The sequence below is a fragment of the Chondromyces crocatus genome, from assembly GCF_001189295.1.
Lineage (GTDB): Bacteria > Myxococcota_A > Polyangia > Polyangiales > Polyangiaceae > Chondromyces > Chondromyces crocatus.
Map to the genome: position 1 here is coordinate 7,725,685 of NZ_CP012159.1, position 55,264 is coordinate 7,780,948.

53 protein-coding genes and 10 tRNA genes (2 of these 63 running past the window's edge) are annotated in these 55,264 nt (G+C 68.3%); 26 read left to right on the forward strand and 37 right to left on the reverse strand.

What is annotated here, in order from left to right:
• Positions 1-2,004, reverse strand: the 5' portion of a protein-coding gene (locus CMC5_RS27665; RefSeq protein WP_050433220.1) for a GspE/PulE/PilB domain-containing protein. The gene continues 750 nt to the left of window position 1, outside the view; the window shows 2,004 of its 2,754 coding nt (coding positions 1-2,004); the start codon lies at positions 2,002-2,004; its stop codon lies off the left edge, out of view.
• A 148-nt stretch (positions 2,005-2,152) separates the two neighbouring features.
• Positions 2,153-2,956, reverse strand: coding sequence for a sensor histidine kinase (locus CMC5_RS27670; RefSeq protein WP_050433221.1), 804 nt, complete (start codon positions 2,954-2,956; stop codon positions 2,153-2,155).
• A gap of 297 nt (positions 2,957-3,253) precedes the next feature.
• On the opposite strand from CMC5_RS27670, the gene CMC5_RS27675 reads away from it, so the two are divergent.
• From CMC5_RS27675 to CMC5_RS27685, 3 genes are all read left to right on the forward strand, one after another.
• The gene (locus CMC5_RS27675) at positions 3,254-3,718 is read left to right on the forward strand and encodes a response regulator (protein ID WP_082362853.1); all 465 of its coding nucleotides are present in this window, start codon (positions 3,254-3,256) and stop codon (positions 3,716-3,718) included.
• 296 nt (positions 3,719-4,014) lie between these two features.
• Positions 4,015-4,461: a response regulator gene (locus tag CMC5_RS27680; protein ID WP_050433222.1), complete on the forward strand. Its 447-nt coding sequence runs from the start codon at positions 4,015-4,017 to the stop codon at positions 4,459-4,461.
• Positions 4,462-4,604: 143 nt separating this feature from the next.
• On the forward strand, positions 4,605-5,456 hold the full coding sequence (locus CMC5_RS27685; protein WP_050433223.1) for a sensor histidine kinase: 852 nt from the start codon (positions 4,605-4,607) through the stop codon (positions 5,454-5,456).
• Here CMC5_RS27685 and dapE read toward each other — a convergent pair.
• The 4 genes from dapE to ndk form a co-directional block, all read right to left on the reverse strand.
• Positions 5,453-6,550, reverse strand: coding sequence for a succinyl-diaminopimelate desuccinylase (gene dapE / locus CMC5_RS27690; protein WP_245677779.1), 1,098 nt, complete (start codon positions 6,548-6,550; stop codon positions 5,453-5,455). The genes CMC5_RS27685 and dapE overlap by 4 nt on opposite strands.
• Positions 6,551-6,573: 23 nt before the next feature.
• Positions 6,574-7,401: a 2,3,4,5-tetrahydropyridine-2,6-dicarboxylate N-succinyltransferase gene (locus CMC5_RS27695; RefSeq protein WP_050433225.1), complete on the reverse strand. Its 828-nt coding sequence runs from the start codon at positions 7,399-7,401 to the stop codon at positions 6,574-6,576.
• 133 nt (positions 7,402-7,534) lie between these two features.
• Positions 7,535-8,437, reverse strand: a complete 903-nt coding sequence (locus tag CMC5_RS27700; RefSeq protein ID WP_050433226.1) for a hypothetical protein — start codon at positions 8,435-8,437, stop codon at positions 7,535-7,537.
• Positions 8,437-8,877 carry a nucleoside-diphosphate kinase gene (ndk, locus tag CMC5_RS27705; protein WP_050433227.1) on the reverse strand — a complete coding sequence of 147 codons (441 nt, stop codon included), beginning with the start codon at positions 8,875-8,877 and terminating at the stop codon, positions 8,437-8,439. Before ndk ends, CMC5_RS27700 begins: the two co-directional genes overlap by 1 nt.
• Positions 8,878-9,031: 154 nt before the next feature.
• On the opposite strand from ndk, the gene CMC5_RS27710 reads away from it, so the two are divergent.
• From CMC5_RS27710 to CMC5_RS27745, 8 genes are all read left to right on the forward strand, one after another.
• The gene (locus CMC5_RS27710) at positions 9,032-9,739 is read left to right on the forward strand and encodes a response regulator (RefSeq protein WP_050433228.1); all 708 of its coding nucleotides are present in this window, start codon (positions 9,032-9,034) and stop codon (positions 9,737-9,739) included.
• Positions 9,736-11,202, forward strand: coding sequence for a HAMP domain-containing sensor histidine kinase (locus CMC5_RS27715; RefSeq protein ID WP_050433229.1), 1,467 nt, complete (start codon positions 9,736-9,738; stop codon positions 11,200-11,202). The genes CMC5_RS27710 and CMC5_RS27715 overlap by 4 nt, the downstream gene beginning before the upstream one ends.
• A gap of 151 nt (positions 11,203-11,353) precedes the next feature.
• Positions 11,354-12,148: a phosphate ABC transporter ATP-binding protein PstB gene (gene pstB, locus CMC5_RS27720; RefSeq protein ID WP_050433230.1), complete on the forward strand. Its 795-nt coding sequence runs from the start codon at positions 11,354-11,356 to the stop codon at positions 12,146-12,148.
• 11 nt (positions 12,149-12,159) lie between these two features.
• The gene (gene phoU, locus CMC5_RS27725; protein ID WP_050433231.1) at positions 12,160-12,885 is read left to right on the forward strand and encodes a phosphate signaling complex protein PhoU; all 726 of its coding nucleotides are present in this window, start codon (positions 12,160-12,162) and stop codon (positions 12,883-12,885) included.
• A gap of 5 nt (positions 12,886-12,890) precedes the next feature.
• Positions 12,891-13,928, forward strand: a complete 1,038-nt coding sequence (locus tag CMC5_RS27730) for a PstS family phosphate ABC transporter substrate-binding protein (RefSeq protein WP_050433232.1) — start codon at positions 12,891-12,893, stop codon at positions 13,926-13,928.
• Entirely contained in the window at positions 13,925-14,839 is a 915-nt protein-coding gene (gene pstC / locus CMC5_RS27735) for a phosphate ABC transporter permease subunit PstC (protein ID WP_050433233.1), read from the forward strand. Before CMC5_RS27730 ends, pstC begins: the two co-directional genes overlap by 4 nt.
• Complete coding sequence (gene pstA, locus CMC5_RS27740; protein WP_050433234.1) at positions 14,836-15,705, forward strand: phosphate ABC transporter permease PstA; 870 nt, start codon at positions 14,836-14,838, stop codon at positions 15,703-15,705. The genes pstC and pstA overlap by 4 nt, the downstream gene beginning before the upstream one ends.
• Positions 15,706-15,755: 50 nt before the next feature.
• Positions 15,756-16,304: a gamma-glutamylcyclotransferase gene (locus CMC5_RS27745; protein ID WP_050433235.1), complete on the forward strand. Its 549-nt coding sequence runs from the start codon at positions 15,756-15,758 to the stop codon at positions 16,302-16,304.
• A 78-nt stretch (positions 16,305-16,382) separates the two neighbouring features.
• Here CMC5_RS27745 and CMC5_RS45040 read toward each other — a convergent pair.
• The 7 genes from CMC5_RS45040 to CMC5_RS27770 form a co-directional block, all read right to left on the reverse strand.
• A tRNA-Ser gene (locus tag CMC5_RS45040) sits at positions 16,383-16,473 on the reverse strand.
• Between the two features lie 653 nt (positions 16,474-17,126).
• Positions 17,127-17,197: transfer RNA gene (locus CMC5_RS45045), tRNA-OTHER, on the reverse strand.
• A gap of 206 nt (positions 17,198-17,403) precedes the next feature.
• Positions 17,404-17,535 (reverse strand) — tRNA-OTHER (locus CMC5_RS45050).
• 249 nt (positions 17,536-17,784) lie between these two features.
• Positions 17,785-17,855, reverse strand: a tRNA-Thr gene (locus CMC5_RS27755).
• A gap of 10 nt (positions 17,856-17,865) precedes the next feature.
• A tRNA-Val gene (locus tag CMC5_RS27760) sits at positions 17,866-17,936 on the reverse strand.
• 106 nt (positions 17,937-18,042) lie between these two features.
• Complete coding sequence (locus CMC5_RS27765) at positions 18,043-18,516, reverse strand: hypothetical protein (RefSeq protein ID WP_050433237.1); 474 nt, start codon at positions 18,514-18,516, stop codon at positions 18,043-18,045.
• Positions 18,517-18,646: 130 nt separating this feature from the next.
• Entirely contained in the window at positions 18,647-19,618 is a 972-nt protein-coding gene (locus CMC5_RS27770) for a GlxA family transcriptional regulator (protein WP_050433238.1), read from the reverse strand.
• Positions 19,619-19,691: 73 nt separating this feature from the next.
• Here CMC5_RS27770 and CMC5_RS27775 point away from each other — a divergent pair, with 73 nt between their 5' ends.
• Positions 19,692-20,201, forward strand: coding sequence for a cysteine hydrolase family protein (locus CMC5_RS27775; protein ID WP_050433239.1), 510 nt, complete (start codon positions 19,692-19,694; stop codon positions 20,199-20,201).
• A gap of 70 nt (positions 20,202-20,271) precedes the next feature.
• Here CMC5_RS27775 and CMC5_RS27780 read toward each other — a convergent pair whose 3' ends face one another.
• Positions 20,272-21,045 carry an SDR family oxidoreductase gene (locus CMC5_RS27780; RefSeq protein ID WP_050433240.1) on the reverse strand — a complete coding sequence of 258 codons (774 nt, stop codon included), beginning with the start codon at positions 21,043-21,045 and terminating at the stop codon, positions 20,272-20,274.
• A gap of 171 nt (positions 21,046-21,216) precedes the next feature.
• Here CMC5_RS27780 and CMC5_RS27785 point away from each other — a divergent pair, with 171 nt between their 5' ends.
• From CMC5_RS27785 to CMC5_RS27795, 3 genes are all read left to right on the forward strand, one after another.
• Entirely contained in the window at positions 21,217-22,107 is an 891-nt protein-coding gene (locus CMC5_RS27785) for an AraC family transcriptional regulator (protein ID WP_050433241.1), read from the forward strand.
• Positions 22,108-22,280: 173 nt separating this feature from the next.
• A complete protein-coding gene (locus tag CMC5_RS27790) occupies positions 22,281-23,063 on the forward strand; it encodes an SMI1/KNR4 family protein (protein WP_050433242.1) in 783 nt (260 codons plus the stop codon).
• An 87-nt stretch (positions 23,064-23,150) separates the two neighbouring features.
• On the forward strand, positions 23,151-24,080 hold the full coding sequence (locus CMC5_RS27795) for an alpha/beta hydrolase (RefSeq protein ID WP_050433243.1): 930 nt from the start codon (positions 23,151-23,153) through the stop codon (positions 24,078-24,080).
• A 90-nt stretch (positions 24,081-24,170) separates the two neighbouring features.
• Here CMC5_RS27795 and CMC5_RS27800 read toward each other — a convergent pair whose 3' ends face one another.
• From CMC5_RS27800 to CMC5_RS27835, 8 genes are all read right to left on the reverse strand, one after another.
• Positions 24,171-24,842, reverse strand: a complete 672-nt coding sequence (locus CMC5_RS27800; protein ID WP_082362854.1) for a YdeI/OmpD-associated family protein — start codon at positions 24,840-24,842, stop codon at positions 24,171-24,173.
• Positions 24,814-25,239 carry a VOC family protein gene (locus CMC5_RS27805; RefSeq protein WP_050433244.1) on the reverse strand — a complete coding sequence of 142 codons (426 nt, stop codon included), beginning with the start codon at positions 25,237-25,239 and terminating at the stop codon, positions 24,814-24,816. Before CMC5_RS27805 ends, CMC5_RS27800 begins: the two co-directional genes overlap by 29 nt.
• Before the next feature lie 19 nt (positions 25,240-25,258).
• On the reverse strand, positions 25,259-25,990 hold the full coding sequence (locus CMC5_RS27810; protein WP_050433245.1) for a TetR/AcrR family transcriptional regulator: 732 nt from the start codon (positions 25,988-25,990) through the stop codon (positions 25,259-25,261).
• Between the two features lie 196 nt (positions 25,991-26,186).
• On the reverse strand, positions 26,187-28,583 hold the full coding sequence (locus tag CMC5_RS27815; RefSeq protein ID WP_050433246.1) for an ATP-binding cassette domain-containing protein: 2,397 nt from the start codon (positions 28,581-28,583) through the stop codon (positions 26,187-26,189).
• Positions 28,584-28,632: 49 nt separating this feature from the next.
• Positions 28,633-28,860, reverse strand: a complete 228-nt coding sequence (locus CMC5_RS27820) for a hypothetical protein (RefSeq protein WP_050433247.1) — start codon at positions 28,858-28,860, stop codon at positions 28,633-28,635.
• A gap of 70 nt (positions 28,861-28,930) precedes the next feature.
• On the reverse strand, positions 28,931-29,368 hold the full coding sequence (locus tag CMC5_RS27825) for an SRPBCC family protein (protein WP_050433248.1): 438 nt from the start codon (positions 29,366-29,368) through the stop codon (positions 28,931-28,933).
• On the reverse strand, positions 29,368-29,697 hold the full coding sequence (locus CMC5_RS27830) for an ArsR/SmtB family transcription factor (protein WP_050433249.1): 330 nt from the start codon (positions 29,695-29,697) through the stop codon (positions 29,368-29,370). The genes CMC5_RS27825 and CMC5_RS27830 overlap by 1 nt, the downstream gene beginning before the upstream one ends.
• Before the next feature lie 520 nt (positions 29,698-30,217).
• A complete protein-coding gene (locus CMC5_RS27835; RefSeq protein WP_050433250.1) occupies positions 30,218-30,916 on the reverse strand; it encodes an O-methyltransferase in 699 nt (232 codons plus the stop codon).
• Positions 30,917-31,089: 173 nt separating this feature from the next.
• Here CMC5_RS27835 and CMC5_RS27840 point away from each other — a divergent pair, with 173 nt between their 5' ends.
• On the forward strand, positions 31,090-31,935 hold the full coding sequence (locus tag CMC5_RS27840) for an AraC family transcriptional regulator (RefSeq protein WP_050436163.1): 846 nt from the start codon (positions 31,090-31,092) through the stop codon (positions 31,933-31,935).
• A gap of 215 nt (positions 31,936-32,150) precedes the next feature.
• Complete coding sequence (locus CMC5_RS27845) at positions 32,151-32,525, forward strand: HNH endonuclease (protein WP_050433251.1); 375 nt, start codon at positions 32,151-32,153, stop codon at positions 32,523-32,525.
• A 132-nt stretch (positions 32,526-32,657) separates the two neighbouring features.
• Here CMC5_RS27845 and CMC5_RS27850 read toward each other — a convergent pair whose 3' ends face one another.
• Positions 32,658-33,638 carry an SDR family NAD(P)-dependent oxidoreductase gene (locus CMC5_RS27850; protein WP_050433252.1) on the reverse strand — a complete coding sequence of 327 codons (981 nt, stop codon included), beginning with the start codon at positions 33,636-33,638 and terminating at the stop codon, positions 32,658-32,660.
• A gap of 112 nt (positions 33,639-33,750) precedes the next feature.
• Here CMC5_RS27850 and CMC5_RS27855 point away from each other — a divergent pair, with 112 nt between their 5' ends.
• Positions 33,751-34,509 (forward strand): helix-turn-helix domain-containing protein, encoded by a 759-nt coding sequence (locus tag CMC5_RS27855; protein WP_082362856.1) that lies wholly within the window; start codon positions 33,751-33,753, stop codon positions 34,507-34,509.
• A 35-nt stretch (positions 34,510-34,544) separates the two neighbouring features.
• Here the strand turns inward: CMC5_RS27855 and CMC5_RS27860 are convergent, their stop codons facing one another.
• Entirely contained in the window at positions 34,545-35,489 is a 945-nt protein-coding gene (locus tag CMC5_RS27860; protein WP_050433253.1) for a LysR family transcriptional regulator, read from the reverse strand.
• 102 nt (positions 35,490-35,591) lie between these two features.
• Between CMC5_RS27860 and CMC5_RS27865 the strand changes: the two genes are divergently transcribed.
• Positions 35,592-36,464 (forward strand): aldo/keto reductase family oxidoreductase, encoded by an 873-nt coding sequence (locus tag CMC5_RS27865; RefSeq protein WP_050433254.1) that lies wholly within the window; start codon positions 35,592-35,594, stop codon positions 36,462-36,464.
• Positions 36,465-36,544: 80 nt separating this feature from the next.
• Here CMC5_RS27865 and CMC5_RS27870 read toward each other — a convergent pair whose 3' ends face one another.
• The gene (locus CMC5_RS27870; RefSeq protein WP_050433255.1) at positions 36,545-37,360 is read right to left on the reverse strand and encodes a helix-turn-helix domain-containing protein; all 816 of its coding nucleotides are present in this window, start codon (positions 37,358-37,360) and stop codon (positions 36,545-36,547) included.
• A 98-nt stretch (positions 37,361-37,458) separates the two neighbouring features.
• Between CMC5_RS27870 and CMC5_RS27875 the strand changes: the two genes are divergently transcribed.
• Both CMC5_RS27875 and CMC5_RS27880 read left to right on the forward strand, forming a co-directional pair.
• On the forward strand, positions 37,459-38,295 hold the full coding sequence (locus CMC5_RS27875; protein ID WP_050433256.1) for an NAD-dependent epimerase/dehydratase family protein: 837 nt from the start codon (positions 37,459-37,461) through the stop codon (positions 38,293-38,295).
• Positions 38,296-38,341: 46 nt separating this feature from the next.
• A complete protein-coding gene (locus CMC5_RS27880) occupies positions 38,342-38,959 on the forward strand; it encodes a hypothetical protein (RefSeq protein WP_050433257.1) in 618 nt (205 codons plus the stop codon).
• Between the two features lie 23 nt (positions 38,960-38,982).
• Here the strand turns inward: CMC5_RS27880 and CMC5_RS27885 are convergent, their stop codons facing one another.
• The 7 genes from CMC5_RS27885 to CMC5_RS27915 form a co-directional block, all read right to left on the reverse strand.
• A complete protein-coding gene (locus tag CMC5_RS27885; protein WP_050436165.1) occupies positions 38,983-39,750 on the reverse strand; it encodes a glucose 1-dehydrogenase in 768 nt (255 codons plus the stop codon).
• A 53-nt stretch (positions 39,751-39,803) separates the two neighbouring features.
• Positions 39,804-40,862, reverse strand: a complete 1,059-nt coding sequence (locus CMC5_RS27890) for an NAD(P)-dependent alcohol dehydrogenase (protein ID WP_050433258.1) — start codon at positions 40,860-40,862, stop codon at positions 39,804-39,806.
• A gap of 232 nt (positions 40,863-41,094) precedes the next feature.
• Positions 41,095-41,169: transfer RNA gene (locus CMC5_RS27895), tRNA-Asn, on the reverse strand.
• Between the two features lie 122 nt (positions 41,170-41,291).
• Positions 41,292-41,364, reverse strand: a tRNA-Gln gene (locus CMC5_RS27900).
• 167 nt (positions 41,365-41,531) lie between these two features.
• Positions 41,532-41,603: transfer RNA gene (locus CMC5_RS27905), tRNA-Lys, on the reverse strand.
• 532 nt (positions 41,604-42,135) lie between these two features.
• A tRNA-Gln gene (locus CMC5_RS27910) sits at positions 42,136-42,211 on the reverse strand.
• A gap of 45 nt (positions 42,212-42,256) precedes the next feature.
• Positions 42,257-42,328 (reverse strand) — tRNA-Lys (locus tag CMC5_RS27915).
• A 760-nt stretch (positions 42,329-43,088) separates the two neighbouring features.
• Here CMC5_RS27915 and CMC5_RS27920 point away from each other — a divergent pair.
• Positions 43,089-43,604, forward strand: coding sequence for a hypothetical protein (locus CMC5_RS27920; protein ID WP_050433259.1), 516 nt, complete (start codon positions 43,089-43,091; stop codon positions 43,602-43,604).
• Between the two features lie 107 nt (positions 43,605-43,711).
• Here the strand turns inward: CMC5_RS27920 and moaC are convergent, their stop codons facing one another.
• Positions 43,712-44,869 (reverse strand): cyclic pyranopterin monophosphate synthase MoaC, encoded by a 1,158-nt coding sequence (gene moaC / locus CMC5_RS48675; protein WP_281180734.1) that lies wholly within the window; start codon positions 44,867-44,869, stop codon positions 43,712-43,714.
• 638 nt (positions 44,870-45,507) lie between these two features.
• Positions 45,508-46,377, reverse strand: a complete 870-nt coding sequence (locus CMC5_RS27935) for an N-acyl homoserine lactonase family protein (protein ID WP_245677783.1) — start codon at positions 46,375-46,377, stop codon at positions 45,508-45,510.
• A gap of 437 nt (positions 46,378-46,814) precedes the next feature.
• On the opposite strand from CMC5_RS27935, the gene CMC5_RS27940 reads away from it, so the two are divergent.
• Together CMC5_RS27940 and CMC5_RS27945 are read left to right on the forward strand one after the other, a co-directional pair.
• On the forward strand, positions 46,815-47,726 hold the full coding sequence (locus CMC5_RS27940; RefSeq protein ID WP_050436168.1) for a LysR family transcriptional regulator: 912 nt from the start codon (positions 46,815-46,817) through the stop codon (positions 47,724-47,726).
• A gap of 223 nt (positions 47,727-47,949) precedes the next feature.
• Entirely contained in the window at positions 47,950-48,333 is a 384-nt protein-coding gene (locus tag CMC5_RS27945) for a hypothetical protein (RefSeq protein ID WP_156338902.1), read from the forward strand.
• Between the two features lie 25 nt (positions 48,334-48,358).
• Here CMC5_RS27945 and CMC5_RS27950 read toward each other — a convergent pair whose 3' ends face one another.
• Both CMC5_RS27950 and CMC5_RS27955 read right to left on the reverse strand, forming a co-directional pair.
• Positions 48,359-49,444 (reverse strand): GTP 3',8-cyclase MoaA, encoded by a 1,086-nt coding sequence (locus CMC5_RS27950; protein WP_050433261.1) that lies wholly within the window; start codon positions 49,442-49,444, stop codon positions 48,359-48,361.
• 16 nt (positions 49,445-49,460) lie between these two features.
• Positions 49,461-49,712 (reverse strand): MoaD/ThiS family protein, encoded by a 252-nt coding sequence (locus CMC5_RS27955; RefSeq protein ID WP_050433262.1) that lies wholly within the window; start codon positions 49,710-49,712, stop codon positions 49,461-49,463.
• Between the two features lie 56 nt (positions 49,713-49,768).
• On the opposite strand from CMC5_RS27955, the gene CMC5_RS27960 reads away from it, so the two are divergent.
• Entirely contained in the window at positions 49,769-53,341 is a 3,573-nt protein-coding gene (locus CMC5_RS27960; RefSeq protein WP_050433263.1) for a serine/threonine-protein kinase, read from the forward strand.
• 34 nt (positions 53,342-53,375) lie between these two features.
• On the opposite strand, the gene CMC5_RS27965 is transcribed toward CMC5_RS27960, so the two are convergent.
• Positions 53,376-54,809 carry an MATE family efflux transporter gene (locus tag CMC5_RS27965; RefSeq protein WP_050433264.1) on the reverse strand — a complete coding sequence of 478 codons (1,434 nt, stop codon included), beginning with the start codon at positions 54,807-54,809 and terminating at the stop codon, positions 53,376-53,378.
• Positions 54,810-55,065: 256 nt separating this feature from the next.
• On the opposite strand from CMC5_RS27965, the gene CMC5_RS27970 reads away from it, so the two are divergent.
• Positions 55,066-55,264, forward strand: the 5' end (the start) of a protein-coding gene (locus tag CMC5_RS27970; protein WP_156338903.1) for a hypothetical protein. 518 nt of this gene lie beyond the right edge of the window; only the first 199 of its 717 coding nucleotides appear in the window; the start codon lies at positions 55,066-55,068; its stop codon lies beyond the right edge, outside the window.

Genomic DNA, 55,264 nt, shown 5'->3' on the forward strand with positions numbered 1-55,264 from the left:
CCAGGACGCCGCGCCGGGTGAGGTCCCCTCGCCTCCGGCCGACAGGCGCGGCATGGGGAGCTCCAGGGTGGGGGCTGTCGCGAACTCGGCTTGCCGATGGCCTTGCCCCCCTCTTCCCGTCTCCCGCTCCATCCCACGCCGCAGCCCACCCGCCAGAGAGGCCAACGAGAGCGGTTCCTGATCCTCGACGCCAGTCCCCCTCAGACCGAAAGCCCTGGCGACATCGTCGATGGGACGGGGCACGTCGGACGACGTGCTGTAGGCGGCGGTTTCCTCGGGAGCGCGGACATCGGGCGTGACACGCTCCTCGTGTCCTGCCCCGGTCTGCACGGCACGCGCGTCGCCCAGCGGCTCACCGACGGCATCCCTCCAGCCGCGCAGCTCCTGCATCAACACGGAGCGGGTGCGCTCCGAAAGAGGACCTCGCGCGGCTTCGCTCGCGCTGTCTCCCTGGGTCTGCCCTCGCTCTCCCTCACCCGGCGCTCCGGTGTCGCCCGCGCCTCGCGGAGACACCGTGGGCGCCGCTGCCGGAGGGGGCCCCTGCCGCGTCTTTTTCTTCCGGAGGATCAGCTGCTCCAGCACCTGGCTCGTGAGCGCAGCCAGCGCGATCAGATCGCCGATGGTGGTCATCTGGACTGGCGAGGATCCCTCGTCGCCATAGACGAACGCGACCACTCTCCCACGAACCGACACGGGAACGATGGCAGCGGCCGCCATCTCCGATCGACCCAGCGCCCTCACGAAATGCGCGTCTGCGGCAGTGCGCGCCAGAGAGGCGATCTGAGGCACCCCTCTGCGCCGCAGCTCTCCCAGCTCTCCCGGGGCATCGAGGCCGATGCGCAGCGCCGCGACGTCGTCGTTCGACGTACCGGGGCCAGCTGCGAAGCGGCCCTGCGCCACCTCACCTTGCACCGCGAAGAGCGCCGTGTAGACGAAGAACTGCTGCGCGAAGTCGAACAGCACGTCGAGCACGGCTTCCGTGGTCTCGACTTCCGCCAGCTCCTTCTCCGCCATCACGACGGTGAACGGACCACCGCGTCGCCCCTGCTGCGCGAGCGGCTGGAGCTCCGGTCCCGGGACCGGCTCGGATGCTCTCGCACCGGTCGGCGCAGGCGGAGCATCCTGCCCGGAGGGCGAAACCTCCTGCCCCGAGAGCGCTCGCTGGGCCCAGCCGCCGAGAACATGCGCGCCTGGCACCGGAGGCGTGCCGACCGGCAGATGCAGATCCCCCCCTCCCCCGAAGGCGTCGCCGTGGCCTTTCGCCTCGAGCAGCTCCGAAGCCGGATCGTACTCGGGGACGGGCGTCGGCAGCGCCGACGGGACGGGTGTGGGGAGGAGATGAGCGAGCGACGGTGACGGCGACGAGGGGACCAGGGTGGATGCGGTGTGCTGGTCCGTTTCCCAGGAGAGCGCCTCCTCTGGAAGAGGTGCCGCACCAGGAACAGGCACGCCCTCGCCCTGCTGCCAGGCGACGACGGACAGGCCTCTCAGCGTGGACCGAGGAGGGGGGATCCCCTCGTCGGGTCGCGGCTCCTGCGCAGCGGCTTGCAAGGCCTTCATCCTGGCTTCTGCGCGCTCATCCAGCCGGGCAGCCAGCTTCGCCAGGCGGTCCTCGATCAGGGTCCCGTAGTGCGTGGCCTGGGCTTGCCGGATCCGAACCAGGGGCGCAGCGACGAACTGCAATGCCGCAGCGAGGGCGAAGCCGAGATCCTCTTCGACCGCCGTGGGGAGGGGCTCGGAGGTGGCGATCACCAGCGTGTCTTGCTCACCCCGCCGGATCGCCAGCGGAAAGATCCGATGTCTCTCCGCCAGATCGGAGGGCAATGCGCGGAGCACCTCCGGCGATTCGGGGGCGAGCTTCCCGGCCGCAGGCAGCATCCCCACACTTTCGGCGAAGAGCGCCGTCAGATCCGATTCCGAGGCGGCGTCACCTTCGAGAAGCGCTGTGGCGAGATCACCACCGTGCAGCACTTGCCGTGCGATCGCAGACTCGACCGCACGCATCGATGCAACTCCGCGTTGCACCAAGAGAGAACTGAGCGTCAACATCCGCATGCGCTCACGGCAGAGAAGAGCAGAACTCGCCCTAGACGGTACCGGAGGGTGGGTGGACTCGTCGAGACTCTTCGCCGCTCCAGCAGGGCGAACACGTTCAGAGAGAGCCTCCCCGGTCCTTCACAGAAGGGTCCTGGCTCTCTTTCACACCCAGCGGCTGAGGCGCCGACCCGAGCACACACGTGAAGCGCAGCCCCATCGTGTCCCCCTCCCCGGCAGCGGCGACCGTCAGGCTCCCGCGATGGGCGCTCAGGATCCCCCGGGCGATGCCGAGTCCCAGACCGAGTCGCTCGCGACGCCGCGGAGGAAGCGCTCCCGCCCCTGTGCTCGACGTCTGCAACACCACCGCCGACCGCTCCACGAACGGCTCGAACATCCGGTGCAGTGTCTCCGGTGAGACAGCCCCGGCCTCGTCGGAGATGGTCACCGTCGGACGCCGATCATCGCCCCAGGCCAGCCGCATCCGTACGGTCCGACCACGCGATCGCACGAGCGCGAGCCCCGCGACGTACTCCAGGGCGACCTGCAGGAGATCGAGATCCGCCGCAAGGGTCACCTCGCCTTCCCGCAGCTCGTTGTCGACGATCAAGCGCGCCTCACGCGCCGCCGCCACCTCGTAGAGCTCCGCAGCCGTCTTCTGGACGAGCACGACGGGATCACAAGGCTCCACGACCATCTGCCGGTTCGGATCTTCGTAGAGCCACACCGCGTGGTTCAGCTCATCAAGAAGTCGCTTGAGACGATCGCCTGCTCCCCGGACGCGGTCCAGCATGTCACGGTGAGAAGGCTCGATGCTCTTGCCGTACCGGAGGAGGAAGTCGACCCCGGCAAGCATCGTGGCGAGTTCCCCCCGCAGGTCGTGCCCCACCCGGGCGAAGAACTCATCATCCAGGATGTTCATGAGGTTCCTCTCAATGGATAGTCTCCGTGCCTTCGTCCGGGCAGGCGCGCGTCAGCCGCAAATCGTGTCAGGGCGAGCCCCAGTCACTCCGAACTCACGACGGAAACCCGTCCCCTGCTGCCGACTGCGACGGCCGTCACCATTGCAAGGAGACGACCTGGTCGCAAACTTCCCAGGGGCTGCGCGTCGGTCACCAGGTGTCATCTCGGGGTACGTCCATCCTTCGTCGAGAATCACTGCGAGCACGGCTGGTGGTCTCGGCAGGGTCGCCACACACTGAACCATGAACAGGGAATCATGGCCACAGCGAAGCAGAACGTGATCTCTCCGGCGGCGCGCGACGGCACCTACAGTGAGGGGCCGGAGGAGAGGCCCTGGCGCGTGCTCATCGTGGATGATGATCCCGATTTTCTCGCCATCGCAGAGGCCTACCTGGCTCACTACGGCTTCGCCGTGGAGCGCGCATCAGGAGGTCTTCGGGGCGTGTTCCTGGCAACCCAGGTCGTGCCTGACGTGATCCTGTGTGACCTGCGCATGCCCGGGATCGATGGCTTCGTCGTCGCCGACGCGCTCCGCGCGGACCCTGCCACACAGAATACGGCCATCTTCGCCTGTACGGGCCGCCGCGATCTGGAAGCCCGCGCCGCGCTGCATTCCTCGTCGTTCGATGGCGTGCTCGTGAAGCCTGTGGACTGGGATGCAGCAGCCCGGCTCCTCGAAGAAGCGATCCTGCAGCGCGGAGTGCCACGCCGGCTCCCATAGAAGGGCCTTCGCCATAGAAGGGCCCGAAGGCCTTCGCCACAGGAGGACCTTCGCCATCGAAGAAGCCCCCGGGTCAGGCTCGGCCCGAAGCCCATCCGGTAAGTGGTGGACGTCTGCTCGCCCTGAATCCTGCGGCGCAGACCGGAGGACTCGGGTATACAGACGAATGATCGCCATTGCTCCCCCCAAGGCTGCAGCCAGAGCAGGTCGAGTCATTCCCAACCGACCGAGGTTCCGGAGCAGGGCGCAAGCCTGATTGCAGCCGTAAAGCATCCGATCCGGGATAGAGAGAACGCATGGACCCGACAGGCAACCACGACACCGCGCCGCTCGTGTTGGTGGTCGACGACTTCCAGGACAACCGCGAGATGTTCGCCGAGTATCTCGCCTTCTCGGGCTTCCGTGTGGCGGAGGCCGCCACCGGGCGAGAGGCGCTGGACAAGGCCTTCGAGCTCCTCCCCGACCTCATCCTGATGGACCTCTCCCTGCCCGAGATCGACGGCTGGAAGGCGACCCGCTTTCTGAAGAACGACCCTCGGACCAAGGCCATCCCCATCGTGGCGCTGACGGGCCACGCGCTGGCGGGCCATTCGCGTGAAGCCAGGGACGCGGGCTGCGACGCATTCCTCACCAAGCCGTGCCTGCCGGACACGCTGGTGGCGGAGATCCGACGTGTACTCGCAACACGCAGCTCTGGTGACAGCACCTCCAGCAAAGGCGCTCCGGATCCTTCGGAGCACTGATCGACGGCGTCGACCCGCCCGCCTTACGCCCTCAGCGCGCGTGCTGACTGGAGATGCCGGGGACGGCGGGCACGGGACTCCGGCGGCGCCTGACTTCCACGCTGGCTCTCCCTCTGGCTAACTCTTCTCCGAGGTCGAGCAAGATGGCGCGGGTCACACGCAAAAAAATCACCACCAAGCGAGACAAGCCGAGCGTCACCTCGTCGACGACGCTCGAGAACGAATGCGAACGCCTCGAGCAGCTCTGTCACGCGCTCGAACAGCGTGCCGAGACGATGGAGCAGGCGCATCGCCAGACGATATCCACCGTCTCTCACGATCTGTGCAATGCGCTGAGCGTCATCGTGATGAGCGCCAGGCTCATGCTCCGCACCGTGGGTCCCGAGGCCGCCGGTCGAAAGCAGCTCGACGCCATCCTGCGGGCGGCGGACGAGATCGAGCAGCTCGCGCGTGATCTCGTCGACGCGAACCATGTCGAGGCCGGCACGCTCCGCGTGGATCATCAGCCGCTGGAGATCGTGCCTCTCGTCAAACAGGCGCTGGACATGGCGGCCCCTTCCGCGGCTGCCAAGCCCGTCACCCTCTCCAGCGAGGTCACGCCGGAGCTCACGGCCGTTGCGGCGGACCGAGAGCGGCTGCTCCAGGTCCTCGTCACCTTGATCACCAACGCCGTACGATTCACCCCGCGCGGCGGCCACATCACACTGCGCGCGGAAGCCGCCGGGCCGGCCGGGGGAGGAGGGGTCCGGTTCTCGATCGCGGATACCGGACCAGGGATCCCCGCCGAGCAACGGGATCGCCTCTTCACGCGCTTCGCTCAGAGCCGCCGGCCACCTTGTCAGGTCGTCGGACTCGGCCCTTACGTGGTGAAGGGCATCGTCGAGGCGCACGGTGGCGCCATCTGGGTCGACAGCGAGGTCGGCGTCGGTACCACGGTACGCTTCACCATGCCCCCCGCAGGGACCCTCCGCGAAGCGGCGAGCGCCGCCCTCTAGCCGCCCAGGGAAGCCGCCGTCGCTTTCCCCATCGCTGCGATCCAGCGACGCAGGATGCCATCCCCCTCCACCAGCCGGGCGATGGACGTCCATTCGTTTCGCTGATGCGCCTGGGCATTCACGCCCGGACCGAAGTTCACGGCAGGCACGCCCAGCTCGGCGAAGCGGGCCACGTCGGTCCATGCTTGCTTGGGCTCGACGCCGTTCACCCCTGCAGCGCGAAGCTGCATCACGAGCGGGTGGGAAGCATGCGGCAACGCGGACGGGCTGAGATCCAGCCACGCGACCTCGGCGCGATCGCCCACCAGCCCTTCGATCTCGCGCTGCGCCTCCTCGATCGAGGTCCCCGGCGCGAAGCGGTGGTTCAGGTTCAGCGTGAGCTCATCCGGGATGATGTTCCGCCCTCGGCCGCCCTCGATCAGGGTGGCTGAGGTCACCGTCCGGTACAGGAGCCCATCATGGACGACATCGCGGGGCTCCAGCGCATCGAGCTCCACCAGCAGGCGCCCTGCTTTGTGGATGGCGTTCTCTCCCTGCCAGGGCCGCCCGCTGTGCGCGGTTCTCCCGCGGAACGTCACGGTCGCGTGCAGCGAGCCCACCGCCCCGAGGCTCAGTCGATTGTCGCTCGGCTCCAGGCACACCGCGAGATCGACCTGCCCGAGCCCGGGCTCACGCTCCAGCACGAGCCCGAGCTCGTTGTCGCGAAACGGTCCCTCCTCGCGCGCATAGAACACCAGCGTCAGATCCAGCCCATCGAGTCCCTCCGGCGCGTGCTCGACGAGGTCCAGCATCAGCGCCAGGCCTGACTTCATGTCACTCGCGCCCGGACCGTAGAGGCGATCCCCCTCGATGCGGGGCGGTCCATCATGCGCGGTCCTCACCACGTCGAGGTGCCCAGCCAGCGCAACCTTGGGCCCCCCCGTCCCCCGCGTCACCTGCACCACCAGCGAGTCGCCATGACGTCGAGGCGGTTCAGGAAGCCGCGCCCGACGCAGCCGCTCGACGAGCGCGTCGCAGAGCGCCTTCTCTTCCCCAGTCGGCGAAGGGATCTCGCAGAGCCAGAGGAGGGTTGCCGCGAGCCGGTCCGCTCGCACGGGGTCACCTTCGACGGGCGTCGTCATACCGCGACCCCGAAGTCACGAAGCGCCGAGTTCAAGGAGACCTTCCGGTCCGTCGCCGCCGTCCTGTGACCGATGATCAACGCACAGGGCACGCCGAACGTCCCCGCGGGGAACGTCTTCGGGCGCGTCCCCGGGATCACCACGCTGCGGGGAGGCACGCGACCGCGGTACTCGACCACCTCGGGCCCGCTCACATCGAGGATGGCCGTGGAAGACGTCAGCACCACGCCCGCCCCGAGCACGGCCTCTTCGCCCACCACGACCCCCTCCACCACGATCACCCGGGATCCGATGAAGGCCCCATCTTCGACGATCACGGGCTGCGCCGACGGCGGCTCGAGCACGCCTCCGATCCCCACGCCGCCCGACAGGTGGCAATCGCGGCCGATCTGCGCGCAGCTCCCGACGGTCGCCCAGGTATCGACCATCGTCCCGGCGCCCACCCGCGCACCGATGTTCACGTAGCCGGGCATCACGATGGCGCCCGCCTCCAGAAACGCGCCATACCGCACCGTTCCCGGGGGCACCACGCGCACCCCCGCGGCGTCCAGACCTCGCTTCAGCGGGATCTTGTCGTGGAACTCGAAGGGCCCTGCCTCCATCACCTCCATCTTGCGCAGGGCGAAATAGAGGAGAATCGCCTCTTTCAACCACGCATGGGTCACCCACGCTCCGCCTGGTTCGGCGCGCTCGGCGACCCGGAGCACCCCGCGATCGAGTGCGTCCACCGCGCTCAGGACGGCCTCTTCATGAGCCGACGAGCGCAGCAACGCGCGGTCCCTGTAAGCAGCCTCGACGAGCCCCCTCAGCGCATCCACATCCATCACCGACGGGCCTTACCACGTTCCGCCGAAGGCGCCGACTTCGTGAGACGAGCGCATGGCGAGCGTCGCGCCCTCCCGCGTCCAGGCTCCCGACGGCATCGTCCGTCGCTCCGTCGCTCCGTCGCTCCGTCGCTCAGAGGATGAGGGTGCTGGAACTCGCGCCAGCCTCCGGCAAGCGCAGCTCCATTCCCGCACGTCGCGCCGTCACCAGGGCCACTGCGCGGGCACGCTCGCTGCTCTCCCTCAGGGGCACCATCAGGGCCACCCTCGTCCCCCCTTCATCGCCTCCCCGCGCCGCTCGAAGGCGCACGACCGCTCGCCCGTCGGCCCGACGTCCAGCTTCGAGCAACAGACAGGTCACCCCCGACTCTGCCAGCGCGGCCACGACGAGTTCCAGCAGCGGCCCGATCACCCGGGGATCGGCCTCCACGCTGTCACAGTCTTCGCCGAGCGCGACCAGCAGCCGGATGGCGGGTTGCGCCTGCAAGAGACCACTGCCCCGCTCTCTCAGCAGATCGCCCAGGTTGAGCGAGGTGGGTCGAAGCTCGATGGATGCGACCAGCAGATCGAGGAAGAGAAGGGCGCTCGAGAGTTCGCGCGACGTCCGTCTCACATGGGCTTCCATGGCGAGCCGCTGCCGAGCGTCGATGGTCCGCTCGGGAGGAGTGGCCCTCCCTCGGCCGCCAGGACGGCTCTCTTCGGGAGGAGTGGCCCTCCCGCGGCTGCCAGGACGGCTCTCTTCCAGCCCACGCCCCAGCTCCGACTCCAGCCGCGCTACCTCTGCTTCTGCTGGCGTGATCACCGCCCGTGCAGCAGCCACACTCTCCGAGTCGGCAGCCATCGTCACGGCCAGCGCCTCCGCCAGCGCGTCGAGGGCGCCGCGGAGCGTGGCGCAGCCCTCCTGCACCTCGGGTAGTGCCCGCAGGATACCCCGCGGTCCTACCCGACGTGAGCCGAGCAACTGGACGAAGCTCTCGATGGCAGCAGCGCCGTCGCGAACCGCGCCGCGCGCGGCTGCGAGGCGCTCATCGAGCATCAGGAGGCCGAGGAAGCCGTCGGAGACACCTCGTAACCGGCGAAGAAGTAGGAAATCTCTCGCGCCGCGGTCGAGGTCTTGTCGGAGCCGTGCGCGGCGTTCTCGCCGACGCTCGCCCCGTAGAGCTTGCGGATCGTTCCCTCCGCCGCCTTCGCCGGATCGGTCGCGCCGATGACCTCACGGTACCGGGCCACCGCGTCTTCACGCTCCAGCGCCATCACGATGATGGGGCTGCGCGACATGAAGGCGACCAGCTCATCGAAGAACCCGCGCCCCCGGTGCTCCTCGTAGAAGCCCTCGGCCTCCTTGCGGGACAGGTGAACGCGCTTCAGCGCCTTGACGGTGAAGCCCTCGGCCTCCAGCCGGGCGATGATCGCCCCGGCGTGGTTCTTCTCGACGGCGTCGGGCTTGATGATGGAAAGGGTTCGCTCCAGGGCCATGATGGGGCGGGCTTATGCGAAAGTTCGCGTCCTTGCAAGAAGTTCCCATCCGGCCGGGCCTGCCCAGGCCCCGTGCCCGCTTCGCGCTGGGCGGTCTCCCCCTCCCTCGGGGGGCGCCATGAACCTGTAACATTCACCTGCTAGAAGGTCCGCCATGCCGAGCCACGTTCTCATCGTCGAGGATGAGCGCGATCTGCAGCGCGTCGTCGCCTACAACTTCCGTCAAGCTGGGTTCGACGTCGTCTCGGCGATGAACGGCGAGACCGCCCTCCGTGCACTCAAGGAGGAGCGTTTCGACCTGATCATCCTCGATCTCATGCTGCCCGACATCTCGGGGACCGAGCTCTGTCGCCGCATCAAGCAGAGCCCCCAGACCGCCCAGACACCCATCATCATGGTCACGGCGAAGGGCGAGGAGGTCGACCGGGTGGTGGGCTTCGAGCTCGGCGCCGACGACTACCTGGTCAAGCCGTTCAGCGTCCGGGAGCTCATCCTCCGCGCCCGGGCCGTACTGCGCCGCTCCGAGGGCCCTGGCCCTGCACCCGAGCGCTTCGACTTCGGCGCCCTCCGCATCGACCGCGCAGCGCACCGGGCGTGGGTCGAAGGGCAAGAGGTCGCCCTCACCGCGCTGGAGTTCCGCCTCCTCATGATGCTCTACGATCGCCGAGGCCGCGTGCTCTCGCGGGACACCCTCCTCGACGAGGTCTGGGGCTCCCACGTCGACGTGACCGCCCGCAACGTCGACACCCACGTGAAGCGGGTCCGCGAGAAGCTCGGCGTCGTCGGGGAGTACATCGAGACCGTGCGCGGCGTGGGCTACCGCTTCCGCGCCGACGCAGGCGAGAGCACCAGCAGCGGATGAGGCGGCGACTCGGCCTCGGCGGCAGGCTGGTCCTCGCGACGGCGGTGGTGCTCCTCGGCGCCGGCGTCGTGCTCGAGCAGCTCAGCTCGCACGAGCTGGAAGCGCTCCTCGCCCGCCACGCGGCCCCCCCGGCCGCCATCGACGCCGCCCTCGCGCGCTACCGCCAGCTCGTCCTCATCGGCGTCGCCGCTGCGATCCTGGTGGCCTCCGCCGTCGGCGCAGCGGCCGCCCTCCTGGTCACCCGCCCCGTCACCCGCCTCACCCGCGTCGCCCTCGCCATGGCCCGCGGCGATCTCACCGCCCGCGCCCCGACCCGTGGCGCTGGCGAGGTCGCTCAGCTCGGGCGCGCGCTGAACCAGCTCACCAGCGCCCTCTCCCGCTCCATCGGGGAGCTGCGCGGCGAGCGCGACGTCCTCGCCGGCATCCTCGACGGCATGCGCGAAGGCGTCCTCGTGCTCGACGGCGACGCCCTGATCGTCCTCGCCAACCGGGCCGTCCGCGGCATGCTCTCCGTCGGAGAAGACGCCGTCGGCAAGTCCGTCCTCGAGGCCATCCGCAGCGCCCGCCTCGCCGAGGCCGTCGACCGCGCGCGGGGTCAAGACGAGCCGGTCGACATCGAGGTCGAGCTCGGCCACCTCTTCGGCCTCGGCCGGGGCGCAGCCTTCACCCTCCCTGCCGCCCGCCGCATCCTCGTCCGGGTCTCTCGCTTGCAGAGCGATACCGGCCGACCGGGCGTCATCGCCGTCTTCCACGACGTCACCGATCTGCGCCGCCTGGAGACCATCCGCACGGACTTCGTGGCCAACGTGTCCCACGAGCTGCGCACCCCGGTGACGGCCATCAGCACCGCCGTCGAAACCTTGCAGATGGGCGCGCTCTCCGATCCTGGCGAGGCCCCCGAGTTCGTGGCGATGATCGACCGCAACGCCCGGCGGCTACGTCAGCTCGTCGACGATCTCCTCGACCTCGCCAAGATCGAATCGAAGACCCTCAAGCTCGATCTCCAGACGCTCGACGTCAGCGGCGTCATCGAGCACGCCACCCACCTGTGCGCCGAGCCGGCGCGACGCCGCCGCGTCGAGGTCACCGTCGAAAAGCCGTCCGATCTGCCCCTCGGCCGCTTCGACCAGCGCGCGCTCGAACAGGTGCTCACCAACCTGCTCGACAACGCCATCAAGTACGCAGGAGAGGGGGCGCACGTCACCGTCTCGTCGCGCACAGAAGGCGACCTCCTCGCCATCACCGTCGCCGACGACGGTCCCGGGATCCCGGCCCAGCACCTGGGGCGCATCTTCGAGCGCTTCTACCGCGTCGACGCAGGCCGCTCCCGCGACCTCGGCGGGACCGGCCTCGGCCTGGCGATCGTGAAACACCTCGTCGAGCTGATGAGCGGCGCCGTCGACGTCGAGAGCGCCCTCGGACGCGGCACCCGCTTCACCGTGCGCATCCCGCGCGGCGCGTGAGCCTCCGCCGCCCATCCACCCCTCTGTCACCGTCCCGTCACTCACCGCCGGTAGACACGATTGCCCTGACGCAGAGGCGCCCGGTGGAGGATACTCCCCGCGTGCGTCCCCTCCCCTCCCTCAACCCCGAGCAGCGCCCATCCACCCGTAGATGACCGCGATCGATCCCGAGATCGGCGCCGAATCGGCGCCCGCCACCAAGCTCCAGGTCACGCACCTGAACGCTTACTTCGGAGATCTCCACGTCATCCGGGACATCACCCTCGGTGTCCCCGCCGAGAAGGTGACCGCCATCATCGGCCCCTCCGGCTGCGGAAAATCCACCTTCCTGCGCTGCCTCAACCGCATGCACGAGCACGTCCCGGGGGCCCGGGCCAAGGGCGAAGTCCTCCTCGACGGCGTCGACGTCTACCACCCCTCGGTCAACCCCGTCCGGCTGCGGCGGCGGGTCGGCATGGTCTTTCAGAAGCCGAACCCGTTCCCCACGATGTCCATCCGCGACAACGTACTCGCCGGCCACCGGCTGAACGGCACCCACATCGACGCGCCAGGAGAACTCGTCGAGCACTGCTTGCGCCAGGTGGCCCTCTGGGACGAAGTGAAGGACCGGCTCGACCAGCCCGGCATCGCCCTGTCCAGCGGCCAGCAACAGCGGCTCTGCATCGCCCGGGTGCTGGCCGTCGAGCCCGACGTCGTCCTCCTCGACGAACCCTGCTCCGCCCTCGATCCCATCGCCACGGCCCACATCGAGGAGCTGATCGAGGAACTGAAGGATCGGTATACTCTCCTCCTCGTCACGCACAACCTGCAGCAGGCGGCGCGCGTCTCCGACTACATGGCCTTCTTCTACATGGGGAATCTCGTGGAGTTCGACCGGACCGACGTCATCTTCACCAACCCCAAGGAGAGCCGGACCGAAGACTACGTGACCGGCAAATTCGGCTGAGATCCCGACCGATGCCCACGCACACCAGCAAGGTCTACGAGCACGAGCTGCGGACGCTGCGCGACAAGCTCCTCCTGATGGGCAGCCTCGTCGAGGAGATGATCCACAAGGGCTCCACCGCCCTCTCCACCCGCGACTCCGGCCTCGCCAAGGCGACGATCCGGCTCGACCGGCGGTGTAACCGGCTGGAGTGCGAGGTGGACGAGCTGTGCATGCGCATCCTGGCCACACGCCAGCCGGTCGCCTCGGATCTGCGCTTCGTCACCACCGCGCTGAAGATCGTCACCGACCTCGAGCGCATCGGCGATCTCGTGGTCAACGTCTGTGAACGCGTGGAAGAACTCAACGAAGAGTCCCCGCTGGCCGTGACCGAAGAACTCACCAGCCTCTCCGAAGAGGCGGCGGCGGTCGTGCGAGAGGCCCTCGACGCCCTCGTCTCCCGCGACGTCGAGCGCGCCCAGAAGCTCCTCGAGCACGACGACCAGATCGACGACCACTACGCCCGCATCTTCCAGGACGTGCTCACGCTCATGAGCCGCGATCCTGCCACGGTGTACCGAGCCACCCGCGTGCAGTCGATCGCCAAGTACCTGGAGCGCATCGCCGACCACGCCATGAACATCGCCGAGTCGGTCGTCTTCCTGGTCAAGGGCAGAGACATCCGCCACAACAACCGCCTCAAGGAGAGCGACCCGCTCGAAGGCGAGCATGACGAGAGGCCCTCACGGGCCCGCTGAGCGCCATGGGGGGCACGACCTTCACAGCGGCGCCCTTCGCGTGGGCCGCCGCGGGCGTGCTCGCTTCGGGCCTCCTCGGCTGCGGCCGCTCGGGGCCCGACCCCGTGGTCACCGTGGATGGCTCCAGCACCGGCTACCCCCTCAGCGAGGCCGTCGCCGAGGAACTCCAGCGCAGGACCCCGCCCACCCGGGTCGTCGTCGGGATCTCGGGGACGGACGGCGGCCTCCAGAAGCTCTGCGCCGGTGAGGTCGACATCTCCGCCGCATCCCGGCCCATCCGCCCGAGCGAAGCGGAAGCCTGCCGCAGCGGGGGGATCGACTACCTCGAGATCCCCGTCGCCTTCGACGGCATCGCCATCGTCGGAAACCTCGCCAACACCTGGGCCGATCACATCACCACCGACGAGCTCCACAGGATCTGGGAGCCTTCGGCAGAGGCCAAGGTGAACCACTGGAGCGACGTGCACCCAGGCTGGCCCGCGCGTCCCCTCCGCCTCTTCGGCGCCGGCCTCGACTCCGGCACCTACGATCACTTCACCGAGGCCATCGTCGGCCGCGTACACGCCAGCCGCAGCGACTACACCTCCAGCGAAGACGACAACATGCTCGTCACCGGCGTCGCCGGCGACCCGCTCGCCCTCGGCTTCGTGGGCTACGCCTACTACGAACAGAACCGCGATCGGCTCAAGCTCTTGCCCGTCGACGACGGCAACGACGAGAACGGCCGAGGCCCCGTCGCCCCCACGCGGACCACGATCACCGAGGGGACCTACCAGCCCCTCTCTCGCTTGCTCTTCCTCTACGTCGCGCGCAGCGCCCTGAAGCGCGCCGAAGTGACCACCTTCGTCCGCTTCTACCTCCAGAACGCGGCCAAGCTCGCCGACGAAGTCGGCCTCATCCCGCTCCCCGAGAGCACGTACCACCTCGTCCAGGCGCGGATCGCGCAGCGCATCACCGGCTCCCTCTTCGACAAGGGCTACCTCCCCGCGCGCGCCATCGAGCAGCTCCTCGCTCGTGACCTGCGCCCCGCCGAGGCTCCATGAAGCCCGACCTCGCCCGCGACCTCCGCCGCCCCAGCGCCCCCTCCGAGCGGGCCGCGAAGCTCGTCTTCTCGCTCTGCGCCGCCGTCTCGCTGCTCACCACCCTGGGCATCGTCGCCGTCCTCCTCCAGCAGACCCTGGGCTTCCTCCAGGCCGTCTCCCTCCGTCAGATCTTCGCCGACGTCTGGTGGACGCCTCGCTTCGCCGAGCCCCGCTTCGGCATCTGGCCCCTCGTCTGCGGCACCCTGCTCACCACCGCGATCGCCATGATCGTGGCCATCCCGCTCGGCCTCCTCGCCGCCATCTACCTCAGCGAGCTCGCCGGCCCCCGCCAGCGACGCCTCCTCAAGCCCCTGCTGGAGCTCCTCGCCGGCGTCCCCACCCTCGTCTACGGCTACTTCGCCCTCACCCTCGTCACGCCAGCGCTCCAGCGCGTCCTCCCCGGTCTCAGCAGCTTCAACGCCCTCAGCGCCGGCGCCGTCATGGGCTTGATGATCCTGCCCCTCGTCGCCTCCCTCAGCGAAGCCGCCCTCCACGCCGTCCCCATGAGCCTCCGCGAGGCCTCCTACGCCCTCGGCGTCCGCAAGCTCCCCACCCTCTTCCACGTGGTCATCCCGTCGGCCTTCTCCGGCATCGCCGCCGCCGTCCTCCTCGGCGTCTCGCGCGCCATCGGCGAGACGATGGTCGTCACCATCGCCGCGGGCCAGCAGCCCCAGCTCACCCTCGATCCGCGCGTCTCCATCGAGACCATGACCAGCTACATCGCCCAGGTCAGCCTCGGCGACACCCCCACGGGCACCCTGGAGTACAAGACCGTCTTCGCCGTCGGCCTCTGCCTCTTCACCATGACGCTGGTCCTCAACGTCCTCTCCTACCGACTCCGGCGCCACCTCCGCCGAGGAGAGCGCGCGTGAGCGACGACCTCCACACCCCGATCCCGGGCGCCACCACCGAGCGCGTCTTCCACGCCATCGGCTTCCTCGCGCTCCTCCTGCCGCTCCTCGTCCTGTTCGTCCTGTTCGCGGGCGTGCTCACCGACGCCTGGCCCCGGCTCGGCTGGGGATTCCTCACCGGCATCCCCTCACGCCGCCCCGAACTCGCCGGCATCTTCCCGGCCCTCGTCGGCAGCGCCTACCTCATGACCCTCACCGCCGTCATCGCCGTCCCCATCGGCATCGGCGCCGCCATCTACCTCGAAGAGTACGCCCGCCCTGGCGCCCTCACCTCCCTCATCGAGGTCAACATCGCCAACCTCGCAGGCGTCCCCTCCATCCTCTACGGCCTGCTCGGCCTCGAGGTCTTCGTCCGCGTCCTCCACCTCGGCAGGAGCCTTCTCGCCGGCGCGTTGACGCTCTCCCTCCTCCTCCTCCCGATGGTCATCATGACCTCACGCGAGGCCCTCCGGACGGTCCCCCACGCGCTCCGTGAAGCCTGCTACGGCCTCGGCGCCGACCGCTTCCGCATGCTCCGCCTCGTGATCCTGCCCATGTCCCTCCCCGGCATGATCAGCGGCATCATCCTCGCCCTCGCACGCGCCATCGGAGAAACCGCGCCCCTCCTCACCCTCGGCGCGCTCACCTACGTCGCCTTCGTCCCCGACTCGGTGCGCAGCGCCTTCTCCGCTCTTCCCCTCCAGATCTTCGGCTGGATCAGCCGTCCCCAGGCGGGCTTCCACGAGAGTGCCGCCGCGGGCATCGTGGTTCTGCTCGCGCTCATGCTCTTCATGAACGGAATCGCCCTCTGGCTCCGCGCCCGTCTCCAGCGGCGTACGCACGGGTGAACCCAGCGCTTTCACGGCCTCGTACCGCGCCGTATCCTGATACGTCGCCCATGTCCCACGAGATCTGGATCTTCGGCTACGGGTCGCTGGTATGGCGCCCCGCGTTCCCCTTCCAGCGTCAGCACCCCGGCTACATCGTCGGCTGGGCGCGCCGCTTCTGGCAGGGATCCACGGACCACCGCGGCGTCCCTGGCGCACCAGGTCGCGTCGTCACCCTCGTGGAGTCGCCTGGACATCGCTGCTGGGGCATGGCCTACGAGGTCGCCCACCACCAGCTCGCCGAGGTGCTCGACATCCTCGATTTCCGCGAGCAAGGCGGCTACGTCCGCCACGATCTCCCGCTCTACCTCTCCGGGGACGAACAGCGCCCGCGCAGCGCCACGGTCTACGTCGCCGCCGCGGACAATCCCTCGTACCTCGGCCCGGCGTCGCTCCCCGACATCGCCCACCAGATCCGCGCATCCCGCGGCCCGAGCGGACCCAACATCGATTACGTCCTCCGCCTCGCCGAGGCATTGAGCGCCATGCAGGCAGAAGACGAGCACGTCCATGAGCTGGCGGGCCTGCTCCGCGAGCCCATCCTGGCGGAGACCGGCTGAGCCCGACGCCCTGTCCGGAAGCACGCACGGGGTCGCCACCAGGCTCGGCACCGCACCGATCCTGGCTTCCCTCGAGGCTGGCGGAAGTCGGAGGTCTCGATCCCCACACCTCTTCTCGAGGTGCCCACTGCTTTCCAAGCAGGTCCGGTCCCTGACCGGTTCGACTTCCAGGAACCTGATCTCATGCGAAGCGGAAAGGGGCTTCCGTTGGCATCACGCGGCCGCCCAGTCCGCTGGATGCAGCGCTTGCACGGCCCTCGTCGCATTCCGACGAGGCTCCTGCGCATCGATCGTCGCTGCCACCAGGCGGGGGTCCGAGATCTGGGCGCGTGGGCGTCGTCGTCGTCCGACTCGGCGTGGGCTGGCAAGATCGCGGATGCATGTCCGCCATGTACATCGATGTCGACGTGAATCACGGCGTCGACGCCGACCAACGCGGCGTGGGCTGGCAAGATCGCGGATGCATGTCTGCCATGTGCGGCGATGACGACGTGAATCACGGCGTCGACGCCGACCAACGCGGCGTGGGCTGGCAAGATGGCGGATGCGTGTCCGCCATGTGCATCGATGACGACGTGAATCACGGCGTTGGCGCCGACCAACGCGGCGTGGGCTGGCAAGATGGCGGATGCATGTCCGCCATGTGCATCGATGACGACGTGAATCACGGCGTCGACGCCGACCAGCGCGGCGTGGGCTGGCAAGATGGCGGATGCATGTCCGCCATGAGCATCCATGGCGACGTGAATCACGACGCCGAAGAAGTCGAACTCTCGCGGCTGGCCCGAGGAGAGCCACCGTCCGGGCGACGCGACGTCGCGGCGCCCCTGCCAGGAGTCGAACCTGGGCTACGAGCTTCGAATGCTCGCGTCTGGAGCCACCAGAACAGGGGCTGGACATCGGGCCTCCCTGCGAGGAGTCGAACCTCGGAAGCCGGGGTAGAAGCCCGGCGCCTGGAGCCGCCAGGACAGGGAGCATGGGTGGCCGATCGCGCGCCCAGACGACGGGGATCAGCCTGGTGCCGCCCACGGGTTTCGAGCCCGTTGGTGCAGACGAGGCGATGAGACGACACGAAGCGCGTGACACGACGAGAGAAGCGTGGCGCCACTGGCGGGATTCGAACCCGCGACCGCCTCATTCATGGTGATAACCGTCATTTCCACGGCCCGTAGCGGGCAAGGTAATGAATGACGGCGTGCACAGGTGCTCTACCAGGCTGAGCTACAGTGGCATGTCGGTCCGGAAACGTGAGGACATAGCGGGGTGTGAGGGTATCGACCCCTCGCGCAGGAGCGCTGGAAACGCCGCGATCACCATGACGCTACGCCCCGGAAACTGCGCCCCCGCGTCGCCCGGAAACTGTGCCCCCGCGTCGATCGAGATCGTCGAGGAGCCGTCGCGTCGAACTCTGCGGCGTCGACCCCTGCCGCGTGGGGCATGTCAGGGTCCGAAGGATCGGCGCGCGAATGCTTGAGACCAGAGCCCCCCTCCGGAATCGAACCGGAACCGACTGCTTACAAGGCAGCTGCTTTACCATTCAGCCAGGGGGGCGACGCTCGGGAGCCTTCGTCCGGAATCGAACCGGGACCGCCTGCTCGTGGGGCGGATGCTCTGCCATGGAGCGACGAAGGCGAGATCGTGCGAGAGCCATGGCTCCGCGCGAAAGGCAGAGGAAATGCGCAGACGGGGGACAGGCCGCTGGACGCGAGGCGTCTGCCAGGCGGCGGTGATGGGTCCTTCAGCCCGGCTCGAACCAGTAGACGACGCGGCTCTTGGGCGTCCCCTTCAGGGTATCCGCCCAGCGGAGCAGCTCCTTCCTGGCCTCGTCCCACAGGGCCTCGGCGAACCGTGGCTCGTAAGGGGAGTCTTCGGGAGAGGGGCCTTCAGCCAGCGTTCGCAGCTTCTTCTCGGTCAGTGCTCCCGCTCCGAAGATCTCGTCCTCGTCCAGGGGGAGGTCATTCTCGGCGGCGACCTCGCGCATCTGCGCGAAGAATCGCTGGAACTCTTTTTCGTGGGCGTCGCTGAAGGTCGCTCCCTTCGGACAGGCCTCGTTGCACGCGAGCATCAGCAGGAAGGAGGCGCGTGACTCCTCGATCTTCACATCGATGCGCGTGGAGCGCTTGGATGGCTTCATGGTCCTGGGGCTCAGGGGAACCCACCCCTCCTCGGTCTTCACTTCGAGGAACACGTGAGGCGTGATGTCGACGCTCATGTCGTGCGAGGGTAGCGCCGCCGGCTGGCTGCCAACATCCGAAACCCTCCGTCGGTGTCGCCGTCCTCTCTGGCGAAGGGCGGTGGTCTCCGTCGTCGGCCTCCAGGGCCGCAGCCCGGCCTCGAGGCGCTCAGCGGAAGGTGCCGAGGCCGAAACGGCGCCGGTACTCGCCGGGCGTCAAGCCCATGACGTTGACGAAGATGCGGCGGAAGGCGCCTGGATCGCCGTAGCCGAGACGCCAGGCGATCTCGTCGAAGCTGTGGGGCGATCGTTCGAGGAGATGGCGCGCGCTCTCGACCCGGAGCAGCTGGAGGTAGGTGCCCGGCGCGTGCCCGGTCGCGCGCTGGAAGCGACGGACGAACGTGCGCTCGGTGAGCTTGGCTTGCTGCGCCATGGCCGCCACGTCGATCTTCTCGGCACGCCTGGCGTGCAGCCAGTGCTGCACCCGGACGATGGCCTCGTCGCCGTGGGTCATGACCGGCGCGAAGGTGTCATAGAAACGTTGCTCGCGGCCTCCAGGGTCGACGACCCAGTAGCGCGCCGTCGCGAGGAGCGTGCTCGGGCCGAGATACCGACCGACGAGGTGGAGGCCGAGGTCGATCCACGCCATCACGCCGCCGGCGGTGACGATGTCGCCGTCATCGATGAGGATCTCCTGGGTGTCGACCTGGACCTCGGGAAAGCACTCGGCCAGGCGAGCGCCGAGCGCCCAGTGCGTCGTCGCGCGGCGCCCCTCCAGGCATCCGGTCGCGCCGAGGAGAAAGGCTCCAGCGCAGACCGAGCAGAGCGTCGTCCCGTCTTCGTGGCGCTCGACGAGCCAGGACGCGAGCGCCGTGAGCTTTGCGATCTCGGCGCCATCCGACCCCAGGCTGGGCGGCAGGAGGATGGCATCGAGAGGCCCCTCGGGTGGCTCGGCCACCTTGCGCCGCCCGTCGACGCGGAGCACGGACGCCACGATTCCCGGCCCCCCCTTCGTTTCGCTCATCTCGGCGCCGAGCCGGGTGGCGGTCTCGAACAGGTCGACGAGCCCGTGGACCGCCGCCTGCTGCGCGCCAGGATAGGCGAGGACTCCCACGGTGGCGCCGGTCGCTCTCTTGACCATGTGGCAGAATTAGCCTGAAGAATGGTCGGAACGCCACTGGGCTCGTCCGGTCGCGATCGGTAGGCTCTGCACCATGACGAAAGCACTCCTCGTGATCGACGTGCAGAACGACTACTTCTCCGGTGGCGCCTTCCCGCTCTGGAATCCCGAGGCGACGCTCGAGCGCGTCGAGCACGCCATCGGGCAAGCCAAGGCGAAGGACATCCCCGTCATCCTCATTCAGCACCTCGCGCCACGCGGCGCAGCGCCCTTCTTCGAGGAGGGATCCGCCGGCGCCGAGATCCACCCGCGCATCCTGAGCGCTGCCCCGGGTGCGCCCGTCGTTCAGAAGACCTATGCCGACAGCTTCGTGAAGACGACCCTGGAGGAGACGCTGGAGAAGCTCTCGGTGAAGGAGCTTCTCGTGTGCGGGATGATGACGCACAACTGCGTGACGCACACGTCCATCTCGAAGTCGGCCGAGAAGTACGGGGTGACCGTCCTCGCCGACGCCTGCACGACGGTGACCGAGCTGCTCCACCAGCTCGCGCTGCACGCGCTCTCGCCTCGGGTTCGCCTCGCGCCGACGACCGAGGTGCTCTGATTCCTGCGGCAGGGTCACGCGGCCCCGCCACGCCGCCGAGCCAGGCGCGTCGAAGGTCACCGGGCCGGGATCACGAGGCCTGAGCGGTCGGCATGATCGTGACCTGCTGGAGGTTGACGCGCTTCGGCAGGGCCACGGTGAACGCGATGGCCTCGGCCACGTCCTCGGGCGCGAGCCACTCGATCTGCGACTTCGACCCTTCGAGCCAGTCGCGCGCGCCCTGGAAGTCGACGTGGCTCTGCAGCTCCGTGCCCACGATGCCCGGCTCGATGGCGGTGACGCGAACCCCCTTGGAACCCAGCTCTGCCCGGAGGTGGACCGACAGATGGGTCACGAATGCCTTGGTGCCGCTGTACACGGCGAATGCCGGGAAGATGTTCCTGGCGGCGATGGACGAGATGTTCACGAGGTCTGCCGGTCCCCGCGCGGCGCCCGCCTGCACGAGGGAGGCAGTGAATGCGCCGATGACGTTCATCAGGCCATGGATGTTGAGATCGATCTGCTGCTCCCATTGCTCGACGCGCTTCGCTTCGATCGGGTTCGGCAGCATGATGCCGGCATTGTTGACGAGAATGTCCACGCGCCCGAATCTCTCGAAGACCTCGGCGGCGACCCGCTCGACGGCTGCTCGGTCGGTCACGTCGACATGCCACGCGGCGGCCTGGCCACCAGCCTCCTGGATGGCGTCACGGAGCGCGTCGAGCTTGTCCTTCCGGCGAGCGAGCAATGCAACACGCGCCCCGCGCGCGGCGAGCACCTTCGCGGTCGCCTCGCCGATGCCGCTCGATGCTCCCGTGATGACCGCCACCCGTCCCGCGAGCGTGCCCTGGGCTTGCTGAACCATGTGTCACTCCTCTTGCTGGGGCCCTCGCATTCCGCGCGGCCCGTCGATGAGACGAGGTTGGTTCACGGCGGCCGAAAGCGGAAGGCACGGAACTCTCGAAGGCATGCACGATCCTCTGAGCGGGGCGATGAACGCTGGCGCCGCCCCGACCCGTCGTGGAGGATGAGACCCATGTCGAGAGCACCGCGGGAGAGCAACTCGCTGGCCGCCGGGATCGCCATGCTGGCGCGTCAGGAGGGCTGTAACAGCACGCTCCATCCCGGCGTCGTGGTCTACCACCTGACCGCCGCGGAGCCGCCGACGCCCCTCCTCTACCCCTCCAGCTTGATCCTCGTCGGCTCTGGAGAGAAGCAGGCGACGCTGGGCGATCAGCTCTTCGATTACAACGCCGACCATTACCTCGTGGTGACCCCGCCCCTGCCGATGCTCTGCAAGACCATTGCGTCGGCCCGGAGGCCGGTGCTCACGGTGCAGATCGAACTCGATCTCGCCCTCCTGCGCGAGCTGCTGCTCGACGTGGATCTCCGGCCCCCGCCCCAGCCAGCGCGCGCCGCTCGCAGCGTGTTCCGGGCGCCGCTGCCGCGCGATCTCGAGGACGCCGGCGCGCGCTTGGTGGCCTGCTTGGCAGAGGAGCGGCGCACGCGGGCGCTCGCGCGGCAGACCATTCGCGAGATGCTCTTCCTGGTGCTCGAGGGTCCTTATGGGGATTCGCTTCGGGCGCTCGCAGAGGGTCCGGTGAGTCAGCTCTCCCATGTGCTCCGCCACATGACGACGCGGTTCACGGAACGCATGATGATCGGAGACCTCGCGCAGATGGCGCACATGAGCGTTCCGACCTTCCATCAACACTTCAAGACGATGACCGGGACCTCGCCCTTGCAGTACATGAAGGCGGTCCGCTTGACCCGAGCGCGCCAGCTGCTCCAGGCGGGAGGCCTGGTGAAGACGGTCGCGCACGACGTGGGCTACGAGAGCGAGTCGCAGTTCAGCCGGGAGTACCGACGGCTGTTCGGGGCCCCTCCGTCAGCGTCCACGCAGCTGACGCCGCGCGAAGAGCGCTGAGCGCCTCCCCGGCACCCGCTGCCACGAGAGGCCGAGGTCGAGCAGACGGGCGCTCGCGCCACGCAGCTCCGATCTCACCGAGGGCCCAGCACCGCGGACGGCGTGCCTCGAAGCGGGCACGGTCCGTCCGACCGCCGTGGACACGTCAGAGGACTCCGGCTTACCTTCAGCGCATGGAAGCGCTGCTGAAGAAGCTCGACGCCGAGATCAAGTCGAAGGCCCCAGCGACGCACGGCGCGTTGCGCCCGCCTGCCGACGCCGCGGCGCTCGACCGCCTCGCCGCCCGCTTCGGGGGGACGGCGCCGCCAGCGCTCGTCGCCTGGTACACGCTGCACGATGGCGTCGAGGGGGGGCATGACTTCGACCCCAACAGCACGTTCTTCTGCCTCTCCATCGACGAGGGGCTCCGTGTCGGGCGCGAGCTCCTCGGCGAGGACAAGGGCCACCCGCTCCTGTCGAATGGCGGAGGAGCCTGGGTCTGCTACGCCGCCGATGGCTCCCTCGTCGCTCACCGGCACGGCGAGACGTGGACCTTCGCGCCGAGCCTCGAAGCCTGGGTGACGTCGGTGACGGCCGCCCTCGCGCAGCAGAAGGTGACGACGATCCCCGCACCGCGAATGCCGGCGACGTGGGCCCCGGTGACGGACCTCCCCAGCAGCACGAGCGTCCTCATCGCCTTCACCCGCGCCGCCGCCGTCGGCACCGTGGTCCTGAAGGAGACGCTGCAGCCCAGCGGCGTGTACGGGGAACTCCTGGTGAAGGCGCAGCCGAGCCTCTGGCTCTGCCTCCTGCCCCGGAGCGCGGCCGATCGCGCGGCAGTGCTGGAGGGCGCGATCGCGGAGTGGAAGACGCACCACGCGGCAGCGCCGAGCTGGAGTAGTGGGTACCTGAAGACCGACGAGCAGGCCGCCATCTCTCTCTCTCCGTCGCCAGGGACGCTGGTATTCCGCGGGTGATGTTCCCTGGGCGAGCGAGCTGAGGTCGCGTTCTCTCAGCTCACCCGCGATCAGGCCGTCGAGAGGACGCGGTGCTCAGGAGTTCCCATGGCCGATAGCTCATTCCACCCTGAATTGCGCGCCTCTGCGCGGTGGCTCCCGCGCGGGGTCGTCCGAAGCTGGTCGCTGTGGCTGATGGCGCGGCTTCCGACGCCGGCGCCACGTCTGCCGGACGGCGTGACCGTGGAGGAACGGCCGCTCGGGGGTACCAGCGCGTCCGTGCGCATCCTGCGCGCATCAGGCAGCTCCCGGCGCGCGCCGGTCGTGCTGTGGATTCATGGTGGCGGCTATGTCGTCGGTCGCGCGAAGCAAGACGATCTCGTCTGCGCTCGCATGGCGCAGCGGCTGGGCGCCGTGGTGGTGTCGGTCGACTATCGGCTCGCTTCGAACCACCCGTTCCCCGCGCCGCTCGACGACTGCGTCGCTGCCTGGGACCTCCTCCAGCGCGAGGCGGCGTCGCTCGGCGTCGATGCGAAGCGCGCCATCATCGCGGGGCAGAGTGCGGGAGGAGGGCTGGCGGCGGGGCTCGTCCTCCGCCTCGCGGACAGCGGGCGTCCGATGCCGATCCTGCAGGTCCTCGTGTACCCGATGCTCGACGACCGCACGGTGCTGCGCCAGGTGGACGAGCGTCACCACCGCGTGTGGGACCAGAACAGCAACGCCATCGGCTGGTCGAAGTACCTCGGTCGCCCCCCGGGCGGCGCCGATGTCTCCGAGCACGCGGCCGCTGCGCGCAGAGCCGATCTCCGTGGGCTGCCGCCAGCCTGGATCGGCGTGGGCACGCTCGATCTCTTTCACGATGAAGATCTCGACTACGCGAGGCGCCTCGAGGCCGCGGGCGTCCCCGTGGAGGTCGAGCTCGTGCCCGGCGCGTACCACGGGTTCGACGCCGTCTTGCCTCGGGCACCCGTGAGCAAGGCGTTCGTCGAGGCCCGGGTGCGGGCGATGGAGCGAGCGTTCCATCGCAGCACACCTTGATGGCCACGACGTCCATCCAGCCACCACGACGGCAGCCGGCCCCGCTCCGCAGCGGCCCTCCGGGTGGGTCGGGCCGCGTGGCGGCACACCTCAGTGAATCGCTTTTCCGCCCGCCAGTTCGGCAATCAGGGTCGTGATTCGCTTTTGCCGGGTCTCTGGACGCTTGGCAGTCTGGAGTCGGAGATAGATCGCGAAGAGATTTCTGCGATCGAGCGTCGCAAAAAAGGCGCTGGCAGCAGGGTCCTTCTGCAGCGCTTCGAGGAAGTCGTCCGGGATGACCATCTCGGACGACCCTGCATAGGCTCGCTCCCAGCGCCCATCCTGGCGGGCTGCTTCGACATGCGCCAGGCCAGAGGGCTGCATGCGCCCTTCGGCGATCAGCCGCTCGGCGTGCTCGCAGTTCTTCTTCGACCAGTTCGATTTCGCGCGGCGAGGCGTGAGGCGCTGCAGGAACGAGACGTCGTCGAGGGACTTTCGCTGCCCGTCGATCCAGCCCCAGGCAATGGCAGCGACGACGCAGTCGCTCCACGTGACCGTCGGCATGCCCGACTCCTTCTTGAACATGCGCACCCAGAGTTCTTGCTTGGTCGCATGATGCGACGCCAGCCACGCCTCGAGCTGGAGCGGCGTCTCGAAGGAGCGCGTCTCGGATGAGAGTCGGCTCCCCTCGGCAGACGTGTCCCCCGGAGCCTCGACGAGCGCGCGCTCCCGCGGCGCTTGCGCTCTGCTCGGCTCAGGAAGCCTTGTATTCCGTTGCGACATCAATGACCCACGTGATGCCGAAGCGATCTTTGAGCATCCCGTACAGCGGCGACCATCCCGATGGCGAAAGCGGCTGCGCGATGGTCGCGCCTGCAGAAAGCTTCTCCCAGAGCGCCGTGATCTCGGCCGCCGAGTCACCGCGGACCGACACGAAGAAGGCGTTCTTGCCTTCGTCCCAGGGCATTGCGGCGGGCACGTCATACGCCATCACGCGGAAGCCATTCTTTGCGGCAACCTGGCCCCACATCACCTGCTCGGCTTCCGCGGGCACCTGGACGTTCCGTGCATCCTCGTAGGTGAGGATGGTGACGTCACCACCGAACACGGACTGATAGAACTCCAGCGCGGCGCGGGCATTGCCACGAAAATTCAAGTGATTGGTCACGCTCACAGGCATGTGTCTCTCCAGTTCGGGTTCAGCGTTTCGAGCGATTTCGCACCGCCGCTCGGCGGGGCGCTCGGGATTCGTCGGCCCGCGGAGCGGCGTGGTCCGGTCGTCGATCCGTCGCCTCCGAGGGCGAGCCAGAGGACTGGCCTCGTAGGGCCGGCAGCATGATGCCGTCGACCAAAGACAAGAGGAACTCCAGGTCGAACGGTTTGCGCTGCACCAGGGTACGGTAGGCAGCCATCGATGGCGCGACCTGAGACAGCGTCACGATGTCCGCAGACGCGGAGACCTCACCGCGTGCGACGGCACGCTGCATCAACGCCAGGCACGCTTCGGCCCATGGCTCGACGACGGCGCGGCTGGCTGCCTCGGAGAGCGCAGGGTCCTGCACGAGCAGGGAGGTGAGCCCTGACATGATCTTCATCTTGCGCTCGCCTTCTTCGAGCGACTGCGGCTTGAACAACCCCAGGAAATCGCCGCGGAGTGTGCCTGTGTCGGGCAGATGCTCGATGTCGACCTGGTTGCGCTTCATGTAGGCCACGGCCTCGATGATCATCTCGGCCTTCGAGGACCAGCGGCGGTAGATGGTCGCTTTTCCGGCTCCTGCCCGCGCGGCCACGAGATCCATGGTCAAGCTGGCAGCGCCCACCTCGGCGAGGACTTCGAGGGTGGCCTCGAGGATCTTGGCATCGCGCGACGGGTCTCGCTTGCGCCCGGGCTGCCCTGGCTCGGCCTCGATGAGGTCGTCGTCCTGGGTCATGTGTGGCCTCGCGACATCGAGACGTATCGATACTTGGCAGTTCCGGAACCGTCAAGTTCCGAAACTCGGTCGTATCGTTTCCCTCGGTCCCTCCCTGCTCCCACGCCGGGGCACGCTCGAAGCGTGGCCCGGCGCGCCGGGGATGCCGCTCGATGTCTCGTCGGAAGCCGGCGGCTTCCTGGGAACGCGGACGCGCTCAGCGGGCTCTGACGGCCTTCTGCCGGGCACCGACGAAGGCCGCCAGGTGCTCGCCAGTCAGCGTCGACTTCGCCGCCACCAGGTCGGCCGGGGTGCCTTCGAACACGACCCGCCCGCCGTCGTGGCCCGCGCCAGGTCCGAGGTCGATGATCCAGTCGGCGTGCGCCATCACCGACTGGTTGTGCTCGATCACGATGACCGACTTCCCTGCGTCGACCAGCCGATCCAGGAGGCCGAGCAGCTTCTGGAGGTCCGCCAGGTGCAAGCCGGTGGTCGGCTCGTCGAGTACGTAGATGCCGCCTTCGGCGCCCATGTGCGTCGCCAGCTTGAGCCGCTGGCGCTCGCCGCCCGAGAGCGTGGTGAGCGGTTGCCCGAGGCGCACGTAGCCGAGCCCCACGTCGGCGAGGCGCTTCAGAATCGCGTGCGCGGCTGGCGTGTTGCCCTTGCCGGCGCCGAAGAAGCCGACGGCCTCGTCGATCGGCAGGTCGAGCACCTCGGCGATGTTGAGCCCACCGAAGCGGTACTCCAGGACCGACGCCTGGAAGCGCCGGCCCTCGCAGTCCTCGCAGACCGTGGAGACGCCGGCCATCATGCCCAGGTCGGTGTAGATCACGCCGGCGCCGTTGCAGGTCGGGCAAGCGCCCTCGGAGTTGGCGCTGAAAAGGGCGGGCTTCACGCCGTTGGCCTTCGCGAACGCCTTGCGGATCGGCTCCAGCATGTCGGTGTACGTCGCCGGGTTGCTCCGCCGTGACCCGCGGATCGGGGCCTGGTCGACGGAGACCACGCCCTCTCGGCCGCTCACCGAACCGTGAATCAGCGAGCTCTTGCCCGACCCCGCCACGCCGGTCACCACCACCAGGACGCCGAGCGGGATGTCGACGTCGACCTTCTTCAGGTTGTGGGTGCTCGCGCCGCGCACCTTCATCACCCCCGAGGGCTTTCGCACCGACGGCTTCAAGGACGCCCGGTCGCTCAGGTGACGCCCGGTGAGCGTGCCGCTGGCCCGCAGCCCCTCGACGGTGCCCGCGAAGACCACCTCACCCCCCGCGGTGCCTGCGCCAGGACCGATGTCGACCACGTGATCGGCGATCGCGATCGCTTCCGGCTTGTGCTCGACCACGAGGACGGTGTTCCCCTTGTCGCGCAGCCTCTGGAGCAGGCCATTCATCCGCTGGATGTCGTGCGGGTGCAGCCCGATGGTCGGCTCGTCGAAGACGTAGGTCACGTCCGTGAGCGACGACCCCAGGTGGCGGATCATCTTGGTGCGCTGCGCTTCACCGCCCGACAGCGTGCCGGAAGGCCGATCGAGGCTCAGGTAGCCCAGCCCGATCTCCACGAATGAGTCGAGCGATTGCCCCAGCGCCGTGAGCAGCGGCGCGACCGAGGGCTCGTCCAGGCCGCGCACCCACGTGGCGAGGTCGTTGATCTGCATCGCGCAAGCGTCGGCGATGCTGATGCCCTTGATCTTGGAGGACCGAGCGGCCTCGGTGAGCCGGGTGCCCTTGCAGTCGGGACAGGTGGCGAAGGTGACCGCGCGCTCCACGAAGGCGCGGATGTGCGGCTGCATCGCATCGACGTCCTTGGAGAGGAACGACTTCTGGATCCGCGGGACGAGCCCCTCGTAGGTGAGGTTCAGGTTGTCGAGCTTCACCTTCGTCGGCTCCTTGTGGAGGAAGTCGTGAAGCTCCTTCTTGGTGTACTTGCGGATCGGCTTGTCGAGGTCGAGGACGGCCCCGAAGATGCGCACGTACCAGCCGTCGGCCGTGTAGCCGGGCACGGTGATCGCCCCCTCGTTGAGCGACTTCTTGTCGTCGTAGAGCTGGGTCAGATCGATGTCGGAGACCGAGCCCATCCCCTCGCACCGCGGACACATGCCGCCGATGATGGAGAAGGTGCGCCGCTCGGTCTTCTTGCTCGTGCCCTTGTCGACGGACAACTGCCCGACCGCGGTGACCGACGGGACGTTGAACGAGAAGGCCTTGGACGAGCCGATGTGCGGCTTGCCGAGGCGGCTGAACAGCACCCGCAGCATGGCGTTGGCGTCGGTCACCGTGCCGAGCGTCGAGCGAGAGTTCGCCCCCATGCGCTCCTGGTCGATGATGATCGCCGTCGTCAGCCCCTCCAGGACGTCGACCTCGGGCCGAGCCAGCGTCGGCATGAACCCTTGCACGAACGCGCTGTAGGTCTCGTTGATCATCCGCTGCGACTCCGCAGCGATGGTGCCGAACACGAGGGACGACTTGCCCGAGCCCGAGACGCCGGTGAACACCGTCAGCCGCCGCTTGGGGATCGCGACGCTGACGTCTTTGAGGTTGTTCTCCCTGGCGCCCTGGACGCGGATGAGGTCGTGACGGTCTGCGGGATGCTGGTTCGAGGAGGCCATGTCCGGGATCATGTGGTCGAGGTTCGACGGTTTGTGAAGCAGTCTACGCAAGCGCCCCAGGTCACCCGGGGAATCGAGCAGCGTCGGCTCTGCGCCAGCGGCTGACATAGGGCAGCACGAACAGGTACAGACCGGAGAACAGGAGCAAGGCGAGCGGAGGCAGCGGCAGGTAGCTCACCCACACCACGGGCTCCTTTTGCGCCAGGGCGACGAAGCTCGCGATGACGGCCAAGGTGAAGGCGAGGGACACCCAGCGGTGGCTCTCCCGGATCCATCTGTTCCAGTTCACGAGGACCTCCTCTGGCGACGAGACGCGACGCCGTGGATGATCACGCCGAAGGACACGGACCTCGACCCGCTCATGCCGCCCTCGCGAGGAGGTCGACGAGCTTCTGGCCCATCATCTTCCAGCCGTAGCGCGCGCCACCGAAGTTCTGCTTCTGGTCCGGCCTGAAGCCGGTGTGTACGAGCGACAGGTGCGTGCCCTTCGCCGTGGGTGTGAGCGTGAACGTCACGACGGTGTCCATGTCGCCCACGACCCACCTGTAGCTGAGCTTCCGCTGCACCTCGCTTTCGATCATCCGGCAATTCACGACGCCATCCCAGCCAGGCATCGGCTGCGTGTGAAACGAGAACGCCGTCCCTGGCGCGAGCTCGAAACCGACGACGGGCAAGAGCCACTCCGCGAGCAGCGACGGGTCGGTGAGCGCGCGCCACACCTTCTCCGGTCGGTGATTGAAATCGAATTCGAACGAGAGGGCTTCCGTCTGCGATTGCGCGGTCTTGTCAGTGAGCATCAGGGGTCCATCTTGTCGAGCAGCTGCTCGAGGCGGTCGACGTGCTCCGTCCAGAAGGCGCGGTAGTGCGCGATCCAGTCGACGAGCGGCTTCAGGCCGCGCGGCTCCACCCGGTAGTAGACACAGCGCCCCTCCCGCCGGCCGTTCACCAGGCCGGCATCCTTCAACGTGGCGAGGTGCTGCGAGATCGCCGGCTGCGAGATGTCGAAGCGCGCCGTGAGGTCCTTCACCGCCGCTTCGCCACGCGTGAGCGATTCGAAGATCGCCCGGCGGCTGGGGTCCGCCAGCGCCTGGAAGATCTTGTTCTCGGCCACGACCGCGCTCTGCATGCACAACTCATAAGTCTATACTTATTGATTGTCAAGCGCGCGGATCGGGCCACCAAGGTCGAGCAGATGGAGGGGCGAGCGCCGGTGCACGTCGCCGCGTCGTCACCGCAGGTACGCGATTCCTTGAAAGGCCGCGACCTAGCGTGAGGATGAGGGAATACGGACACGCGCCGACCCCGGACCGCTCTCCATCAGCTCGACGCCGCGCTCGCCTGCGAAGGCGTCTTTCTCGAAGTCAACCTGCCCATCGGCATTCATGGTCATGAGCGAACGATGGCTCGACCCGACCGACAGCCCCAGCGTCCCAGCGGACGAATGCCATGGCAAAATGGACGAACCGCGACCGCACCGCTCATGTCGGCATCTGCTTCTGCCCGGGTGTCTGGGGCTCGAGCGCGAGCCTGATGAGGGACATCCTGCACATCGCCTCGGTCGTCTCGCGGGCGCGGTCCGGCAGTGGCGGGATCGAGGCCAGGTTTCTCGGCGTGCAGCCCGGCGACGTGCCGACAGCGGACGCTGGTCAGCCCGGCGGCTCCGGCTGCCGGACCGAATACTCGGTGCCCGAGCGGAAGGGGATCGTCATCGACGCGAACCCGTGGCGCGGCTCGCGCACGTAGGCCACGTAGTCGCGGTAATCGGCCCTGAAGACCCCGACGTTGTCGGTCACCACCACCGCGCCTGGGCGCAGGGCCGGGGCGACGAGCTTCAGGACGTCGAGGGCCCGCAGGGGGAATCCATCGTTGAGCATGAAGTCCACCTCGCCGAGGTCCGCCTGCAGCGTCTCCATCGCGTCGCCCACGCGAATCTCCACGAAGGCTGCGAGCCCCGCCTCCTCCACGTGCGCCTGCGCGCGCTTCGCTTTCTCTGGCAACAGCTCGGTGCCGATGACGCGCCCACCGCCGTTGTCGCGCACCGCTGCCGCCAGCCACAGCGTCGAGACGCCGAAGGACGTGCCGAACTCCACGATCGTCCTGGCGCGGAGCGCACGCGCCGTCAGGTAGCAAAAAGCGCCCTGTTCGCACGCGAGCGCGAGGTACTTGTCGGCATAGTCCAGCTCCGTCCCCGGAGCGTCGATGCGGCGGCCGAGAAGCATCCGCGGTAGCTGCGGCAACAGGTGAAGCAAGACACCCGGCACCTGTCGGTCGGCCTCCCCGTGGAGGCGCCGCAGCACGGCGCGCACCCGCTCGTCGGGCAGTACGTCGAAGGGATCGGACTTCATGGTCGGCCTCCGGTCACTGGCATGCGCGAGACCATACGCAACCAGCGCCGTTGACCGCATTGCGCAATCAAGACAATTTGTTTGTCGAAACGGTCATGGCAGCGAGGCGGCGGAGCGCGAAGGCGACCCGGGTTGCCCACCCGATGGGGTGGACGATTCGCGGCGACGTCCAGGTGGCGAATGAACCCCCTGGCGCGGCAGCATCGCTCGACTCGCTCGCGACCCGCTTCGCGCTCTCGGCGCGTGGACGCTGGAAGCTCTCGACCGCGCGCCCAGCGAACGCGATCGGGCTCAGCATGGAGAGTGGCGGCCTCGAGAGCGAGTTTCACGCGCACCGCGAGTCGCAGCTCATGTACCTGGTGCGTGGAGAGCTGCTCTGCGAAGCGTCGAGCGCCCTCTGGATCGTGCCGCCCCAGTCCGCGCTGTGGATCCCCGCCGCCGTGACGCACCGGATCCGCGCACGCGCACCGCTCGAAGGCTACAGCGTCTTCGTCGATCCCGACGCGGCGCCGAACCTCCCGCCGGAATGCTGCGCGGTGTCGGTGACGCCGCTCTTCCGCGAGCTCTTGCTTCGCCTGGCGACGCGCCCCGCGCTCTACGATCTCGACGGACCGGACGCGCGCCTGGTGGGCGTCCTCCTCGATGAACTCACGACGGTCTCGATCGAGAAGCATCGCCTGCCGATGCCGACCGATCCGCGGCTCCGTCGCCTGGTGGATGCGATGATCGCCGAGCCGGCCAGTGGCGCGACGACGAAAACCTGGGCCAAGCGGATCGGCGTCGGCGAGCGTACCCTGAACCGTCTTCTGGTCGAAGAGACGGGCCTGAGCTTCGGCCGCTGGCGCCACCAGCTCCACATCATCCTCGCCATCCAGAAGCTCTCCCGCGGCGCGACCGTGCAGAGCGTGGCGCTGGACCTGGGCTACGAGAGCGCGAGCAGCTTCGTGACCATGTTCCGCAAAGCGCTCGGCGCGTCGCCCGCGCGGTACATGGCGAGCCGCCTGGCCACGCTCGCGTGATCCCAGGGACACGTCACGCGCACGCAGGTATCGTCGGGTGGATGCAGGACGCCCCGGCGACTCGGGTTTGCTACCGCTGCAACGAGGCACGGCCCTTGACGGCGTTCACGCAACGGGTCGATGAGCGTCACTACAGCATGTGCCGACCGTGCGTCTCCGAGATCCTGACGGCGGGCAGGTCAGGAGCTGGGCGTCGCCAACGTCTCCCGCACACCATGACCGAGCGCATCTGTTATCTGTGTCGCCGCAAGCTACCGAACGCTTCGTTCACCTTCAGAAGCAACGGCACCTACTTCTCGGCATGCAAGGACTGCAATCGCCATGTCTTCGCTCAACGGAGGCGCTCCCGCCTGGCTGGTGCTGGAGGCAGCTTCTCCACCGCAGAATGGCAGACGTTGATTGCCCAGTACGACCGCTGCCCGATGTGTCGTCGCGCGTGGAGCGAGATCCCGCTGCTGTCAGGAAGGTCCAGCACCATCACCGCAGACCACATCGTGCCGATCAGCAAGGGCGGCTCGAACTCGATCGAGAACATCCAGCCCCTCTGCTACTCCTGCAACTCGAAAAAAGGCGACAAGCACGCCATGTAGACGCTCTCGGCGCACGCGATCAGGCAGCTCTCGAGACGCCGAAGGCCTCCTCGCGCAGCCCGAGGCAGCCCCTTGTCGAACCCCGTCGCTGGGCGCCTGCCTCCATTCGACGGCGAGAGGCGATCGGCCAGCTCAACCGCCGAGCAGTCGCTCGCTCAGCTCCCAGAGCCGCTTCGCAGCCTCGGGATCAATCGAATGCGACGCGGCGTCCGCCGGGACGCTGTCCGCCGTCAACGGTCTCTTCTCATCGTCGAGCGGCGCGATGTCGTTGTCCCTCAGATACACGCCGCCGATCTCGGCGAGAAGCGGACTCGTCGCAGCGAACACGATCGTGCTCGCCCCCTGCGCCGCGGTCTTCTTCCCGCGCGCCGGATCGATGATCGGCTTTCCGGTATCGTCGATGAGACCCATCGCGCGGAGCGCCTCGACGCCCGCCGCGGCATTCAAGCTGGTGCCTACCACCACGCCGGGATGGACGGCATATGCCCGGATCCCCTCGGTCGCGAAGCGCCGATCCAGCTCGACGGCGAAAAGCACGTTGGCCTTCTTCGACTGCGCGTAGGCGAGGTTCGGATTGTAGCCAGTCGTGAAGTTGGGATCGTCCCAGCGAATCTCGCCGAAACGCTGCGCACCGGACGAGACATTGACGACACGCGCGCCGTGCGCCTCGCGCAAGGCAGGCAAGAGCGCCCGCGTGAGCTGGAAGTGACCGAGGTGGCTGGTCGAGAACTGCAGCTCGAAGCCGCGCGCATCACGCATGACCTCTCTGGGCGCCGGCACCGCTGCGTTGTTGATGAGAACGTGGAGCGGGCGACGTGCGTCGACCCAGCGCGTCGCGAAGGCATCGACGGACGCCGGGTCGACCAGATCGAGCTGGCTCACCTGCACGTGATCGAGCCCCGCGATCGCAGTGGCAGCGCGTTCTGGGTCCCGCGAGCCGACGGTCACCGACGCCCCCGCCTTGACCAGGGCACGCGTCGTCTCGAGCCCGAGCCCGGCGTGCCCCCCGGTGACGACGACGTTCTTGCCGCTCAGGTCGATACCTCTCAGGACGTCGTCCGCCGTCGAGGCAGCGCCGAAACCAGTTCCGATGGGATGTTGCTTGTGCGTCATGGTGAAGTCCTAGACCTCGCGAGAGAGGTGGGATTGGAAGGACCGGACATTTCCCGAACGACACGCACGAAGCTGCCTTGAACGCCCGTGTCTTGCAGGCGACACTGGGACCGTGACGACGACGACCACCGATGCGACGCCGAGTTTTTCTCGATTCATCGAGGCCGTTCGAGCACTCGGTCCCACGGACACGCAGTACGACTGGCTGCCGGACGGAAGAACGACGCTGGTGTTTCGCGTGCTCGACCGTGGCCGTCTCGGCGATGTGTGCATCGCCGGCCCGCAGACGCGCGCACACTTCAAGAATTTGAGCGGGGTCACGCGCGCAGCCGCGATCCGATTCAAGCCTGGCTGGACGGTCCCCCTCGTCGGCATCCCGGCGAGCGAGGTGACGGATCGCATCGTCCCGCTCGACGACATCTGGGGCCGGGCAGGTACCGAGCTTTACGCCGAGCTGCTCGCCACGCGTGATCTGCCACAGCTCATCCAGTGCGTATCACGCGCGTTCACGCGGCGTCTCTCGCAGACGGTCGAACCGTCGTCCGCACGCATCGCGCGGCGCGCGGCGCGCTTGATCGAGGACGGTGAGGGGCGCGTGGAGCGCGTCGCCCAGCAGCTCGGCGTCACGGCGCGCCACCTTCGCCGTGCGTTCACCGAGAACATCGGTGTGGCCCCCAAGGAGTTCGCGCGCACGGTTCGCTTGCAGCGGGCCATCCGCATGTCGGCGAACTCGAATGACTGGAGCCGCATCGCCACCGATGCGGGCTATTACGACCAGGCCCACCTCATTGGCGACTACCGGGAATTCCTCGGTGTCACGCCGACAGCGCTCTCGAAACGCGAACGCGGTGCCACGCTGGAGTTCGCCTGACTCGCTCTCGAGCACGCTCATCTCCCCCCTGATCGTCAGCGCCTTTTGCTCGCATCCCCTCGACGAGTTCGCGGCCGCGTCGAGGGTGCCGTCGTCTTGATGAAGTCGACGAAGGCGCGCAGCGGCGTCGGAAGGTACCGACGACCTGGGTAGTAGAGAAAAGGCCCGGAGAAGCTCAGCCACCACGGCTGGAGCACGGGCACCAGCTCGCCTCGGTCGATGGAAGGACGCAGCCATTCCTCGAACAGATAGATGATTCCGCAGCCAGCCACGGCCGCCTCCACGGCGAACTCCGTGGCGCCGCCGATGCTGGTGATCAGCTGGCCTCTCGGCTCGACATGAATCGTCTCTCCGTCCCGCTCCATTTCCCACGAATGCAGCGGGCCATTCGAGAGGCGCCATCCAAGGCAATCGTGTTCGAGCAGCTCGCGCGGATGCGACGGCCGCCCACGGCGAGCGAGGTAGGCGGGCGAAGCCGCGGCAGCATATCGCTGAATACGCGGGCCAATGGGGACCGCCACCATGTCCTTCTCCAGCGACTCGTCGTACCGGATCCCGGCATCGAACCCCTCTGCGACCACATCGACCCGACGCTCCTCGGCGACGATCTCGACACAGATCTCGGGGTATTTCGCGAGAAAAGGCGGCACGATGCGGGGTAGCACGAGCCTGGAGGCCACGGTCGGCACGTTGAGCTTCAGACGACCGGCAGGACGATCGCGGTAGTCGTTGACCACATCCAGCGCAGCGCGGACTTCGCCCAGCGCCGGGGAGATTCGCTCCAGCAAGCGCGCACCAGCGTCGGTGGGGGTGACGCTGCGCGTGGTGCGATGGAGCAGCCGAACGCCGAGTCGTTCTTCCAGCCGACGAACGGCATCGCCCATGCGCGACGCGCTCGTCCCTGCCGCGCGAGCGGCGCTGCGAAAGCCCCCCTCGCGGGCCACGGCCAGGAACGCGGTGAGGTCTGCGAGGTCATCCATGACTGTCCGGAATTTCGCACAGGCTGTGCAGACTGCAACGGATTGTCGTGCAGCGAATCGTTGGCAAGATCCACGGAGAACCGCGCACCCAAGGCCGACACCATGACCGACCTCTCCCACGCAGACAGCTATCCCCTCGCCTCCCACCTCGTTCGCCGTCTGGGCTACGGCGCCATGCAGCTCGCCGGCCCCGGCGTCTTCGGCCCCCCGAAGGATCGCAAGGCCGCCGTCGCCGTGCTGCGTGAGGCCGTCGCCCAGGGCGTCAACCACATCGACACCAGCGATGCCTATGGTCCGCACGTCACGAACGAGATCGTCCGCGAGGCGCTGCACCCGTACCGCGATGGCCTCCTCATCGCCACGAAGGTCGGCGCCGTGCGCGGGCCGACGGGGTCGTGGGACCCTGCGGCCTCCGCCGCCGACATCGAGCAGCAGGTGCATGACAACCTGCGCACTCTCGGCCGTGACGTCCTCGATCTCGTGAACCTTCGCTCGATGATTCGCATCGAGAGCCCAGCGGAAGGATCCATCGAGGCGCCGCTCACGGCCCTCGCAGAACTCCAGCGACGCGGATTGGTTCGTCACATCGGCCTGAGCAACGTCACGCCCACCCAGATCGCAGAGGGACGCAAGCTCACGGAGATTGCATGCGTCCAGAACCACTACAACCTGGCACATCGCCACGACGACGCGATCATCGACCAGCTCGCCGCCCACGGCATCGCCTACGTCCCCTTCTTCCCTCTCGGTGGGTTCACGCCACTGCAGTCCAGCGCGCTCGACGCCGTGGCAGCTCGCCTGGAGGCGACGCCGATGCAGGTGGCGCTCGCGTGGTTGCTCCATCGCTCGCCCAACCTGCTCCTCATTCCCGGCACGTCTTCGCTCACTCACCTCGCGGAGAACCTCGCCAGCGCGTCCGTCCGCCTCGGCGCCGAAGACCTGCAGACGCTGAATCGACTCGCGCAGCACCCCTGACGGCCCCCCGACAAGGTGGGAACTGGAACCGCCCCCACCTGCCGGGGCTCTCCCACCCGGAGCTGAACTCCAGAGTCCCCTCAGGTCTCTGAGCGCGCGCCTCGTTCACGCCCCGTCGTGCTCGACGCGGCGCCCCGGAGCTCGCCGAGGAACGCGCGAGGCGTCACGCCGACGATCTTGCGGAACTCGGCAATGAGGTGCGCCTGGTCGTAATAGCCGGTGGCGCTGGCGATACCCGCCCAGTCCACGTGGAGGCCCGCCCGAGCCTCCCGCAGGGCGCGATGGAAGCGCGTGAGCTGCGAGAACTCTTTCGGGCTCATGCCGACGGCCTCGCGAAAGACGCGCCGAAGGGTTCGCTCGCTCACGCCGAGTGCCTTGGCGACGTCGTTCACGCGGGCGGTGCCCAACCTCGCCGCCGCGTCGAGCGCGAGCTGTGTGGGGGCCTCATGCGCCTCCGAGGCAGGGAGGCGCCTGGCGATCACCTCCTCCAGGATCGCCACCACCTCGGGGACCTGGCGCGCCTCGAAAAGCCGCTCACCCAGCTCCCTGGTGGCGGCGACGCCCCACAGGTCTTCGAGCGGGACGATGCGGTCGGCGATCACCGACGAGGGCACGCCGAAGACCGCCCCGTGCGTCCCCAGATGCAGACGCACCATCACCGTCCTCTGGCCACTGCGAATGACTTTTCGATGCGCACGCTGTCGCGCCCCGATGGCGTGAAAGTCGAGGCCTCGGCGCGCCGATGGCCCGAAGCGAACGACGAGGTGAGGCTCGGCGCGTGGGATGGAGACGCCCGCCGTGTCGAAGCCGCACTCGTTCACCCACAGCGCGGCCACCGCAGGCGCGACCGCAGCGCTCGGTGCGAACCTGTGTTGGTGCAGACCGCTCGCGTACACGGCGCAATTCTGGCCATGCAGGCGCTCCTCGGCAAGCGCCGATGCGCTTGGCCGATTCTTCCAATCTCCGTCGAACGCCGGTCGTTACCGTTGCTCCCATGAAAATCCTCGTCACCGGAGCGACCGGAAAAGTCGGGAGCCGTCTCACGCGTCATCTGGCCCAGCGCGGCGACCATGTCCGCGCCCTCGTGCGCGATCCCGCGCGCGCTGCAACGCTGCGCGGCGAGCACGGCGACCGCATCGAGCTCGTCCAGGGCGACCTGCTCGACGCCGACTCGCTCACCGAGGCGGTGCGCGGCGTCGACGCCGTCGTCCACTGCGCCGCGTTCTTCCGTGGTGCGACGCCCGAGCAAGCGCACGCGGTCAACGACCAGGGTACGCAGTACCTCGCGAACGCCGCGCTCGCCGCCTCGGTCAAGCGCTTCATCTTCACGAGCACCGGCCTGGTCTACGGCGGCAACGGCGGCCGCCTCGCGAACGAAGACGCCCCCTGCGCGCCGACCTCTGCGTACCCGGAGAGCAAGCTCGCCGCGGAGCGCTTCCTCCTCTCGGTCGACGGCCTCGACGTGCGCGTGCTGCGGCTGCCGTTCGTGTACGGCGATGGCGACCCGCACATCGAGGAGATCGTCCCGATCATGCGGAGCTTCGCCCCGACGCAGCGGATGTCGATCGCACACCACGCCGACGTCGCCCAGGCCGTCGCGCGCTTGCTCGACGCCCCATCGCCCGCGCACCGCATCTACAACGTCGTCGACGATGAAGCCCCGGACCTCGCCACGCTGCTCGCGTCGGTCGGGGCGCCGCCGCCCGATGGATCCAATGCCGAGCACGGACGGGCGTTCGACGTGCTCCTCGACGGCCGCCGAATCCGCGAGGATCTCGGCTTCCAGCCGAAGTACCCACGCCTCGCCGATGCTGTCGCCGCTGGCGCATAGGGTGGCAACCGACGGCTGACTCACCCACAATCGCCGTCCAGATTTCATGATGACCTCCCCGGCCGACGCGCCACCGCCGTGGCCCCCCCAGATCACCCGCCGTCCGCCCCCTCCCGTCGCCGGCTTCTCCTCGCAGATGCGGCTCTGGTCCTTCTGGACGCTCATCTCCGTCAGCTGGGCGGTGCCCGCTTGGAATGAGGAGTCTCTGGTCGCCAAGCTGACCCTCGGCGCCATCACCTTGATAGGGCTGTGCGGCGGCTTGTTCGGCCTCGCGCGCGCCTGGCGTGAGCGACAGGCGTACCCCCGCCTGCTCGCCGCCCACGCCGAGAAGGATCGGCGCCTCGTGCCCGCGTGGGCGCGGGTCGACAAGAGCGTGTTCGGTGCGGAGCGCGTCGCCACCTCCGACGGAGTGGATCGTCTGCTCGGCTACGAGATGGCGCTGGAGCTGACGGTGTGGCTCCCGGACACGCGCGAAGCGGACCATCGCCACGCGCTGGAACGGCTGACGCTCTCGTGCCGGCATGACGTCGAACCGCACGTCGCCTCCGCACTGGGCACCAGCACGTGGCTCGAAATCGCCTACGATCCCCTGGAACGCACCATCCTGCCGCAACACCTCGTCACACCAAACGGTGCCAAGATTCCCGTGCAGCCGCTGCGCTGAACACGCCCTCGCCACCCGGCATCTCAGTGCGCAGTGAAGCCGCCGTCGACCGGCAGGCCGACACCCATCACGAAGCTCGCACCGGGGCTGCACAGCCACAGCACGGCGGCGGCGACTTCGTCGGCCCGGCCGAGCCGCCCGATCGACTGTTCCTTCATGATCTCCTTCATCGCGTCGGCCTGGCCTCTCAGCATGTCCTGAACCATCGGTGTGTCGATGGTGCCAGGGCAGACCGCGTTGATACGGATGCCACGCGGCGCGTACTCGACGCCGGCGCTCTTGGTCATGCCGAGCACGGCGTGCTTGGTGCCATGGTACGCGGCACGCTGCGGCAGCCCGACCAGTCCACCGAGCGACGAGTTGTTCACGATCGCCCCCGAGCCTTGCGCACGCATCACGCGCAGCTCGTGCTTCATGCTCGCCCAGACGCCGAACTGGTTGACCGCCACCACCCGATGAAAATTCTCGGTGGGCTCGTCCGCGGCGTCGCTCGGCGGCACCTGAATGCCGGCGTTGTTGAACGCCATGTCGAGCCGGCCGTACTCGGCGACGGCGCGATCGACCGCAGCGGCGACCTGCGCCTCGTCCGTCACGTCGCAGGCCATGCCAATCGCGACGCCGCCCTCGTCGACGATCTTCGACGCCTCCGTCGTGGCAAGCGTTCCGTCGCGGTCTGCCAGGACCACGGACGCACCGCTCTGCGCGAAGGCACGCGCCGTCGCCAGCCCCATGCCCATTGCCGCGCCCGTCACCAAGGCCACCTGGCCCTTGAAATCATAGGTCGGATTCATCGTTCGGTTCTCCTGGAGGGTCGAGCGTCGAAACGGCTCGCGACGAGCGGCTTTCATGAGCGGTCCTCCAGGCTCGCATTGTCGATGACGAACCGGTACTTCACGTCGCTCTTCAGCATCCGCGCGTACGCCTCTTCGACTTGCTGAATGCGAATCAGCTCGATGTCGGCGACGAGCCCCTTCTCCGCGCAGAAGTCGAGCATCTCCTGTGTCTCGGCGATGCCGCCGATCATCGAGCCAGCGATGCTCCTGCGCTTTCCGACGAGATTGAAGACCGCGGGCGACGGATGCGCGTGCTCCGGCACGCCGACCAGCACCAGGGCACCATCACGCTCGAGCAGCCGCGTGTACGCGTCGAGGTCGTGGCTCGCCGCGACGGTGTTCAAGATCATGTCGAAGCTGTTCGCGTGGGCACCCATCTCGCTTGCGCTGCGCGACACCACGACCTCGTCGGCGCCGAGGCTCTTCGCGTCCTCTCGCTTCGACTCCGACGTGGTGAACGCGACGGTGTGGGCCCCCATCGCGTGCGCGAGCTTGATGCCCATGTGGCCGAGCCCGCCGATGCCGACGACTCCGATCTTCTTGCCGGGGCCGGCCTTCCAGTGGCGCAGCGGCGAGTAGGTGGTGATGCCAGCGCAGAGCAGCGGGGCAACGGCCGCGAGCTGCTCCCGGGGGTGACGGATCTTCACGACGTAGGCATCCTTGACGACGATGCGCTGCGAGTAGCCACCGAGCGTGTGACCGGGCGCGCCGGGCGTCGGCGAGTTGTAGGTGCCCGTCATGCCTCGCTCGCAGTACTGCTCGAGGTGGTCGGTGCAGGATGCGCAAGTGCCACAGCTATCGACGATGCAGCCGATACCGACGAGATCGCCCTCCTTGAAGCGGGTGACCTCGACGCCGACGGCCGAGACGCGACCGACGATCTCGTGCCCGGGCACGCAAGGGTAGAGCGTGCCCGACCACTCGCCGCGGACGGTGTGCAAGTCGGAGTGGCAGACGCCGCAGAAGGCGATCTCGATCTGCACATCGTGTGGGCCCGGCGCACGACGGACGATGTCGATGGGCTCCAGCGGTTTGATGGCGGCATGCGCGCCGAAAGCTCTCACGGTCATGCGAGCACTGTGTGCTCCCGAAGGTTGCTCCGAAAGAGCCGGTACGTGAACGAGCCGTTCAGTCACAGTTGACAGTCCCCGCGGTAGACAGGCGACGGATCGAGCCCGTGGGCACGATCCACTTTGCCCAGCTTCAGCCGTTCCTTGTGGTCGCCCGTGCCAAGCACTTCAGCGGTGGTGCACGTGATCTCCGTGATCAACGCCTCCAGGGAAGCTCGCGTGGAAGGAGGAATGGCTCCGACGGGGGGACTCGAACCCCCAACCTTCCGCTTAACAGGCGGTCGCTCTGCCATCGAGCTACGTCGGAATGCAAAGGCACATGAGGTGCCTCCGCACGAGGGACGCACACGGTGCACCCCTCTTTTTCGCATGAGATCAGGTTGTCAGAGATCAGGGCGGAGACGCAGCTCCGCGCAGGAGAAGGATGGGTACCGGGAGCAGGATTCGAACCTGCCTCTGCGGATTCAGAGACCGCCGTCCTTACCAAATGAACGATCCCGGTAGACACGACACACAACCAGCGTACGAGCCCGGAACGACGAAAACCGCCTCGGACTCTCCAGAGCATGCCCATTCAACGACACAATGACGCACGACGCTCCAACCCCTCTCGGGGCGGCTGAGATCACCGCGCAGAACCACTGATTCTGTTCGGTGCTCCAGGAGCAGTGGATCCGGGAGGAATCGAACCTCCACACTTCCGCTCAAGAGGCGGTTGCTCTACCGTTGAGCCACGGATCCTCGAACACACACATCCGACGACCACAGCGATGGCTGCGGCCCTCCCTCCCCTATGCAACTCCCCAGAGCGGAGCGAGCTCACGGCCCGAAACGACGAAGGCCGCCTCGGGTCACCCCGGGCGGCCTCTTGCCGACATCCTTCGCTGGACGCCTGCTCAAGCCGTTCAGGGATACCTCTCGAGATCTTCCGCGTTCTTCACCACGCTGGAGCGCCAACTGCCCGGCACCGGGGAGAACTTGCACCCGCCCTCGTGAGAGCTGCCTGCCAGCCGTCTCTGAAGAGCGCCAGCTCGCTGCGAGACGCACGGCCCGAAGGACGATACGCACCACGACAGACGATTTGCTTTCCGGAAGACCATCATCGTTCTCTGTTCAATTCATTTATCACCTTGCCCATTTCAGTCAATACAATTTCATTCATCGACTCATTTCCATGTCAATCAACGACAACAAAACAGGCGACGATCCAGCGACTCGACGACACACGACGCCCTCGCACACCTCCATCGAGGATTGCTCGTGAACGAATGCATGGTTCCGGGGGCAGGACTCGAACCTGCCTCTGCGACTTCAAAGGACGCCGTCCTGACCGGATGAACGACCCCGGAATGCTGCGCTCGTCGATGTCTTCGTCGATTCTGCTGGCCCGTCAGTGGATCCGAGAGGACTCGAACCTCCACACTTCCGCTTAAAAGGCGGTTGCTCTGCCATTGAGCTACGGATCCTCGGACACACCTCTCCCTGACCGCCGCGATTGCAGCGGCTCAATGCTCCTGTGATGTTCGAATCGTTGCCCCCTCGATCGCAGGGCACACCATGCCCCTCTCCGGGTGGGCCGCAAGGACACACACCCCTCCCGTCGCTGGAGACTCCGCCGGACGAATGCCGACGCAATGACCAGCCATGCAGGCCTCACGGACCGTGCCCCCATTCCGAGCTCGTCCCCCGTCACCGGGTTCGTGAGGTCGAGGGGAGGGCCTGAAACGCCGAAGGCCGCCTGGGTTGTCCCGAGGCGGCCTTCTTCAACGTCGAGGAGACGCCAGAATTACCGCCTTCGATGGCCCTTCCCCTGATTCTCGAGCGCTTTCGAGCCACGCTGAGAAGACAGCTTGGACTGTCTGGCTTGGGACGCACCTTGACCGCCACCGAGCAAGCCAATGCCCGCTTCACCTTCCCGACGGGAGGCGGTGACGGTCGTTTGCTGGCTCCATTGACGGTTCATGATGCTGTATCGAATTGAGTACCCCAGCTGAGATGCTCCGGGCAACCAAATAGTTCCCGTCTGGTCCACTTTCTTCTTGGATTCATGAATGCAATCCCTGTGTTCAGGGGTCGGCATTCGGAATTTTCGTGGAAGGTCACGACGCTCGCTTTCGCTGGGACGGGAGAGGTGCCGCCATCTTCGGGCGCTGGCACGCTCCAGGCGCTGGCACGCTCGGGTCGTCGGCGACCGTGGCATCATGAGACCGAGACACGCGCCATGAGATGCCCATCGGCCCTGAGACGCCCATCGTGAACGCCAGACCGAACACCGTCGCACGCTACCTTCGGCTCGACCTCACCGAGACCGAGCAAAGCGCGCTCGGAGACGCCCTGCTCGCGCGCGGCATGAACGAGGACGACTGGCTCGACTGGTACGACGCGCGCTTGTGCCTCTTCGACCTCGAGCGAGGTGCCGCGCCACTCGCCGACATCGCGCGCACGGTACTCGGCCGGAGCCCCGTCACGCTGGTCTCGATCGACACCTTCGTTCGCTTCGACTGGAGCGCCTTCAACGGCCTCGCTGCGCTGGAGCCGGTGATGGGCACGCTCCCTGGTGCGCTTCCGAGCGCCCGCGAGTGGCGCTACTTCGCGCCCGACGACACACGCCCCCCTTATCTCTGGGCCTCCCACGAAGCGTCCGGTCTCCAGGTCGCTGGGGTGCTCGACGAGCCGCTCTGGGATGCCTGGTGGTCGGCGTTCGACCTGGCGACGTCGGCGTTCCCTCGACGCACCGGGTGACGCTGGAGCCAGCTTGGGCCCGCGAGCGCGCCGTGCCGGCCGCACCTGCTGCCCGAACTCTCAGCCCAGAGTTCGCCGGCCGAAGTCTTCGTTCGCCGACCGAGATCTCAGCTCTTGTCGCCAGCGCTTCCGCCTCGGCTGCCGTGCGCGTGGGGAGGGTGATGCGCGTGCCCGGCGTGGTCGTGACCTTCCGGGGAGCAGCGCGCATCCTCCCAGCCCACCCAGTACGGTCCATCGGGGCCGTGCTCGCGCTTCCAGATGGGCAAACGCTCCTTGAGGCGGTCGATGAGCAACCGGCACGCGCGGAACGCCTCACCACGATGGGGCGCACTCGCTGCACACACGACGGCAGCGTCCCCGACCTGCAATGCCCCCACCCGGTGCGCGGCAGCGATACGCACCCCCGGGATCTCGGCAGCGATCTCCGCGAGGAGGCGCTCGAGCTCCCCCTCGGCCATCGTGGCGTACGCCTCGTATTCGAGGAGCGTCACCGCGCGGCCGTCGTTGTGATCGCGCACCACGCCGAGGAAAGTCGCCACCCCGCCCGCACCAGCGTGAGCGACCTCGGCGACCACCTCGTCAAGCCGCAGGGGCTCGGTCCGGATGCGCCCTCGTGAAGCGCCAGCAGGTCCAGCAACGGCATCGCTCCCGACGGCCGTGGTCGAGGCGTCGACCTCCGACGTCACTGGCGGCCGAGGCTCGGCCTCCTCTCGACGGAAGTGACCGGAGCGCCCCCCGCTCTTCTCGAGCAGGCGCACACTCCCCAGCACCATTGCCCGGTCGATGCCCTTCAACATGTCGTAGAGGGTCAGCCCTGCCGCGCTCACCGCGACCATGGCCTCCATCTCCACGCCGGTCCGATCCATCGCCTCGGCCGTCGCGGTGATGTGTACGGCCGCCGCCGCCTCGTCGATCGACAGCTCCACCGCGACATGGGTCAAGGCCACCCCGTGGCAGAGGGGAATCAGCTCCGGCGTCCGCTTCGCCGCCATGATGCCGGCGAGGCGCGCGGTGGCGAGCACCTCCCCTTTCGGCGTGTCTCCCGCGGCGAGACGCCGTGCCGTCTCCGGCCGCATCTGGATCGTGGCCCCGGCCACGGCCCGACGCAGGGTCGTGGGTTTGCCCTCGACCGACACCATGTGGACTTCACCCCGCTCGCTCAGGTGGCTGGACAGGGCCGCAGCCCCGCGGGGAGCCGGCTCCGGCCGCTCCTCGGCGTTTCGCTCCGGCTGGTCGAGGGGCTTTCCGGCATCCTGGCGCGACATGGGGGTGATCTGGCACGGCCCCCCGCTCCTTGTACAGCGAACACCTGGCTCAGCGAGCACCTGGGTTCAGCGAACACCTGACTCAGGAGCTCCCACGCTCGGGGAAAGGCTGCATGGCATCTGCCACTGCGTGCCTCGGCCGTCGACGCCAGCAGTTCGCGCGAGAAACCGGGACGTGCTGGGCGCCGACACAGGCAGTTCCCGTCCGATCGCCAGTGTGGCGGCCGCCGACGCAACCCTTCGCACCGGCAGCATCGTCTCCACACCGCCGCCACAGGGAGTGCGACCCCGGAGAGCGAGGGCGTCACGTGGACGGTGACGGTCTCACCGCGCCAAACCACGGCAGCAGCCGCCGACGTACCCAGTTTCGCGGTGAAACTGGGTGTGTCGACGCCCGCCGACGCCCTCAGTTTCGCAGTGAAACTCCCTCCGTCGGCCGCCGACGCACCCAGTTTCGCCTCAACCACCGGGTAGGTGCGGCCTACGCCCCCAGTTTCGCTCCGGGATTCTGCCCGCGGCCGACGACACCCCCAGTTTCGCTCGGTGAGCGCCCCCGTCAGGCCGCCGACGCCCCCGCTGCTCGGCCGCGGGTGCTGGTCCTGTCTCGACGCGCTCGAGCAAGGTAGCCAGGGAACGGCTCAATCGAGGTAGCCAGGGAACGGAGGGAACACGGAGAGCTCGTCAGGCTCGTGCTGGACCACGAAGCGCGCCCCGGTGGACTCGGCCAGGGCGCGGAGGCGATCCATCGAACGGAGCGTCTCTTCCTGATCGGTGTTGAAGGGAGGGACGCGTCGGTGCTCCCAGTTGCCATGGGTGTGCGTCAGGTCCCCCGAGATGAGGAAGGTCCCGGCCCGGTGGAGCCGGAGCAGCAAGCTCTGGTGCCCAGGCGTGTGACCCGGGGACGGAACGATCGTCACGCTCCCGTCACCGAAGACGTCGGTCTCCCCGTCGAGATGCCGGATCTGCGCCGCCTTGTAAGAGGAGAAGAGCGCCGGCTCGATGCCCTGCGGCGCGGGGCTCGACGTCGCCCAGGGAAGCTCGCGACGGTTCAAGAGCCAGGTCGCGCCCGGAAACAGGTTGGCGTTCCCCGCGTGGTCGACGTGAAGATGAGAGAACGCGACGTAGTCCACGTCCTCGGGCGCGAGCTGGAGCCGACTCAGCCGCTCCCGCAAGGGCATCTCGACGCGGAAACGAATGCTCGACCCGGAATCGACGACGCCGCCCGGAGTCCGGGCGACGGCATCATCGATGCCCGTATCCCAGAGCAACGCGCCACGCGGGTGGTGGACGAGGTAGCAAGCGGCGACCAGCTCGCGGGGGCCGCCGTCATCCCCGAAGAACGACATGTCCTGGATGTCGGCGCGACCGCAGTCCAGCGCGTGGACGCGGACCGACGGGGGCGCCTGGACACCGTCCTGAGGGGTCACAGGCGGAGGTTCGCCGCCACCGCACGCAGGCATGGCCATGACCAGCAAGGCCGCCAGAGAGACTCGTCCACGAGAGCGCATCGGTCCTCACTCCTTGCCGCTGCGCGGGCGCCACCGGGCAGCCCGATCGACGCAGCGAGCGGATACGGAGGGAGGGTAGTGGCGACGATTTGTCTCCAGTACGGGCAAGAAGTCGCTTCATTGTAGACTGGAAGGCACCAATCCGGAGATCACGGCGCCGGGAGGCGAGAGAGAGAGCATGGGTGTCTCCGGTCGCCGGGAGGTAGCGGGGGATTGACGAGCTGGCGGCGGGGGCTCAGCGAGAGCAACGGTGAGGGTTCACGGGCTGCGCCAAGGTCATGCATCGCGCGATGTGCTGCAGCCACACGAGCTGCTGGGTCACGTGAAGCTGCTGGGCACGTGAAGCTGCTGGGCACGTAAAGCTGCTGGGCACGTAAAGCTGCTGGGCACGTGAAGCTGCTGGGTTACGTAAGAAGAGAGGGGGTCGGGTGTACGGGGTGAGTGATCGGCTGCGGGGGGTCGTCAGCTTCGTGCAAGCGGCGGAGGCGGGTAGCTTCGCGCTGGCGGCGCAACGGATGGGGCAGTCGCGGTCGGCGGTGGGGAAGGCCGTCATCCGGCTGGAGGAGCAGCTCGGGGTGCGCCTGTTTCACCGGACGACGCGCGCGTTGCGCCTCACCGACGATGGGCAGGCGTTCTACGAGCGCTGCTCGCGCGCGCTGGCAGAGCTGGAGGCGGCAGAGGCGCTGCTGGAGCGAGGGCGAAAAGAGCCTGCAGGGCGGCTGCGGGTGAGCGTGCCCGTCCTGTTCGGGCGGCGATGTGTGGCGCCCATCCTCGTGGAGGTGGCTCAGGAGTACCCGCAGATCGCGCTGGAGGTCTCTTTCACGGATCGCTGTGTGGATCTCGTCGAGGAGGGCGTCGAGCTCGCCATTCGCGGGGGGCCGCTGGCAGACAGCGCCGGGCTGATGTCACGCCGCCTCGGCAAGCAAGTGATGGTCGTCTGCGGTTCCCCGGAGTACCTGGCCGATCGCGGGACGCCCGATGTGCTCGACGAACTCGCGCTGCACGAAGGGCTCGTCTACGGGCGGGAGGGGCGCGTCGTCCCGTGGCGCCTCCTCGATGCAGAGGGACATGCGCGCGAACTCACGCTCCCGAGTCGCATCCGCTTCGACGATCTGGAAGCCATCGCCGCTGCCGCCGTGGCGGGCGCGGGCCTCGCCTGGCTCCCTTGCTGGCTGGTCGCGGATGCGCTGCGCGCTGGCACGCTCGTTCCCGTCCTCGAAGGAGAGCGCGCCTTCGGTTACGACATTCACGCGGTGTGGCCGCTGACCCAGCACCTGCCCAGCCGGGTTCGTGTCGCCATCGATGCGCTGGTGGCCCGGGTTCCAGAACGCCTGCACCGCGAGGGGTGACGCGCTCGGCGGAGGGCATGGCGTTCGACTCGCGCAACCCTGGCTTCGTTCGAGCAGCCCTTGCGCAACGCACATGCTTCACGTCGGCGCGTCGTCACGGTTCCAGCGACTTTCGCCGAGGTTTCGAGGCGTTCAGCGCGGCCTCGATGCTGGCAACCTGCTTGCAATGGGCCCCCGCGCTCGCGCCGCGCAGGTGCCGCGGTGGCGAGCCATGGAGTTTCACATGAGCCTCAATCATTCGATCTTGGCCTGCTTTTTCCTCGGGAGCGCGATGTTCATGGGCTGCGCCATCGGCGGCGAGCCGACGGAAGACGAGGACGACCTCGAGGTCGAGATCGTCGACGAGTCGGAGCACGCCTTGCCGGCCTACGACGTCAGCTTCGAGTACTTCACGAGCAAGCCGTTCGCCTCGGCGACGCAGACCGGCTGGCGCATGCTCACCTGCGGTGGTGGATGGATGTCCCAGGGGGAGCCCTCGAACTACGTGAAGATCACGCGCGATCGGTGTGACATTCCGGGGGTGGGCACGAAGAGCTGTCACTACTGCATCACGGTCGTCGAGAACGACAGCGTGGCGGAGGTGTGCCCGCGCATCCCCTGCAACTGAGGCGCTGCGAAGGCGCTCGGCGCGCTCAGCCGCCGATGGCGCGCATGGAGACGCTGGCTGCGGTCTCCTCGGTGCAGCCCTTCCACACCGTCCCGTCCGGCTTGAGGCGCCAGGCCTCGTCGAGCCGGGCGAGGATGCCGTTCAGATCACCAGCGTGCGCTTCCTTCGAGGCGTCGACGCCGTCGTCGGTGGCGAGGCAAGGGCGGAGCACGCCGGTGGAGGACACCCGCAGGCGGTCGCAGGTGTCGCAGTAGGTGTCGCTGGTGCCGCTGATGAAGCCGACGCGCAGGGTGGGGTCGCGGCGGGAGCGGATGTACTTCGCCGGGCCGAGGCCTGGCTCGACGGCGGCTTCTTCGGGCAAGAGGTGCTCGGCCAGGCGGTCGCGCATCTCGGCGGCGGTGATCAGGTGCTGCTTCACCATCCGGGCACCCTCGGCGATCGGCATCACTTCCAGGAAGCGGGGGATCATGCGGCGCTCCCACGCCCACAGAAGGAGGGACTCGAGCTCGTGGTCGTTCTGGCCTCGGAGGACGACGGTGTTGAGCTTGATGGGAGCGAAGCCCACGGCGAGGGCGGCGTCGATCCCCTCCAGGACCTGAGCGAGGCGACCACCGCGGGTCATCTCGGAGAAGCGCGCCGGGTCCAGCGTGTCGATGGAGATGTTGAGGCGGTGCAAGCCAGCGTCGCGGAGGGGTCGGGCGAGGCGGGTGAGCTGGGAGGCGTTGGTGGTCAGCGCGACGTCCTCGAAGCCGAGCGAAGCGATGAAGCCGACCATCGCGACGATGTCCGGGTGGATCAGCGGTTCGCCGCCCGTGAGGCGCACGCGACGGATGCCACCCGCACGCAGCGCTTCCAGGAGGGTGCGCCAGGTGCTGGTGAGGAGTCGACCTTCGACGTAGCCGTCATTGCGGGAGGGACGGCAGTACGTGCAAGCGAAATCACAGCGGTCGGTGACCGACAGGCGCACACTGCGCGGTGGGAGGGCCGGCGTGGCTGGACGTGGAACGAGGGGGGCACGTGCGGCGTTTTGTCCCAGGACAGGCAAGGAGCGCCGGGGCGCAGCGGGTCGCGAGGGGGTCGGCGGCGGCTCCCGGAGGAGGTCGGTGCGCATGGATCCGCCCCTGGTCCTACCCGCCAGCAACGGGTGGGATGAGTGCGACTTCGTCGCCTACCCGGACGGGATCGCCGGGATCGGCGTAGGTACCGTTCACGGCGACGCGGAGGCAGCCCTGGTAGGGGACGAGGCCGGGGTAGCGAGCGCAGACGTCCGCCAGGAGCTCGGAGGCGGTGCAAGGGGCCGGGAGTGGGAGCGAGACTTCCTCCTTCCCCAGCACGTCTCTCACGCCCGCAAAGGCGAGCACGCGCACAGCGCCAACCATCTGTTGAGGCTAGCACAAGGCCCGTCACCGCGAGCTATCATCGCCCCGGGGCTTATATGAGCGACGATGCCTTCCTTCCTGGCACCATTCTGGCCGGCCGCTATCAGGTGAGACGCGAGCTGGGTCGCGGCGGAATGGGTGTCGTGTACCTGTGCCGTGATCTGGTCGTGGACGAGCGCATCGCGCTCAAGCTCTTGTGCCGGCCTGGTGCACGCAACCGTCCGGAGGATGCCTGGTGGTTCCAGGAGGAAGCGCGTGCGCTCGCCGGGCTCAGCCATCCAGCGATCGTGCGCGCGCGCGACTTCGGCGCGCTGCCGGACGGGACGCCGTTCCTGGCGATGGATGCCGTGCCGGGTCGCTCGATGCACGAGTGGCTCTACCTGGCGAAGGTGAACGAGGAGCCCCTGCCTTGGCCGATCCTCTGGAGGCTGGTCGACAGCGTGCTGGGGGCGCTCGCCCATGCGCACGCGCGCGGGGTGATCCACGGGGATCTCAAGCCGTCGAACGTGCTGCTCGACATGCCCGCGGGAGGCGAGCCGTCGGTGCACGTGCTCGACCTGGGGCTGGCGTGGCTCGTCCAGGATCGGATCGATCATCGCCTCGATGGTTCGCGGGAGTCGGCGCCGACGGTGCGCTGGGGCGCTGGGACGCCCGGGTGGATGGCGCCCGAGCAGATCCGCTTCGCGGCGCCGCACGTGGGGGCTCCGACGGATCTCTACTCGCTGGGGTGCATCCTGTACGCGTGTCTCGCGAACCGCGAGGTGTACGAGGGGACGAACGAGGAGCTGCTCCAGCAACACCGGAGCGCGCCGATCCCGGATGTGCCGCTCTTGCCCGGGGTGCCGAGCGACGTGGGGCGGTTCGTGAAGCGGTTGCTGGCGAAGCGGCCGTGGAACCGGTTCGACTTCGCAGGGGATGCGCGCCGGGTGTGGAAGCGGTTCGAGGCGTCGGAGTCGAACTCGATGCTGACGCCGCTGCCGTCGACGTTGATCACGTCGGGGAGGATCCCGCCGAGCCGGCAGGAGCTGCTGACGCCCGATCTGCAGGAGCCGCCGGACAGCGAGGAAGAGGCGCCGCTGTCGGTCACGACGTCGGGGCTGCTCAACCTGAGGCCGAGCCCCTTCGTGGCGCGCACGGGGGAGCGCGCGCGGCTGATGGAGCTGGTGGCGGAGGTGGTGGACTCGCCGAAGCCGGTGCACAAGTTCGTGCTGCTCGCAGGCGACGCAGGCGTGGGCAAGAGCCGGCTGTCCGAGTGGCTGTGCGAGGAGGTGCACGAGCGGGCGCTGCTCGTGCCGCTGCGCGCGCGCTACCGGCGGATCTCGGCGCCGCTCGACGGGGTGGTCGGCGCGGTGACGCAGCACTACCGGCTGGAGCGAGCCGAGCGGGACATCGTGGAGAAGGTGCTGATGAACGTCTGGGAGGTGTCCTCCGAGGACGAGGTCGGCAAGACGTGGGTGGCCGCAGCGGCGGAGTGGATCCGGCCGACGCCACCAGGAAGCAACGCGGTGGGGCCGACGGGGAAGCGGTTCCGGCTGGACCGGCCGGAGCTGCGGTGGCTCGTGATCCGCAAGACGCTGGAGCGGGTGGGGCGGGATCGGCCGATCCTCTTGTGGCTCGACGATCTGCACTATGCGTCGCCGTCCACGTTCGAGAGCTTGATGACGCTGCACCGCGACGCGCCGATGCTGGGGATGCTGGTGGTGGCGACGGCGCGGAGCGAGGCGGTGGAGACCGATCCCGCCGCCGCGGCGCGCCTGGAGGAGAGCCTGAAGGCGTGGAACGGGGAGCGGCTGGACGTGGCGCCGTTCAATGCGCAGCAGATGCACTCGCTCTTGCGGGAGACGCTGCCGCTCGACGAGGCGGCGGCCGAGGCGGCGACGGCGCGGAGCAAGGGGAACCCGCTGTTCGCACTCCAGCTCTTGCACGCCTGGGCGGGTGGCGGACACCTCGCGCTGCGAGCGGGGAAGTACTACGTGCCGCGGCCGGCGATGGCGGTGCAGGCGGCGACGACGGCGGAGCTGTGGGAGGAGCGGCTCTCGGCGCTCCCGGAGGCGATGCGGGCAGGCGCGCGCGCGGCGGCGGCGCTCGGTGGCGACATGCGGCGCGAGGTGCTGCTGGTGCTCTTCGAGATGCTCGGGCTGCCTGCGCCGCAGAGCATCGTGGCGATGCAGCGGGCGCAGCTCCTGCTCGCGACCGGGGACCGGCTGCGCTGGCCGCACGCGCTCTTGCAGGAGCACCTCTTGGCGCAGCTGTTCCAGCAGCCCGACGCGAGCCGGGTGTTCCGCGCGGCCTCCGAGGCGCTCTCGCGGCATCCTCTCGGCACGAGCCGGCGGATCGTGCGGCACCGCGCGGTGAGCTTGCTGCGCGCAGGCGATGTCGATGCGGCGGCGGATCTGATCCACCGCCACGTGATGGACCACTGGAAGAGTTCGCGCGACGTGTCGGCCACGCTGCGCGACCTCGCCGTGCTGGACGGGCGGCCTTCCGGGGAGGGGCGGCCGGCGCTGATGGGGACGCGGCTGGCGATCCACCTGCGCTACCGGGCCGAAGCGCTGCGGCTGGCGGGGCGGCTGGACGAGGCGCGGCGCGACGCGGAGGAGGCGAAGCGCCTGTTCGAGCAGAGCGGCGACGAGGAGAACCAGGCGCACTGCCTGCGCTTGCTCGGCCACATCGCGTCGGACCTGGGCGGCGAGGCGCAAGGGCGCAAGCAGGTGGCAAAAGCGCTCTCGCTGTTCGAGTCGCTGGGACACGAGCAAGGCCGGACGCAGTGCGAGGTGCTGCTGGGCGAGATCGACTACCTGCTCGGCGACCACGCGCGGGCGCGGGCGACGCTGGCGAGCTGCGCGGCGCGCGCGGCGGTGATGGGGGATCGGCTGGGCCGAGCACAGAGCTTGCTGCTCCAGAGCATCGTGGAGCAGGCGGCGCCCGCGCCGTCTCCGGACACGATCCGCGGCCTCCTGTCGGCGGCGCGCGCGGACTTCGACGCGATCGGCTACCGGCTGGGGCTGGCACAGTGTGAGCTGGCGCAGGCGCACGCGGAGCACCGGCTGGGCTACCTGGACGAGGCACGCTCGCTGGTGCTGACGGCGCGGCAGAGCTTCCGCGATCTGGCGAACCCGCGCGGGGAGGCGGGCTGCGAGCGGCTGCTGTCGATGCTGGCGCTCGACGTGGACGACGCCGATCTCTCGCTGGAGCACGCGGAGTCGGCAGGGCGGATCTTCGAGCGGCTGGCCGATCCGTGGGGTCTGGTGGAGGCGCGGGTGCTGCTCGCGCAGATCGCGCTGAGCCGCGGCGAGACGGACCTGGCGCGCGAGCACCTGATCGCGTGCGAGGGGGTGGCGGTCTCCGAGGCGGAGCCGAAGCAGCACCGGCACCTGACGCAGGCGTGGTTGGCCGCCGAGGAAGGGCGCTACCACGAGGCGGCGAAGGAGATCGAGGCGGCGCGGGCGGCGTTCAAGGACAGCCGCAGCGGCGACCACACACCCCAGCTCCTGCTCCGCTTCTCGCGCGCGGCCTGGCCGAGGCCGGCCGGGTCGCGGGTCGCAGGGTGGCTGCGGGCGATGGGGCGCGAGCAGAGCGACGGCGACCGCGCCTCGGAGACGCCGGCGGCACCCGACGTCACCACCTGAGCCCGCACTGAGCCCGCGCTGAGCCCGCGCGGCGTCAGGCCTCGCCGACCTCGTTGGCGAAGACCTTGGCCGGATCGGGCTCGGGCTTCGCCTTCTCGGCGGCGGCGGCCTTCTCGCCCACCGCGCGCTTCCAGCGGCCAGCGAAGTAGTACGCCATGCTGACGACCATCGAGACGATGAAGCTCAGCGAGATCGCGTACCAGATCCCCAGCTCGCTGTTCATCCCGCGCGACAGGACGTAGGCGACGGGCACGCGGAAGATCCACAGGCTGATGAGGGAGATCAGCGTGGTCACCATCGTGCCCCCGGCGCCATTGATGACGCCGTTGCTGACGAACATCAGGCTGAAGAAGATGTAGCAGGAGCCGACGATGTGCAGGTAGGCGACGCCGTGCTCGATGACGACGGGGTCGCTGATGAACACGCGGAGCAGGGCTTCCGGAAAGATCACGGAGACCGCCGAGATCACCAGCGTGATGGCGCCGCTGAAGATGCAGCCCCAGGTGAAGATCTCGCGGACGCGGCCGAGGTGGCCTGCGCCGAGGTTCTGGCCGGTGAGCGTCGAGATCGCCATGCCGAAGTTGATGGCGGGCAGGATGGCGATCTGGTCGATGCGCGAGGCGGCGCCGAACGCCGCCGTCGAGATCTCGCCGAAGCCGTTCACGATGCCGGTCACCATGACCATCCCCAGCGAAGCCAGGGACTGCTGAATGGATGCAGGGATGCCGATGCGCAGGATGTGCCCGACCTCGGCGCCGAGGTGGCCTCGCCGGGGCCACGAGGGCGCGATGGGTGACCTCCGGCGGTGGAGGTGCACCTTGAGGGCGATCAGCACGACGAACTGGGCGAACAGGGTCGCCCAGGCCGTCCCGTTGAGCCCCAGCGCGGGCAGACCGAAGTGGCCGAAGATCAGGATGGGATCGAGCACCGTCATGAGCACGACGGAGGCGAGCTGGAAGAGCAGCGGCGTCCTCGAGTCGCCCATCCCCTGGAGCATGCTGCGCATCGCGATCATGCCGAAGCTCAGCGGGATCGAGAGCAGGTAGATGCGCAGGTAGCCCACCGCCTCGTCGAACACCTCGGGTGGGGTGTCCATCGCCCTCAGGATGAACGGCGTGAACAGCTCGCCGAGTGCGGTGAGCCCGATCCCGAGCCCGTAAGAGAGCACCATCGAGGCATCGACGACGCGCCGCAGCTCGTCGAAGCGCTTGGCCCCGAAGCGCTGCGACACGACGATGTTCGATGCCAGGGTGATGCCGAGGGCGATGCCGATGACGGTGAAGACGACCGGGAAGCTGACCGTGACGGCTGCGAGCGCCCGGGTGCCGAGGTACTGACCGACCCAGATGGCGTTGATGAAGCTGTACGCCGTGTGGAGCAGGCCGCCGGCGATCATCGGCAGGGAGAACGTCACGATGTGGCGCGGGATGCTCCCCGTCGTCAGGTCAGTCCCGGCTTTCGCTCTCATGCGTCAGAGTGCTCGCTTGCTTAATGATTTCGATACGATAACGCGACGCATGCCCGGGAGCAAACCGCGCCCCCCCGCCTCGACGGGACCCCGCGCGACGTCCATGTGACGCGCCCATCGCTCGCGCTCCGCCTCCGGTCCGGCCTGGGCGTGATGGGCGAGTCCCTAGTGTCGAACATGTATTTCCACGGCGGGATCAGGGCCCATCACGCCGCCTTCATGGACCTCCGAGGCCCTTCTCGGGTATGCAGATCCCATGGCGACTCGCGCTACTTCATTGTCCGGATTCGTCTTGCTCGCAGCGCTGCTCGCAGGCTGCGAGAGCAACGCGTCCATCGGCGTGATCCAGGTGGCGGCGCTCGGCGCGTCCGGCGAGCCCCTGGCAGGCGCCCTGGCGGCCATCGAAGAGGGTGGCTTGTTCGTTCCCGCGTACGTGTACGGTGCGCAAGCGGGTA

Bases quoted from the DNA above. Each gene is read 5' to 3' on its own strand.
- CMC5_RS27695 (WP_050433225.1), bottom strand. From the start codon at position 7,401: ATGGATGTGGATGCGCTGAGGGGGCTCGTCGAGGCTGCTTACAGGGAC.
- CMC5_RS27800 (WP_082362854.1), bottom strand. From the start codon at position 24,842: ATGTCGCAACGGAATACAAGGCTTCCTGAGCCGAGCAGAGCGCAAGCG.
- moaC (WP_281180734.1), bottom strand. From the start codon at position 44,869: ATGTCGCGCCAGGATGCCGGAAAGCCCCTCGACCAGCCGGAGCGAAAC.
- CMC5_RS27955 (WP_050433262.1), bottom strand. From the start codon at position 49,712: ATGGTTGGCGCTGTGCGCGTGCTCGCCTTTGCGGGCGTGAGAGACGTG.
- CMC5_RS27805 (WP_050433244.1), bottom strand. From the start codon at position 25,239: ATGCCTGTGAGCGTGACCAATCACTTGAATTTTCGTGGCAATGCCCGC.
- CMC5_RS27810 (WP_050433245.1), bottom strand. From the start codon at position 25,990: ATGACCCAGGACGACGACCTCATCGAGGCCGAGCCAGGGCAGCCCGGG.
- CMC5_RS27945 (WP_156338902.1), top strand. From the start codon at position 47,950: ATGAGCCTCAATCATTCGATCTTGGCCTGCTTTTTCCTCGGGAGCGCG.
- CMC5_RS27700 (WP_050433226.1), bottom strand. From the start codon at position 8,437: ATGCTCGATGAGCGCCTCGCAGCCGCGCGCGGCGCGGTTCGCGACGGC.
- CMC5_RS27950 (WP_050433261.1), bottom strand. From the start codon at position 49,444: ATGCGCACCGACCTCCTCCGGGAGCCGCCGCCGACCCCCTCGCGACCC.
- CMC5_RS27850 (WP_050433252.1), bottom strand. From the start codon at position 33,638: ATGACGCACAAGCAACATCCCATCGGAACTGGTTTCGGCGCTGCCTCG.
- CMC5_RS27860 (WP_050433253.1), bottom strand. From the start codon at position 35,489: ATGGATGACCTCGCAGACCTCACCGCGTTCCTGGCCGTGGCCCGCGAG.
- CMC5_RS27815 (WP_050433246.1), bottom strand. From the start codon at position 28,583: ATGATCCCGGACATGGCCTCCTCGAACCAGCATCCCGCAGACCGTCAC.
- CMC5_RS27775 (WP_050433239.1), top strand. From the start codon at position 19,692: ATGACGAAAGCACTCCTCGTGATCGACGTGCAGAACGACTACTTCTCC.
- CMC5_RS27865 (WP_050433254.1), top strand. From the start codon at position 35,592: ATGACCGACCTCTCCCACGCAGACAGCTATCCCCTCGCCTCCCACCTC.
- CMC5_RS27685 (WP_050433223.1), top strand. From the start codon at position 4,605: ATGGCGCGGGTCACACGCAAAAAAATCACCACCAAGCGAGACAAGCCG.
- CMC5_RS27785 (WP_050433241.1), top strand. From the start codon at position 21,217: ATGTCGAGAGCACCGCGGGAGAGCAACTCGCTGGCCGCCGGGATCGCC.
- CMC5_RS27845 (WP_050433251.1), top strand. From the start codon at position 32,151: ATGACCGAGCGCATCTGTTATCTGTGTCGCCGCAAGCTACCGAACGCT.
- CMC5_RS27880 (WP_050433257.1), top strand. From the start codon at position 38,342: ATGATGACCTCCCCGGCCGACGCGCCACCGCCGTGGCCCCCCCAGATC.
- CMC5_RS27885 (WP_050436165.1), bottom strand. From the start codon at position 39,750: ATGAATCCGACCTATGATTTCAAGGGCCAGGTGGCCTTGGTGACGGGC.
- CMC5_RS27715 (WP_050433229.1), top strand. From the start codon at position 9,736: ATGAGGCGGCGACTCGGCCTCGGCGGCAGGCTGGTCCTCGCGACGGCG.
- CMC5_RS27830 (WP_050433249.1), bottom strand. From the start codon at position 29,697: ATGCAGAGCGCGGTCGTGGCCGAGAACAAGATCTTCCAGGCGCTGGCG.
- CMC5_RS27710 (WP_050433228.1), top strand. From the start codon at position 9,032: ATGCCGAGCCACGTTCTCATCGTCGAGGATGAGCGCGATCTGCAGCGC.
- CMC5_RS27890 (WP_050433258.1), bottom strand. From the start codon at position 40,862: ATGACCGTGAGAGCTTTCGGCGCGCATGCCGCCATCAAACCGCTGGAG.
- CMC5_RS27835 (WP_050433250.1), bottom strand. From the start codon at position 30,916: ATGAAGTCCGATCCCTTCGACGTACTGCCCGACGAGCGGGTGCGCGCC.
- ndk (WP_050433227.1), bottom strand. From the start codon at position 8,877: ATGGCCCTGGAGCGAACCCTTTCCATCATCAAGCCCGACGCCGTCGAG.
- CMC5_RS27875 (WP_050433256.1), top strand. From the start codon at position 37,459: ATGAAAATCCTCGTCACCGGAGCGACCGGAAAAGTCGGGAGCCGTCTC.
- CMC5_RS27965 (WP_050433264.1), bottom strand. From the start codon at position 54,809: ATGAGAGCGAAAGCCGGGACTGACCTGACGACGGGGAGCATCCCGCGC.
- CMC5_RS27680 (WP_050433222.1), top strand. From the start codon at position 4,015: ATGGACCCGACAGGCAACCACGACACCGCGCCGCTCGTGTTGGTGGTC.
- CMC5_RS27935 (WP_245677783.1), bottom strand. From the start codon at position 46,377: ATGCGCTCTCGTGGACGAGTCTCTCTGGCGGCCTTGCTGGTCATGGCC.
- pstC (WP_050433233.1), top strand. From the start codon at position 13,925: ATGAAGCCCGACCTCGCCCGCGACCTCCGCCGCCCCAGCGCCCCCTCC.
- CMC5_RS27770 (WP_050433238.1), bottom strand. From the start codon at position 19,618: ATGGTCAAGAGAGCGACCGGCGCCACCGTGGGAGTCCTCGCCTATCCT.
- CMC5_RS27730 (WP_050433232.1), top strand. From the start codon at position 12,891: ATGGGGGGCACGACCTTCACAGCGGCGCCCTTCGCGTGGGCCGCCGCG.
- CMC5_RS27765 (WP_050433237.1), bottom strand. From the start codon at position 18,516: ATGAGCGTCGACATCACGCCTCACGTGTTCCTCGAAGTGAAGACCGAG.
- CMC5_RS27790 (WP_050433242.1), top strand. From the start codon at position 22,281: ATGGAAGCGCTGCTGAAGAAGCTCGACGCCGAGATCAAGTCGAAGGCC.
- CMC5_RS27960 (WP_050433263.1), top strand. From the start codon at position 49,769: ATGAGCGACGATGCCTTCCTTCCTGGCACCATTCTGGCCGGCCGCTAT.
- CMC5_RS27795 (WP_050433243.1), top strand. From the start codon at position 23,151: ATGGCCGATAGCTCATTCCACCCTGAATTGCGCGCCTCTGCGCGGTGG.
- CMC5_RS27780 (WP_050433240.1), bottom strand. From the start codon at position 21,045: ATGGTTCAGCAAGCCCAGGGCACGCTCGCGGGACGGGTGGCGGTCATC.
- phoU (WP_050433231.1), top strand. From the start codon at position 12,160: ATGCCCACGCACACCAGCAAGGTCTACGAGCACGAGCTGCGGACGCTG.
- CMC5_RS27675 (WP_082362853.1), top strand. From the start codon at position 3,254: ATGGCCACAGCGAAGCAGAACGTGATCTCTCCGGCGGCGCGCGACGGC.
- pstB (WP_050433230.1), top strand. From the start codon at position 11,354: ATGACCGCGATCGATCCCGAGATCGGCGCCGAATCGGCGCCCGCCACC.
- CMC5_RS27670 (WP_050433221.1), bottom strand. From the start codon at position 2,956: ATGAACATCCTGGATGATGAGTTCTTCGCCCGGGTGGGGCACGACCTG.
- CMC5_RS27825 (WP_050433248.1), bottom strand. From the start codon at position 29,368: ATGCTCACTGACAAGACCGCGCAATCGCAGACGGAAGCCCTCTCGTTC.
- CMC5_RS27745 (WP_050433235.1), top strand. From the start codon at position 15,756: ATGTCCCACGAGATCTGGATCTTCGGCTACGGGTCGCTGGTATGGCGC.
- CMC5_RS27920 (WP_050433259.1), top strand. From the start codon at position 43,089: ATGCCCATCGGCCCTGAGACGCCCATCGTGAACGCCAGACCGAACACC.